The following is a 55,118-nucleotide window of genomic DNA, read 5'->3' on the forward strand; positions in this document are numbered from 1 at the left end:
ATTTTCCGCTCGACACAACCAGCTCAGACATAGCGATGTACTACATTGATACCAGTAAACCTCCCGTCCTCCGCCTTCGGATAGACCAAGGCTCCCTCAATGTGACTAAGACCCTCCAATGGGAGGGGGCAACGCTTCCAGCGGAGGCGGGTTTCCTGGCCGCCGGCGGCACTTCTGGCTTCACGATCAGACTTAGCCGTGGAAAACTGCAACTCAAGGACGTGCCAATAACCCAGTAGGTAGACCACCTGACGGCAACGCTTGGCCGCCAGTAGGACAATATTTGCCGCGATGGCAGCGTCATCCCCAATAAATCCCGGCCTGACGCCTGCGGCACGCTATTTGCTCCACCTGTGGCACCGAACACATCCCAGGTGAGCAATCATGCTGATCAACAACAACACCCAAGCCGTATCGACCGTGCAACAGCTCAAGCGTCCCGACATGGACCCGGCCAACGCTGCCGCCAGCACGCTATACAGCGGCGCCCTGCAAGCGGCGCAGCAAAGCGTGACCGTGCCGGCTGCGCAAAAGGACCTGGACAAAGCCAACGACCGTATCGACGAAGCCTTCGCCAAGACCCGCGTGCAGTTGCAAGCCACCACCGCAGCCCCGACGGCATCGACGGATGTGCCGGCGGCCGGCTCGAGCACCAGCACCGCGCGTGCCGACTTCACCGACTACATGAGCAAATCCCCAGCCGAACGCATTCGCGAACAACTGCTCAAGGAGCAGGGTTTGACCGAAGCGCAAGTGCAGGCCATGCCGCAGGAAAAACAGGACGCGATTGCCAAGCAAGTGGCTGACCGCGTGAAGCAGCAGCAAGAGCAGCAAGTCGCGGCGAAAGCCACTGACCCGGCGCAGTCGGTGAAAGAAACCCTGGCCGCGATTTAACAGACACTGCTGATCAACTGTGGGAGCAGGCAAGCCAGCTCCTACAGTGACCGTGTCTACTGCAACTGCAGCGTCGAATTGAACTGGCTGATCGCGTCCACCACATGCCGCGAGCCTTCCTGAATTTCCAGGATCACCTGCCCCGCTTCATTGGCCAGCTCCACGCCGAGCCCGGTGCGGCTCAAGCTCGATTGCATGCTCGACACTGCGCTCAGCGACAGGTCATGGTTCTTGCGCACCACGTCGACAATCTCCACCGTCGCCTGGCTGGTGCGTGCCGCGAGGCTGCGCACTTCGTCGGCCACCACCGCAAACCCGCGCCCGTGCTCACCGGCCCGCGCCGCTTCAATGGCCGCATTGAGCGCGAGCATATTGGTTTGCTCGGCGATGCTGCGGATGGTTTGCACGATGGCGCCGATGATGTCCGACTGCTTGCTCACCGCATCAATGCTCTGCGCCGCCTGGTTCAGGTCGTGGGAGATCTCTTCGATGATCTGCACCGTTTGCTGCACCACCTCCGAACCTTTGCGCGCGCAGGCATCGTTTTGTACCGAGGTGGCGTGGGCCGAATCGGCGGCGGTGCGCAGGGTGGTGACCTGATCGGTGATGTCGCTGGCGAACTTCACCACTTTGTACAGGCGCCCGTTGGCGTCGAAGATCGGGTTGTAGGACGCCTCCAGAAACAGGGTTTTGCCGTATTTGTTTTTGCGCTCAAAGCGATGGGAGTGGTATTCGCCGCGGTTGAGCGAGGCCCAAAAAGCCTTGTACGCCGGTGACTCAACGTCGGCGCGATGGCAGAACATGCTGTGGTGCTGGCCGATGATTTCTTCGCGCGAATACTGCACGGTGCGCAGGAAGTTATCGTTGGCGTTGATGATCTGGCCTTGGGGCGTGAATTCGATCACCGCCATGGAGCGGCTGATGGCGTCGATCAGGCTCTGGTTCTCGTGTTCATGGTGGACCCGCGCGGAAATATCCGACGCCACTTTGATCACGCTCTGCACTTGGTTTTGGCTGTCCAGCACCGGCATATAACTGGCTTCCAGCCACACTTCCTCACCCCGCTTGTTGAGGCGCATGAACGTGCCGCTGAGGGCTTCACCGCGCGCCAAATCCCGCCACAACTTGGTGTAGGCCTCGGTGTGGGTGTAGGCCTCTTCGCAAAAAACCCGGTGATGTTTGCCGCGAATCTCCTCGACGTTGTACCCCATGGTTTTGCAGAAGTTGTCATTGGCGTCGAGAATCACGCCGTTGCGGTCGAACTCGATCATCGCCATGGAACGGCTGATGGCGGCGAGTTTGGCGTTGGCTTCGGTGAGGGCACAGGAAAAACGTTGGATTTCTTGCAGGTCGGATTTGTGATGGCGGTTGAACATGATCGGATCACCCTAGATTCCCGGCGCCTGAGCAGGCGCATTCCATTCTTCAGTTGGCTATTGCTGGCACACCTTCATGGGGAAAAAACCATCCGAATCGCTTTATATGCCAAGCGTCATCAACGGTTCTGGGTGAGCATAGACAGGGCTTGGCGCTATGCAAGGCCACCAGGGGGCGTTCTCAATTAGTTTCCCCACCGCGCCGGCCCTTCGGGTTGTGCCTTAAAGCGGGCCATGCTGCGTTGCAGGCCTTGGAAAGGGAACAACCATTCCCTGCGGCCTGCGCCTTGCCTGGCCCGCTTTAAGGCGACAACGCGGAGGGGAAACTAATTGAGAACGCCCCCTAGCCAGCCAGCATTTTTAACAATGCAATGACTGCAGCCGAGGGCGGCTGGCTTGGTGAACCCACTAAAGCAAACTCACGGTGCAACGGCACCGTCAGCGGCATTACGCGCAGGCCGGTGAGCTGGGCCGGCAAGGCCATTTCCGGCACCAATGTGACACCCACACCTTCGCGCACAAGGCTGTAGGCGCTGCTCCATTCGCGCACTTCCACGCGGATATCACCCAGGCTCAGCCCGGCAGCGGCGGCCAGGCTGCGGGCATTCGCGGTACAGCCGCCGGTGGCCAGTACGAAGGGTTGTTCGAGTAATTCTTCAAGCGACACGCTGGCATCGGCCGGGCGCTGCGCCAGTGCATGGTCCGTCGGCAGCACGGCCATCCACAGGTCGCGGCCTAAAACCGTGGCGTTGTGCTCGGGCTTGGGGTTGAGCACCACGCCCAGGTCGATCAGGCCCGCGTCGAGCAAGGTGTGCACTTCGCTGTCCGTGACCTCCAGGGTGGTCACCTCGATACCCGGGTTCAACTGGCGAAAACGCTGCAACAACGGCGTCAGAAACGTCGCCAGCACCCTTGGGAAACTGGCAATGCGAATGCTCCCGCGCAGCAGCGGGCGTGCTTCATCCACCGTTGTGCGGATGGTGTGCAACGCGCCCATCATCACCCGCGCCTGCTCGATCACACTCAGCCCGAGCGCAGTGGGCAGCGTCTTGCGTGGCTCACGGGTAAACAGCTGCGCACCCAGCGTTGCCTCCATGGACGCCATGGCCTGGCTCGCAGCGGACTGGGTCATGCCGACCTGTTCGGCTGCCGCCGTGATGCTGCCGTGATCGGCCACGGCCACCAGCAAACGCCAGTGCATCAGGTTCATCATGGCAGTAGCTGTCCTTATGGGAGGGGGCTGAAGGTTTAATTTTACCCACGGTGCCATGCCCGTGAGACTGGCGCAAATCCAACGGAGCCGCCTTAGATGAAACTGTATTTTTCCCCGAATGCCTGCTCGCTCGCGCCGCATATCGTCCTGCGTGAATTGGCCTTGCCGTTCGAACTGGTGCAGGTGAATAACCAGGCTAAAACCTTCGCCGACGGCGAAGACTTCCTGCAGATCAACCCCAAAGGTTACGTGGCGGCGCTGCAACTGGACAACGGCCAGGTGCTGACCGAAGCCAGTGCGATCCTGCAATACCTGGCCGACTTGAAACCCGCCGCCGACCTGGCCCCGGCCAATGGCAGCTGGGAACGTGTGCGCTTGCAGGAGTGGCTGAATTTTATCGCCAGCGAGATTCATGGTGGGCTGGCGATTTTCTTTAATGGTGCGATTCAAGGTGAAGTGCGGGCGATGTTCCTGGCCACGTTGTACAAGCGCTTTGCGATTCTGGTGCAGACGTTGGAGGGTCAGGATTATCTGTTGGGCGCGCAGTACTCGGTGGCGGATGCGTATTTGTTTGTGGTGCTGCGTTGGGCCGGGGTTCACGACATTGATATGCAGCAGTGGCCGGCGTTGTCGGCGTTTCAGCAGCGGGTTGGCGAGCGGCAAGCCGTGATCGCCGCATTGGCCGCCGAAGCCGCATGACCTGAAATGCGAATGAACCTGTGGGAGCTGGCTTGCCAGCGATAGCGGCCGGTCAGTTGAAGCAGTTCTGCCTGATGCACCGCCATCGCAGGCAAGCCAGCTCCCACAGTTGATCTTCATTGGTTTAGAGAAAGGGTTTCAAGTTGCCAACGGTGATGAACGCACTCAACTTCAACACATCCACCGACCCCGACCGATCCTGATCCAGATGCGCCACCTGGCCGCGGACCGGGCCAGGTATTTGGCGCCGATGGCAGTCACGGCGCCGGTGCGCATGTCAGTGATCGCCGAGGCATCGAGGATGGCCTTGGGAATGCCGATGGCCGGGTCCAGCAGGTTGAGAATCGCCAATTCCGAAGGCAGGCCCTTGCGGTAGTTGTCGACAAAGTCGCCCACCACCTTGACCCCGGCGTAGCCGATAGCGCCACCGAGCACACCGCGCAACACGTTGAAGTGGCCATTGATCTCACCGCCAGGGATCAGGTGCGTGCGCGGCTCGATCACCGCCTCACCCCGGCCCTGAACGCCCAGGCTGGCTTCGATGGTGCTGAGGATTTCATCGTTGGAAAGGTTGAGTTCGTCGATGTCCAGGCCGTTGAGAAAGTCGATGTAGATCGGTTGCATGGTCTGCTCACTGATAAAAGGTTTCAGTGCTTCTTGTGCTTATGGGGCCTTGAACACGATCTGCTGCACATCAACCTTTTTCGGGATCAGGCCATTGGCAAAAAACAGGTCGGCGGTGCGTTGCTGGTTAGCGACGTCGACGGCTTCCAGCGGGCGAATCGGCGCCGGTGAGCGGTGTTCGAAGTAGCTTTTGACCACCGCCGGTGGCAGGCCCAGGGTCTTGGCCATCAATGCGATACTTTGCTCGGGTTGGTCCAGGGACAGGCGCTGCGCCTTGGCCAGGCTCTTGATGATCGCGCCGACCGCCTGCGGGTGCTGCTGGGCAAACGGGCTGCTGACCACAAAGAAACTGCCCGCCGGGTTGAGGCCTTGGCCGTCGCCCAATACACGGGCAGAACCGTCGACCACGGCCGCTGAGTAGTACGGGTCCCACACCACCCAGGCGTCGACTTTGCCCTGCTCAAACGCGGCACGCCCGTCGGACGGCGACAGGTACACCACGTCGACATCCTTCCACTGCAAACCGGCGCGCAGCAGGCTCTTGAGGAACAGGTTGTGCGCGCTGGAACCCTTGAGCAGCGCGACGCGCTTGCCCTTGAGTTCGGCCACGCTCTGGATCGGGCTGGCTTTGGGCACCAGCACCGCCTCGGTCTTGCCCTCATTCGGCTCGACCGCGAAGTACTGCAAATCAATGCCGGCAGCCTGGGCGAAGATCGGCGGGATGTCGCCGATATTGCCGATGTCCAGGCTGCCGCCGTTCAGCGCTTCGATCAGCGGCGGGCCACCGAGGAATTCGATCCACTGCACCTGAGTGCCGGGCAGCGCCTCTTCGAACAACTTGTGCTCGCGGGCCAGCACCATGCTCACCGAGCTTTTCTGATAGCCGATGCGCAAGGTGGAAGGTTCGGCGGCTGAAACCGCTGCCGAAAACACCATTGAAGCCAGGATCACGCTAAAAAACTTAACCATCTGTGTCACCTCTGATCGTTCCCACGCTCAGCGTGGGGATGCATCCTGTGACGCGCCGCGTCACGACTTTAGAGCGGGACGCGGAGCGTCCCTGACGGCATTCCCACGCGGAGCGTGGGAACGATCGGTTACACGGTGCTGCCGGGCAAGGTGTCGGTGATCAGGCTGCCGCTTTCCCAGGTGATGTCGCCGAAGTGGATCGGTTTGACGGCTTCGGCGGCGGGGGCTTGCTGGGCCAGGACGGTGAGTGCCAGCAGCGAGCCACCGAGCAGGTTTTTAATTGTTTTCATGCAGAACCTCGTGGTGAATCAATGTCCAGAACACAGGAGCTCCCACATTGACCGAGGACGTCCGTCAAGCCGCATTGATGGTCACCCACAAACCGGTGCGTCCGGTGATGTGGATCGGCAAGGTGCGCGCCAGGGTGTCGAGGAGTTGCTGCGGGGTTTCCAGCCGGTAGAGGCCGCTGACGCGCCGCAAGCCAGCGACTGACGGATCGGCACTACACCCGGCGAACTCAGACCCGGCGAACTCAGCAGTTGGACGAAGGTGTCGGTGGCGATGTCTTCGGCGTGTGCACGCGAATCGAGGTGGCGGTACAAACGGCTGCACAGCCAGTCGTAATGACTGCGGAACAATCCGCCCACGTAATCGCTGTGAGAAGTGTCGGCGCCGGACATAGTGGCTCCATCTGAGTAGGTTGCGCGTTATGTCCGGTGTTCCGGTGGAGCGATCCTAGCAAGGCTGCTTATTCTTTAATAATATTTAAAAGGTATTTTTATATAACCGATCATTCCTACGCTCTGCGTGGGAATGCAGGCCCTGACGCTCTGCGTCAGCGTTTCGATGGCGGCGAGGTGACCAGCAGCAGGTACTGCCACACCGGCAAGGCGCTGTAGTGGGCAATAAAGCTGAGCATCAGCAGGGTCATGGCGCCGTGGCACACCCACATCGGCCACACCTGTGGCAGGCGTCGAAACTCATGCCGGCCCAGGCGGCCAATCGCCAAAGGCGCGGCCAGCAGGAAGCGGCCCGATACGGTTTTGGTCAGCCAATGCACACCGCGTTTAAACACCGCGCTGTTGTCCCATTGGGATTGATTGAGGTAGCGGCTTTCCGGGCCGATGCCCGGCAGCGTCAGGTCTTCATCGTTGTGGTGCAACAAGTGGCTGTCGCGGTACAGCCTGTAGGGATACCACACGGCAAATGGTGCATAGCCAAGCAGTTTGTTTACCAGAAGGGAACGGGTGGGATGGCCGTGAAGCAATTCGTGTTGCACCAACAGCCACAGCGTCACCAACGGAATCAGCAACAGCGTGCTCAGCCACACGCCCAGCCGGGGGCTGGCGAGCATCACGCTGAACCAGCCGGCATACACGCCGATCAGCAGGAACCAGGTCGGCCATTCTGTTCTGGCAGTAAAACTGTGCGCCAGGGCTTCGATTTCCCGGCGTTGGGTCAGATCAAGGTAGTTGGCCATCGGCAGCTCAGAGCAGGTGTTTCCTGCTCTGTGCAGCGAGACCCGAAAATCTTGCAGATCGTTTGGTTCTAAGCTTGTAACTCAGTGACCGAACAGGCCTGTCTCGGTTTTCTTGGCTTTCTTGTCGGCGCGTTTTTCATCGGCGGTTTTTGCCGGTTTCTTCTTCGCGGCTTTCTTTGAATCCATACCTTTGGCCATGATGCATGCTCAACTGAAGGGGATGTAACACTGGGTATACCACCTATTGCCCCGCAGAACGCGCTTATAATCCTCGGCCCTTGAAAACGCTGGCTTGAAGAGCATGCCCGAACTGCACATTGAACCGCTGGCAGAGCCGCTATGGCCGTTGCTGAACAAGTTTTACCGCCGCCATGATTCGTCGATGAAGGCCATCAAAGGTGGGCGTTTATGGGTGGCGCGCGACGGTGAAATTGTGGCCGGGCTGTGCCTGAGCCCGGTGGTGGGTGGGCAGTGGCTGACCGGGGTGTTTGTCGACCCGGCTTATCGCGGCCAAGGGTTGGCGGCGCGCTTGATTCTGCAGGCGGTCGCTGACGTGGAAGGGACCGTCTGGCTGCTGTGCCATCCGGATTTGGAAGCTGTGTATCAGCGCATGGGGTTCACTCAAGACACGCTGTTGCCGCAGTCCCTCAGCGAACGGCTGGTGCGCTACAAACGTAACAAGCCAATGATTGCGATGGGGCTTATAACCAACGCAAAGGTCGACCTCGGATAATGTGTGATCGGCCGGTAGAACGCCCATGCTAGCCTCGACGGCACAGTGGCCTCTTACAGGATGATCATGAAAACGACGCTTGCAGCTCTGTCCCTCACCGCCCTCCTCGCGCCCACGTTCAGCCAGGCAGCCGATGCACCGATCAGCGCCAAGCAGTACGCCAGCGTGCTCGCCGGCAGTTGGCGCGACCCGGCCAACAGCGCGCGTGACGGCTATCGCCACCCGCAGCAGACGTTGGACTTCTTTGGTTTGAGCGCCAGGCAGACGGTGATCGAGATCACCCCGGGCGGCGGCTGGTACAGCGAAGTGCTGGCGCCGCTGCTCAAGGATCAAGGGCATTACATTGCCGCCGTGCAGGCCGCGAGCAGCAGCGCTTACGCCGCGACATCCGAACAGAACCTGAAAAAGAAATTCGCCGCCGACCCTGCGCGTTACGCCAAGGCTCAAGTGGTGGAGTTCGACCCCAAGGCTCCGGTGTTTGGCAAACCGGCTTCGGCCGACAGCGTGCTGACCTTCCGCAATGTGCATAACTGGGTTGACGCGGGCACCGCACCGGCCACCTTCAGCGCGTTCTACACGGTGCTCAAGCCAGGCGGGGTGCTGGGCGTGGAAGATCACCGCGCCAAGGACGGGGCGGATCTGCAAGCCATCAAGGACAGTGGTTACCTGACCACCGCGCAGGTGGTGAAGCTGGCGACGGACGCCGGGTTCAAGCTGGCGGGGCAAAGCGAGGTGAACGCCAACCCGAAGGACACCAAGGATTATCCGGGTGGGGTGTGGACGCTGCCGCCGGCGTTGAAGCTGGGCGAGCAGGACAAGGCCAAGTATTTGGCGATTGGGGAGTCGGATCGGATGACGTTGCGGTTTGTGAAACCGGCAAAATAGTCTGAGTTAACGCAGAACCCATGTGTGAGCTGGCTTGCCTGCGATAGCGGTGGGTCAGCCAACACAACTGTGACTGTTACACCGCGATCGCAGGCAAGCCAGCTCCCACAGGTTAATTCCAGTGTGCCTGGGGACTATGCGTCCGCGTTCGGATGCATGTCCGGAAACATCACTTCGATAAATCCGAACTTGCTGAAGTCGGTAATCCGCGACGGGTACAACCGGCCGATCAGGTGATCGCATTCATGCTGCACCACCCGCGCGTGGAAGCCTTCGGCGATGCGCACAATCGGTTCGCCCTTGGGATCGAAACCCTCGTAGCGAATCTGTTGATAACGGTCCACCGCGCCACGCAGGCCGGGCACGGACAGGCAGCCTTCATAACCTTCTTCCAGCACCGGGCTGAGCGGCGTGATCAACGGGTTGATCAGGATGGTCTGCGGCACCGGCGGCGCGTCCGGGTAGCGTTCACTGGCCTCAAAACCAAAGATCACCAGTTGCAGGTCAACACCGATTTGCGGTGCGGCCAGGCCGACGCCACCGACGTGTTCCATGGTTTGGAACATGTCATCAATCAATTGCCACAGCTCAGGGCTGTCGAACATCTCGGGCGGAACCGGGGGTGCAATGCGCAGCAGGCGCTCGTCGCCCATTTTCAGGATTTCACGGATCATCGATCAGACTTCGTCAGTTAAGGGCTTGGAGTGGTCCCGGCCGAGGCCTGAGACGTGCTGTTTTTCATCCGTATTCGAATGCTCATCAAACTCCTTTTCCCCTGGGTCTTTGCCTTCGGCCGACATGTGTTCGATCACAGCATTCATCTCCGCGCCCAGCAACAACACGGCAGCGGAAATATAGAAGTACAGGAGCAGGACGATGATCGCGCCGATACTGCCATACATGGCGTTGTAGTCGGCGAAGGTTTTGACGTAATAGCCAAAACCCAGGGAGGCGATGATCCACACCACCACGGCCAGTACCGAGCCTGGGGTGATGAAGCGGAATTTCTGTTCCACATCAGGCATCACGTAGTACATGAGGGCCACGGCGAACATCAGCAGAATCACGATCAGCGGCCAGCGCAGGATGGTCCATAAAGTGACCACGAATTCCTGCATGCCGATCTGCCCGGCGAGCCATTCCATCACTTGCGGGCCGAGCACCATCAACGCGGCAGCGGCCAACAGCATGCCAGCGATGCCGATGGTGTAGAACACCGACAACGGGAAGCGCTTCCAGATCGGCCGGCCTTCGACGACGTCATACGCGGCGTTCATCGCGCTCATCATCAGGCGTACACCGGCGGAGGCGGTCCACAACGCAATTACGATACCGACTGACAGCAAGCCCCCCTTGGATTGCTGCAACTGGTCGATCACCGGGTTGACCTGCTCCAGCGCCTGGGGCGGCAGCACCAGTTCCGACTGCATGCGCAGCCAGGTAAAGAAGTCCGGCAGATGCAGAAAACCGATCAGGGCAATAAGGAACAACAGGAAGGGAAACAACGAGAACAGCATCTGGTAGGCCAGTGCCGAGGCATAGGTAGGCATTTCGTCATCGACGAATTCCGTGACGGTGCGCACCAGCACTTTGTGCAGTGGCAAGCCTTGCAATACCGGAAAAATCATAGCGTCTCCTTTCGCCGCAAAAGGGTTGAGGTCGTGGGCGACTCAGGGGCCGTTTTCTACATCAAAAGTAGCCTACTTGGCGACTTTGAAACAATTACCAGATTTTAGTTGCAAGCTACGACATAAAAACGGCCATCCGTGGATGGCCGTTTGGCTGCGCGTTGGCAGGCTTACTTGGTCGCTTTCTTTACCGCGTCCTTGGTATCGCCTACTGCTTTTTCAACCTGGCCTTTCTTCTCTTGCAATACGCCTTCAGCGTGCAGCTTGTCGTTACCGGTGACTTTGCCAACACCTTGCTTGACGTTGCCAACGAGCTCGTCTTTCAAACCTTTTGCCTTATCCGATGTGCTGCTCATGGTATTTCTCCTGGAACAATCGAGGTTTTTGGTCATTACGTAGAGATTGACCCGAGGCGGTTCGGCAGAGTTTCAATTATTTTTCAGCGGGCATTTCATCGCCGCCTGCAGGTTTGGCTTTATGTTTTGCAGCCAACCCACGAGAATGCCCGGCACATTCAGGCTATAACGCTGAATAACAGATCCCGTAGGAAGGTTATGAAACTCAATAAAGCACAGGCCATTGCCCGCAGAAACCTGGAACTGGGCGGTGCCGTACTCGGCGTCAACAACTGCCATTTCACCGACCTGGACCGCAAGCGCAACATCTGGTGGTTCGACCTGCCGGTGGCCCGTATTGCCGTGGGCCAGTACGAGTGGATTCACCTGTTGATGCACGACGCCGAGTCCGACCAGTTGCTGCACTTGAAGGTGCCGACGGCCTATCTGCGTGAAAAACTCGAAGGCTTGGTGGTGCGTAATGCGGGCAAGCGCAAGCCGGAGATCACCCTGGAGTTGAGTGCGGACAAGGATTCGTTCCTGAAGGACGTGCGCCCGACGGGTGCCGGGGTGAGCTTCGCGCAGTTTGCCCTGTAACAACGCGATTAAAAAGGTGGGAGCTGGCTTGCCTGCGATAGCGGTGGGTCAGCTAAACCCGCTATGACTGATAGACCGCTATCGCAGGCAAGCCAGCTCCCACAGGGGACAGTGTTTCGCCGGCGACAGGCATTAAAAAACCCCGCAATCGCGGGGTTTTTTATGGGTTACTTTTTCAGGCCCAACTTCTTCAATTCTTCATCGCGCAACTCACGCCGCAGAATCTTGCCCACGTTGGTGGTCGGCAGCGCATCACGGAACTCAACGGCCTTGGGCACCTTGTAGCCGGTGACGTTGGCGCGCATGTGTTCCATCACCTGGTCCTTGGTCAGGGTTGCGCCTGGCTTGACCACGATGAAGAGCTTGATGTGCTCGCCGGATTTGTCATCCGGCACGCCGATGGCCGCACATTGCAGCACGCCCGGCAGGCCCGCCAGCACGTCTTCCAGTTCGTTGGGGTAAACGTTGAAACCGGAGACCAGAATCATGTCTTTCTTGCGGTCGACAATGCGCATGTAGCCGTCGGGCTGGATGATCGCGATGTCACCGGTCTTCAACCAGCCTTCGCTGTCGAGGATCTCGGCGGTGGCGTCTTCGCGCTGCCAGTAGCCTTTCATCACTTGCGGGCCTTTGACGCACAGCTCGCCGATCTCGCCCAGGGCCAGCTCGACGCCGTCATCGGTGATGACTTTGCACACGGTCGACGGCACCGGAATGCCGATCGTGCCGATCTGGATATTCTGGATCGGGTTGACCGTCGCCACCGGGCTGGTTTCGGTCATGCCGTAGCCTTCGCAGATGTTGCAGCCGGTCACGTCTTTCCAACGCTCGGCGGCTGCCAACTGCAATGCCATGCCGCCCGACAGCGTGACTTTCAGCGCGGAGAAGTCCAGCTTGCGGAAGCCTTCGTTGTTGCACAGCGCCACGAACAAGGTGTTCAAGCCGACAAAGCCGCTGAACTTCCACTTCGACAGTTCCTTGACCATCGCCGGCAAGTCGCGCGGGTTGCTGATCAGGATGTTGTGGTTGCCGATCAGCATCATCGCCATGCAATGAAAGGTGAAGGCATAGATGTGGTACAGCGGCAGCGGCGTGATCAGGATTTCGCAACCTTCATTGAGGTTGGAGCCCATCAGCGCCTTGCACTGCAGCATGTTGGCGACCAGGTTGCGGTGGGTGAGCATCGCGCCCTTGGCCACGCCGGTGGTGCCGCCGGTGTATTGCAGCACGGCGACATCGCCGCTGGCCGGGCTGGCATCGTTGACCGGTTGGCCGTGCCCCTTGGCCAGCACGTCGTTGAACTTGATCGCCTTGGGCAAGTGGTACGCCGGGACCATCTTCTTCACGTACTTGATGACGCTGTTGATCAGCAGGCGCTTGAACGGCGACAACAGGTCAGCGACTTCGGTGACGATCACGTGCTTGACGGCGGTCTTGGGCACGACTTTTTCAGCCAGGTGCGCCATGTTCGCCAGGCAAACCAGGGCCTTGGCCCCGGAATCATTGAATTGGTGTTCCATTTCCCGCGCGGTGTACAGCGGGTTGGTGTTGACCACGATCAGGCCCGCACGGATGGCGCCGAACACGGCAACCGGGTATTGCAGGACGTTGGGCAGTTGCACGGCGATTCGATCGCCAGGCTTCAAGTCGGTATGTTGTTGCAGGTAGGCGGCGAAGGCGCCGGACAATTCGTACAGTTCACCGTAGGTGATGGTTTTGCCCAGGTTGCTGAAAGCCGGTTTGTCGGCGAAGCGCTGGCAGGACTGTTTCAGTACCGCCTGAATATTCTGATACTCGTCTGGATTGATGTCTGCAGCAATCCCGGCGGGGTACTTATCCTTCCAAAAGTCTTCGTTCATGGAAGCCCACTCCTCAGCGACGCGAATTCATCATCGCATTTGATGCGATTATTATTGGTGTATGTTTTTTTAGGTGAGTCTGGCGCTTTCAAGCAGGCCGAGAAGTCACAAAGCGCGCCGAGAGTAGCAGCTTTGCCAAGGGCCGCCTAGAGCCAAAAGAGGGCCCTACAGTCATAATCATGACTGTCCTACAATATTTGGTCACACTTTAAACCAGGGTAAAATCCACCAGCAAAACGCTCTGGAATGGGCCTTACAGATCAACAAACAACAATGTGGGAGCTGGCTTGCCTGCGATTGCGGTGTGTCAGTCAATACATCCAGTGACTGGAACATCGCTATCGCAGGCAAGCCAGCTCCCACATTTTTTAAGCGCATTTCCTATCAGGCGATGTCGCGCAGCTCCCTGCGCAGAATCTTGCCCACCGGCGTCATCGGCAACGAATCACGCAACACAATGTGCTTGGGCACCTTGTAACCGGTGAAGTTGGTCTTGCAGTACGCCTTCAGCTCTTCAAGGCTCACACCTTGCGTGCGCGCTACCACAAACAACTTCACCGCTTCCCCGGTGCGCTCATCCGGCACGCCGATCACGGCGCAGTTGGCCACCGCCGGGTGCGCCATCACCACGTCTTCGATCTCGTTGGGGTACACGTTAAAACCCGAGACGATGATCAGGTCTTTCTTGCGATCGACAATGCTCACAAAGCCATCGGTGTCGATCACCGCGATGTCGCCGGTTTTCAGCCAGCCTTCGGCGTCCAGGGTCTCGGCAGTCGCGACCGGCTGCTGCCAGTAGCCCTTCATGACCTGCGGGCCTTTGATGCACAGCTCGCCGCGCTCGCCCAAGGGCAACTCACGCCCTTCATCATCGATGACTTTCATCGCGGTGCCCGGCACCGGAATACCGACGGTGCCCAACCGCGACTGGCTGCCGTACGGGTTGGTGCTGGCCACCGGCGAGGTTTCAGTCAGGCCGTAACCTTCGCCAATGGAGCAACCGGTCAGCGCCTTCCACCGCTCGGCCGTGGCCTTGATCAGCGCAGTGCCGCCGGAATTGGTGATCTTGAGGTGGGAAAAATCCAGGGTCTTGAAGTCCGGGTGGTCCATCAGCGCCACAAACAACGTGTTCAACCCCAGCAGGCAGGAGAACCGCCACTTTTTCAGCTCTTTGATAAAGCCGCCGATGTCGCGCGGGTTGGTGATCAGCACGTTGTGGTTGCCGGTGACCATCATGCACATGCAGTTCGCCGTGAAGGCATAGATGTGGTACAGCGGCAGCGGCGCGATCATCACCTCCTGCCCTTCTTTTACCAGCGGCTGGCCGTCGTCGCTGACCTGGGACATGCACGCCCGCGCCTGCTGCATATTGGCGACCAGGTTGCCGTGGGTGAGCATCGCGCCCTTGGCCAGGCCGGTGGTGCCGCCGGTGTATTGCAGCACGGCGATGTCGTCCAGTGTCACCGGATGCCGGGTCAGGCCCTGCCCCGCGCCCATGCGCAAGGCGCGTTTGAATGACACAGCACGTGGCAGGCTGTAGGCCGGGACCATCTTCTTGACTTTGTCGACCACGGTGTTGATCAGCCAGCCTTTGGCGGCGGGCATGAAGTCGCCCATCCTGGCTTCGATCAGGTAGTCGATCTCGGTGTCGGCGCACACTTCCTGCACCCGCGAACCGAACAGGTTGAGGTAGACCAGCGCACGAATGCCGGCGTCCTTGAATTGGTGGCGCATTTCGCGCGGGGTGTACAGCGGGTTGGTGTTGACCACGATCAGCCCGGCGCGCAGGGCGCCGAACACCGCAATCGGGTAATGCAGCACGTTGGGCATCTGCACCGCGATGCGCTCGCCCGGCTTGAGGTCGGTGTGCTGCTGCAGGTAACCGGCGAACGCCGCACTCTGGCGCTCAAGCTCGGCGTAGGTCAGGGTGATGCCCATGTTGCTGAACGCCGGACGGTCGGCAAAGGCCTTGCAGGACCGTTCGAAGACTTCGATCACCGACTTGTACGTGGTGAGGTCGATGTCATTGGGAACGCCCGCCGCGCGTTTGTCATTCCAGAAATCAGGTTGCATTATTCTTGTCCTCTTACCTGAGTGTGTCCGACCGCTGCGATTATAAAAACGCATCTATAAAAAGCGGAGCTTTGGGGACGTTAGCAGCTATGGCCAAACAGGCAAATACATCCAACTGTGTCATTTATTGTATGAATCTTGCCCCTAACGTGTAGGCAGATACACCAGCCCCTGGCAGATGAGCTATACACTGCAACGACCCTGAGCAAAGGAAGCGCCATGAACCACAGCACCTTCTGGCTGACCGCGAATGACCGCAGCCGCCTGTACGTCAATCAATGGCTGCCGGAAGGCCAGGCCAAGGCCATGATCATGTTGTCCCACGGCATGGCCGAGCACAGTGGCCGCTATGCGCGCCTGGCTGAAGCCCTGTGCGCAGCCGGCTACGGCCTGTACGCGCTGGACCAGCGCGGCCACGGCCGAACGGCTGACGAAGGGACGCTGGGGCTGTACGCCGAAAAAGATGGCTGGAACAAAGTGGTCGGCGACCTGGCCAGCCTCAACCAGCACATCGGCCAGCAGCAACCGGGGCTGCCGATCATTCTGCTGGGCCACAGCATGGGCAGCTACATCGCCCAGGCCTACCTGCTGCACCACAGCGCCAGCTTGAATGGCGCGATTCTCAGTGGCTCGAATTTCCAGCCGATTGCGCTGTACCGCGCCGCCGCGCTGATTGCGCGGATCGAACGCGCACGCCAGGGGCTGCGCGGGCGCAGTGCGCTGATCGACTTTTTGTCGTTCGGCTCGTTCAACAAGGCATTCAAACCCAATCGCACCGCGTTTGACTGGCTCAGCCGCGACCCGGATGAGGTCGACCACTACATCAACGACCCACTCTGCGGTTTCCGTTGCACCAACCAGCTGTGGGTCGACCTGCTGGGCGGCTTGCAGCAAATCAGTAAAGCGTCCAATCTCGCGCAGATCGACCCGGGCCTGCCGATTTTAGTAATGGGCGGGGAGTGTGATCCGGTGAGTGAAGGCAAGCGTCTCAAAAGCCTGGCCCACGCATTACGTGAGGCCGGCTGCCAGCACCTGCAATTGAATATCTACCCGCAAGCACGCCATGAAGTGTTCAACGAGACCAATCGTGATGAAGTCACCGCCGATGTACTGGCGTGGCTCGAGCAGGCTTTGACATTGCGCAGGCCGACTCGCTGCGAGTAATTTTTCGTTTAGAATCAGATAGTTAATTAATTACCGATTAGCCACAGGATGCACCTTTAGATGACTCAGGTTACCAACACCCCGTACGAAGCCCTCGAAGTCGGCCAGACCGCCAGCTACAGCAAGACCGTTGAGGAGCGCGATATCCAGTTGTTCGCCGCCATGTCCGGCGACCACAACCCGGTGCACCTGGATGCCGAGTACGCCAAGGCGACCATGTTCAAGGAGCGTATCGCCCACGGCATGTTCAGCGGCGCCCTGATCAGCGCGGCCGTTGCCTGCGAGTTGCCTGGGCCGGGCACTATCTATATCGGCCAGCAGATGAGCTTCCAGAAACCGGTAAAAATCGGCGACACGCTGACCGTGCGTCTGGAAATTCTCGAGAAGCTGCCGAAGTTTCGCGTGCGTATTGCCACACGTGTGTTCAACCAGCGCGACGAGTTGGTGGTGGATGGCGAGGCGGAAATTCTGGCGCCACGCAAGCAGCAAGTGGTGACACTGACTGAGTTGCCACCTATCAGCATCGGCTGATCTCAATACCGAAACTTGCAAAATACAAATGTGGGACCGGGCTTGCCCGCGATGACGGTCTGTCAGTCATACTTCTTGTCGACTGATCTACCGCTATCGCGGGCAAGCCCGCTCCCACAGGGATTACACGCCAGTAATCAAGAGTTGGCGCGAGCCTGGTTACGCAGGGCTTTCACCTGGTCGTGGTTGCGTTGTGCGCCGTGGAACTGACGCTCAACCAGGTCACGAATACCCAGCAGGTTGTGCTTGTTGATCTTCTCGATCGCTTCCTTGTAGGCCTTCAGTGCGTGGTCTTCACCGCGCTCGGCTTCGTTCAACACGGCCTCTTCATCTTTGCCGGTCACCAGCGACTTCACGTCAACCCAGCCACGGTGCAGCGCACCCGCAACCGAACCGGACTCTTCCGGATCGCCGCCCAGCGCTCTAACTGCAGTTTGCAGTTCGGCAGCTGCGGTAGCGCAGTCAGCGGAGCGTTTTACGAACAGGGCTTTCAGCTCTGGGTGCTTGATGTCTTCAGCACAGGTCGCGAAGCCTTTCTGGCCGTCTTTGCTGGTCTCGATCAGGTCGTTAAGTACGGAGATCGATTCTTTATTGATGTCAGTCATTTTTCAATTCCTTGTGCGGGTTAAGAAACTTACCCTAATGATTGCAGCCCCCGTGCCAGGTTTTGAAAAACAAACTATTCTTTATTTTTCAATGACTTATAAATTATTGAACCATCTGTATGTACGTTATTTGCATGATCTGTCATTTGGCCTTCATGCAGAATGCCTGTATTTTCGATGACATCTACTCATCTCACTGAAGCGCCATGAACCCCGAAAAACTCGAACTGCTGATCACCCGCGAAATGCCTTTCGGCAAATACAAGGGGCGGATCATCGCCGACCTGCCCGGCCCTTACCTGAATTGGTTTGCCCGTGAAGGTTTCCCCCACGGCGAGTTGGGCGGGTTGCTGGCGTTGATGCAGGAAATCGACCACAACGGCCTGTCCGAACTGCTGGAACCGCTGCGCGCCAAACACGGCAAACCCGCCCCTCGCCATTAAGAGCCCACGCCATGCCAAGGAATGCAGATAACGAAAATCACTGGCAAGCGATTGCCCAGCGCTATGAGCTGGAGCCCGGGCCAGTCAACCTGGAAAACGGCTATTTCGGGCGCATGAGCCGCGCGGTCCGCGCGCAGTACCTGGAGCATGTGGCGTTTATCAACCGCAGCAACTCGCTGTATGTGCGCCAGCGCTTTGAGCAGGGTGAAAATGTCGAGATCCGTCGCCAACTGGCGGCCCTGATCGATGCCGACCCCGAGGCGATCGCCTTCACCCGCAACGCCACCGAGGCTTTGCAATCACTCATCCGTAACTACAACTGCCTGCAACCCGGCGATCAGGTGCTGATCAGCGACCTGGAGTACGACACGGTCAAAGGCGCGATGCGCTGGTTGGCGGGCTATCGCGGTGTTGAGGTTATTGAGATTTCCCACACTCATCCGGCCAGTTTCGACAGCCTGCTACAGACCTACCGCGATACGTTCGCCCAGTACCCACGCCTCAAGCTGATGGCCCTGACCCATGTGACCCACCGCACAGGCTTGGTGATGCCCGTCGAGGCGATTGCCAAGGCCGCGCGCGAGCATGGCGTTGATGTGATCCTCGATGGCGCCCACGCCTTGGGCCAGATTGAATTCAACCTCGCGCAGCTGGGAATTCAGTTTGCCGGCTTCAACCTGCATAAATGGATCGGTGCGCCGCTGACGCTGGGCTTTTTGTACATCGCCCCGGAGCGCCTTGCGGATATCGACCCGGACATGGGCGAGTTTCACTACCCAGCCAGCGACGTACGCGCGCGCACGTCGTATAGCACGCCGAATTTTCCGGCACTGATGACCTTGCCGCTGGTGCTGGAAGAACATCGCGCCTTGGGTGGCTCGGCCGCCAAAGGCGCGCGGGTCAATTACCTGCGCAATCTGTGGGTGAGCCGGGTGCGGCAGTTGCCGGGAATAGAAGTACTCACGCCGGACGATCCACGCCTGTATTGCGGGATCACGGCGTTCAAGTTTGTCGGGCGGGATCAGCAGGTGATGGCGGAACGGTTGCTCGAGGATTACGGCTTGTTTACCACGACGCGCACGGGTGCGGCGTTTGGCACCTGTATTCGGGTGACGCCAGGGCTGGTGACGTCGGCGGCGGATATTGATGTGTTGGTCGACGCGATTACCGCACTGAACAACGATTAAAACTGTGGGAGCTGGCTTGCCTGCGATAGCGGTGTATCAGTAACTACCTCCCAGGCTGACCCACCGCCATCGCAGGCAAGCCAGCTCCCACACAAGCCCGTTCCCACCTTTGGATTTGTGGTTTTTTACAGGCAAAAAAAAAGCGGTACACCGACCAAGTGCACCGCAAAAATGCCGTTAAGCACAGCAACAACGATTCGATAAATCAGCTCAGTCCAGCAGCGCCAGCGCCTGTGCGGTAACTTCCTGAATGCGGGCCCAGTCGCCGTTCTTGACCCATTCCGGGTCGAGCATCCAGCTACCGCCCACGCACATCACGTTTTTCAACGCCATGTAGCTCTTGATGTTGGCCGGGCCAACGCCGCCGGTTGGGCAGAATTTGACTTCGCCGAACGGGCCGCCAAGGGCCTTGATCGCCGCGACGCCGCCGCTCACTTCCGCCGGGAACAGCTTGAAGCGGCGATAGCCCAGGCCATAGCCTTCCATGATGCCGGAGGCATTGCTGATGCCTGGCAGCAGGGGGATCGGGCTGTGCACCGAGGCTTCCAGCAGGTCGCGGGTAATGCCGGGGGTGACGATGAATTGCGAGCCGGCCACTTCGGCCGCTTCGAGCATGTGACGGTCGAGCACGGTGCCGGCACCGGTGCACAGTTCAGGGCGCTGCTCACGCAGGACCTGAATGGCCTTGAGGCCGAACTCGGAACGCAGGGTCACTTCCAATGCGGTCAAACCGCCCGCTGCCAGGGCATCGGCCAGCGGCAGGATGTCCTGTTCGCGAGCGATGGTGATGACCGGCAGGATCCGCGCCTTGGCGCAGAGGCTGTCGATCAGGGCAACTTTATCCGCCATGGACACGGTCGGTTGAGGGCTTTTCATAGCGGCTGATCCTTGGCTCATGGGCACCAGTAAATCTCTAAAGTAGGTTGCAAAAACGCGCGAATCGGCATGGCAGCAACGTCGTCACTGGCCAGCGCGGCGCTCAAGGTGGTCAATTTCGAGCTGCCGGAAATCGACAGCACGGTGTAGTGGGCCGTAGCCAGCAACGCGCGACTCATGGTCAGGCGCTGGTGCGGCACGGTCGGCGCCAGCATCGGCCAGCAACGGCGGGTGCCGTCGACCTTCAGTGCCTCGCCCAGGTTGGGGCTGTTGGGGAACAGCGATGCGGTGTGGCCGTCATCGCCCATGCCGAGTACCAGCACATCAATGGCGGGCAACTCTGCCAACTGGCGATCGGCCAGTTCGGCGGCGTCTTCAAGATTCGCGGCAACGTTGTAAAGGCTGAGGAACCTGGCTTTGGCGGCCGGGCCTTGCAGCAAGTACTTCTTCAACAGGCCGGCATTGCTGTCGGCGTGTTCCACCGGCACCCAGCGCTCGTCGGCGAGGGTGATGGTGACCCTGGACCAGTCCAGGCCTTGCTTGGCCAGGTTCTGGAAAAACGCCACGGGGCTACGGCCACCGGACACCACTAGGGTCGCTTCGCCACGTGCACTGATGGCCGCGCGCAGTTGCTCGGCCACGTCATTGGCCAGGCCGTCGGCCAGCAGCACAGGCGTGCGGTACTCATGGGCAGTGACGCCCTGAGGCAGTTTCAATTCAGATATCGCCATACCACGACCTCCCATCCCGCGTGATCAGTGCAATCGAGCTCATCGGCCCCCACGACCCGGCCGCGTACGGCTTGGGCGCATCACCGGATTTTTTCCACCCGGCGATCAACTGGTCACACCACTTCCACGCGGCTTCGATTTCATCTTTGCGAACAAACAGGTTCTGATTGCCGCGCATCACTTCCAGCAACAACCGCTCGTAGGCATCCGGGATGCGTGCGCTGCGGTAGGTGTCGGAAAAATTCAGTTGCAGCGGGCCACTGCGCAGCTGCATGCCTTTGTCCAGGCCCTGCTCCTTGGTCATCACACGCAAGGAAATACCTTCGTCCGGTTGCAGGCGGATGATCAGTTTGTTGCTGATCTGCAGGCGCTGCTCGGGGGCGAAGATGTAGTGGGACGGTTCCTTGAAGTGGATGACGATCTGCGACAGCTTTTGCGGCATGCGCTTGCCGGTCCGCAGGTAGAACGGCACCCCGGCCCAACGCCAGTTGCGAATATCGGCACGCAGGGCGACGAAGGTTTCGGTGTCGCTCTGGGTGTTGGAATTCTCTTCTTCCAGGTAACCCGGCACTGCCTTGCCGGCGCTGTAACCGGCGATGTACTGGCCACGCACCACTTGCGTGGTCAGGCCGTCCGGGCTTATCGGCGCCAGGGCCTTGAGCACCTTGACCTTCTCGTCACGGATGCTGTCGGCGGACAAGTCGGCCGGCGGGTCCATGGCGATCAGGCAAAGCAGCTGCAACAGGTGGTTCTGGATCATGTCGCGCAGCTGGCCGGCCTTGTCGAAGTAACCCCAACGGCCTTCGATACCGACCTGCTCGGCCACGGTGATTTCCACGTGGGAAATGTAATTCTGGTTCCACTGGGTTTCGAACAGGCTGTTGGCGAAACGCAGCGCAATAAGGTTCTGGACCGTCTCTTTGCCCAGGTAGTGGTCGATGCGGTAGGTGCGGTTTTCCGGGAAAAACTGCGCCACGGCGTCGTTGACCTTGCGCGAGGATTCCAGGTCCGAGCCAATCGGCTTTTCCAGCACGACGCGGGTGTTTTCCGCCAGGCCGACCTTGGACAGGTTCTCGCAGATCGCGCCGTACACCGCCGCCGGGGTGGCGAAGTAGGCAATCAGGCGTTGTTCGGTGCCGGCGATTTCAGCCAGGGCCACGTAGTCGTCGGCCTTCATGAAGTCGACATGTACATAGGTCAGGCGCGCCAGGAAACGCTGGGCGATGGCTTCGTCCAGTTCCTTGCCGACGTATTTACGCAGTTCTTTTTCGATATGCGCCAAGTGCTGCTGCTCGGAACCGGCTTCACGGGCCAGGGCCAGGATGCGCGTGTCGTCGTGCAGGAGCCCTGCGCCGTCGAGTTGATAGAGGGCAGGAAATAACTTGCGCAGCGCCAGATCACCCAACGCGCCAAACAGGGCAAAGGTGCAGGGTTCTACGGTTATCGAAGGCATGATGTTTGTTCTTTTATCAAGTTAAGCTACAAATACCTTTTTTCAAGGCATCACTCAAGGAAAAATGTAGTAATAACCACAACATTTTCCCAAAATATGCATTCCGAGTGGTGGTGTTCAGCTACCCTCAGTAGGATAGGCCACCGCAAAGGGCCACTCGTCGATTGGCTACCGCCCTTAATTTGCATCGTCGCCCGAAGGAAAGACTGAATGGACCGCGTGCGAAATCTTCTGGAACAAATCCGGAACCGCCTCGAAGAATTGAACAAGGCCGAGAAAAAAGTCGCCGAGGTCATCCTGCTCAACCCACAGCAGGCGACCCGCTTCTCTATCGCCGCCCTCGCCCAAGCCGCCTCGGTCAGTGAACCGACGGTCAACCGCTTCTGCCGTTCATTCGGCGTCAGTGGCTACCCTGAACTTAAATTGCAGCTGGCGCAAAGTTTGGCCAGTGGTGCGGCGTATGTCAGCCGTGCCGTGGAAGCCGATGATAACCCCGAGGCGTACACGCAGAAGATCTTCGGCAGCGCCATTGCCTCGCTGGACAGCGCCTGCCAGGCCCTGGACCCGGCCCTGATCAGCAAAGCCGTGGACCTGTTGATCCAGGCGCGGCAGATTCACTTCTTCGGCCTGGGCGCTTCGGCGCCGGTGGCCATGGATGCGCTGCACAAGTTCTTCCGCTTCAACCTGGCGGTCACCGCCCATGCCGACGTGCTGATGCAACGCATGATCGCGTCGGTGGCGCACACCGGCGAGCTGTTCGTGATTATTTCCTACACCGGGCGTACCCGCGAGCTGGTGGAAGTAGCGCGTATAGCGCGGGAAAACGGTGCGTCGGTGCTGGGCGTAACCGCGGAGAATTCGCCATTGGCCAAGGCCAGTACGGTGAGCTTGAACATTCCGTTGCCGGAAGACACCGACATCTACATGCCGATGACGTCGCGGATCATCCAGCTGACGGTGCTGGATGTGCTGGCCACCGGCATGACCTTGCGCCGTGGCGTGGATTTCCAGCCGCATTTGCGCAAGATCAAAGAGAGCTTGAATGACAGCCGGTATCCGGTTGGGGATGAGTTTAACTAGTTCCAGATCGTTCCCGCGCTCTGCGTGGGAATGCATCCTGTGACGCTCCGCGTCACGAGCGGACGCAGAGCGTCCAAGGCGGCATTCCCACGCGGAGCGTGGGAACGATCATGCCCCAGCTCTCGCCTGCAAACTCAGATGCGCCCTCTCCCCCGGCGCCAAGCTGGCCCCGGCCATCGCCGACTCCACGCACACAAACCCCGCCGCCTCGTTAAAGCTCACGCCCAACAAAGGTCGGCTGCCTGGGTGCCACACCACCGTGTCGGCGCTGTCGCCGGTGTCGATGCACAGCTCGCGCTGCCAGGCATGGTCCTTGAGGTGCAACTCACCGTCATGCTGGAACACCCGCTGGCAGCCGCCATCCACGCGGAGCTCGCCTTCCTGCTGGCAAACCTGGCGATTGAGCTGGTCATAACCTTGCGCGCCGTCGAGCCCAGACAGCGCTATCTCACCGACATTGCCAATACGCCAATAGGCGTGCAAAGCATGGCTCAACTGGCACGGCAACTCGTCCTGATGCTCGGTGCACAGGCGCAGTTCCAGGGTTTCGCCCAGGTGTGCGTGCAGGTCGACCTGCCAGTCGCACAGCTGCAATTGCCAGTGCAGGCGTACGCCATCGTCGTCGGCGCTGCTGTCGAGCAGCTTCCAGTCGATCAGCCGCGCCCAGCCATGGGACGGCCATGCGTTTTCGCTCGGGTGGCGCCCGTACCACGGCCAGCACACCGGCACGCCGCCACGGATGGCGCCGACTTGCGGCCACTTGGCCGCACACCACAGCCAGGGTTTCTGGCCGCGCGGTTGAAAGTGCAGCAATTGCGCGCCCTGGCGACTGAACACCGCCTGGCACAACGGATGGTCAATCACCAACACGTCGCGCATCTGAAAGCGCTCCCAGGCGAATACCGGTTGCTCGCGCAGGGATTTGAAAAAGCGTTGCAGCGGATGCTCATGCATGTGCCACGGTCCTGAAATTCAGTGTTGCTCAAGCTTGGTTACCCTGTGGGAGCTGGCTTGCCTGCGATGGCATCGCCTCGGCCATCCAGGCAGACCGCATCGTTCGCATCGCAGGCAAGCCAGCTCCCACATGGGTAGTGCAGCGCGACCCAAAAAAAAGCGGATAGCCATGGCTACCCGCAAAATGCGCACAGAGAGAAGGAGCTTATCGCAACAGCGTTAGAACGTAGACTGAATTTTCAGGCCCGCCACTACCGCGTTGTCGACTTGTTTCACACCGCCTGGGTTGGCGACGTATTGCAGGTTAGGACGCACGGTCAGCCAGTTGGTGACGTGGATGCCGTAGTTGAGTTCGACGTTGTACTCAGTGTTACGCAGCGGTGCGTAGCCCGCTTGATCGTAATCAGTGAAGCCGCCGGCCGCATTGAGCAACTCAGCGGTTTTCTTCACGTCACTGTTGGCGTGGATACGCGACACACCGATACCGACGTCATCCTTGGTACGCGCGTCGAATGGCCCTTTGTACACAAGCATCACCGACTGGTAGTTGTCGACCAGGTTGGTGTCTTTGTCGTGGAAGGTCACGTTGGCCGCGATGTTCAGACCGCGGGAAGCGTCGCCATTGTGCGTGGTGAGTTGCTGCTGCAGAACGCCCCAGTAGCCGCTTTTGCTGCTACGAACGCGGAAAGCCGCGCCGGTGGTGCCAGCATCATTGCCATTGACGTCTTCACGTACGTCGGTGGCATCGGCAGTACTCTTGTAGTAACCCACACGGTATTCGCCCGGCAGGCCATTGACCTTCGGCGACCAGACCAATTCCACCGGCAATACGGTGCCCTTGGTGCCGCTGCCGCTGAGCTTGAAGCCGTTGCCGTGCTCCAGCTGCGATGGGTTCTGGTTGTACGCACCGATTTGCGCATACAGCTCAGGCGTGATGTTGTACTTCACGCGGATCGCCGCCTGGCTGACAGGCCAGTTGTACCAGGTGTTTACATAGTTACCCACTTGCGAACCGCAGAACGACAGGTTCTGGAAGTCGCATGGGAAGGTGTTGAAGTCTTCGCCTTCACCGAAGTAACCGAGTTTCACGTCCAGTTTGTTGTCGAACATCTGGTGCTGGATCCAGAACTGGGTCAGACGCACCATGTGGCCACGGCCATCAACTTCTTGAGACGAACTCAAGGTGCTGGCACGCGGGTCACCAATACGGTCATTGGAGATGTTCGCGCCATTACGGTTGGTCAGTTGGATCTTGGCCTGGGTGTTATCCCAGCCAAACAGCTTTTGCAGATCCAGTGCTACGCCCAGACCGAACTGGTCAGCGTAACGGGCAGTTTTGTCGTCGTTGTAGCCGCCGCGAAGGTTGGCGCCCACTTCCCCAACGTAGTCAGCCTTGATGTCGATACCTTGCTCAATGAGCTTGGTCCGCTCGCCGCCCCAATCGCCCGTCATCCACTTGGAATCGGAGCTGAATGCATCGGCCGCCATCGCATTGGCGGACAATACCAGGGCTGCTGCTGCTGACAGTTGGCAGAGCAGCCGGGTGTTGTTGTGTTGCTTTTTCATCCCTACATCCTCGTCTTTATTGTTATTAAACTGTTTTTATCTAACGCGGGTTACATTTTTATCTAAAACAACAGGTTACCTGCTTCAGCGGCCTTTGAATTGGGCCACGTTGTCGGCATGCCCGTGTGCAGGCAATGATGCAGCAGTGCCCAAGCGTTCGCCGGTTTTGGCGTCGAACAGCAATACCTTGGCCGGGTCGAATTGCAGGGTCAGGGTCTCGCCCACCTGCGGTGCCACGTCGGGTGCCAGGCGGCAGCAGACTTTGGTGTCATTGAGTTGCACAAACACCAGGGTGTCCGGGCCGGTCGGCTCGGTGACCTGCACCTCAGCGCGAATGCTCGACGCGCTGTCGCCCTCGCCCGCCGCCAACATGATTTGCTCCGGGCGCAGGCCCAGGATCACGTCGCGGTCCTCAAGACCGGCGTCCGACACGTTAAGCGCCAGCTCGCAACGCGCCTGGCCACTGTCGAGCAGCGCCACCAGGCGACCGTCCTTGCGTTGCAGGCGCAGCGGCACGAAGTTCATCGGCGGCGAGCCGATAAAGCTCGCCACAAATTGGTTGGCCGGGTTGTTGTAGATCTCTTTCGGCGTGCCGAACTGCTGGATAATGCCGTCCTTCATCACCGCCACTTTATCGCCCAGGGTCATCGCTTCGATTTGATCGTGGGTGACGTAGACGGTGGTGGTTTTCAGGCGCTGGTGCATCAACTTCATTTCGGTGCGCATCTCGACCCGCAGCTTGGCGTCGAGGTTGGACAGCGGTTCGTCGAACAGGTAGATCTTCGGCCGGCGCGCCAGGGCACGGCCCATGGCCACACGCTGTTGCTGGCCACCGGAGAGCTGGCCCGGTTTGCGGTTGAGCAGGTGTTCGATCTGCAGCAGCTTGGCCACGCGCGCCACTTCGGCGTCGATGTCAGCCTGAGCCATCTTGCGGATTTTCAGGCCGAATTCGATGTTCTCGCGCACGCTCATGGTCGGGTACAGCGCGTAGGACTGGAACACCATGGCGATGTCACGGTCCTTGGGGCTCATGCCGCTCACGTCCTGGTCGCCGATCATGATCGCGCCGCCGGTGATGGTCTCAAGCCCGGCGATGCAGTTCATCAGCGTGGATTTACCGCACCCCGAAGGGCCGACCAGAATCAGGAACTCGCCTTCTTTGATCGACAGTTCGATGTTCTTCAAGGTGTCGGGCAGGCCGGCGCCATAGGTCTTGTTTACATTGCGAAGTTCAAGCGTAGCCATGATTACCCCTTGACCGCGCCGGCCGTGAGGCCGCGCACGAAATACTTGCCTGCGATCACATAGACCAGCAGGGTCGGCAGCCCGGCGATCATCGCCGCCGCCATATCCACGTTATATTCCTTGGCCCCGGTGCTGGTGTTGACCAGGTTGTTCAGCGCCACCGTGATGGGCTGCGAGTCGCCGCTGGAGAACACCACACCGAACAGGAAGTCGTTCCAGATCTGGGTGAACTGCCAAATCAGGCAGACCATGATGATCGGGGTCGACATCGGCAGAATGATCTGACGGAAGATGGTGAAAAAGCCTGCACCGTCCAGTCGTGCCGCCTTGATCAGCGCGTCAGGAATGCTCACGTAGTAGTTACGGAAGAACAGTGTAGTAAACGCCAACCCGTAGACCACGTGCACAAACACCAGGCCCGTGGTGGTGCTGGCCAGGCCCATCTTGCCGAGGGTGAACGAGGCTGGCAGCAACACCGTCTGGAACGGCAGGAAGCAGCCGAACAACAGCAGGCCGAAGAACAACTGCGAGCCTTTGAAGCGCCAGAACGACAGCACGTAGCCGTTCAACGCGCCGATGGCGGTGGAGATCAGCACGGCCGGAACGGTGATCTTGATCGAGTTCCAGAAGTAACCGTCAACCGTGGCCCAGGCCTTGACCCAGCCGATGCCGGTGACCACGGTCGGCCAGCTCAGCAGGTTGCCGGTGCTGATGTCTTCCGGGGTTTTAAAGCTGGTCAGCAGCATCACCACCAGCGGCACCAGGTACAGCAGCACAGCGAGGATCAGCACCGCGTAGATCGCGACGCGACTCAGGCTGATGGAAGGTTTGGCAGCGAGACTAGTCATTACGCTTGGTCCTCAGCTCGGAGTACAGGTAAGGCACGATGATCGCGAGGATCGCGCCGAGCATCAGGATTGCACTGGCCGAGCCCATGCCCATCTGGCCACGACTGAAGGTGAACGAGTACATGAACATCGCGGGCAGGTCGGAGGAGTAGCCCGGGCCGCCGGCGGTCATCGCCGCGACCAGGTCGAAGCTCTTGATCGCAATGTGCGCGAGGATCATCACCGCACTGAAGAACACCGGACGCAGGCTTGGCAGCACCACGCTCCAGTAGATACGCGGCAGGCTGGCGCCGTCGATCTGGGCGGCACGAATGATCGATTGATCAACGCCACGCAGGCCGGCGAGGAACATCGCCATGATGAAGCCCGAGGCTTGCCACACGGCGGCAATCACCAGGCAGTACACCACGCGGTCCGGGTCGATCAGCCAGTCGAGACGGAAGCCTTCCCAGCCCCAGTCACGCAGAAGTTTGTCCAGGCCCATGCCCGGGTTGAGCAGCCATTTCCAGGCCGTACCGGTCACGATCATCGAGAGCGCCATCGGGTACAGGTAAATGGTGCGGATAAAGCCTTCGCGGCGGATTTTCTGGTCGAGGAAGATCGCCAGGGTCACGCCAATCACCAGGGTGATGCCGATAAACATCCCGCCAAAAACCGCCAGGTTCTTGCTCGCTACCCACCAGCGGTCGTTGTCGAACAACCGCGCATATTGCGCAAGACCGGCCCATTTGTAGCTTGGCAGGAACGTGGAATTGGTGAACGACAGAACGAACGTCCACAGGATGTAACCGTAGAAGCCCACCAGCACGATGAACATGCTGGGCGCCAGCACCAGTTTAGGGAGCCAGCGCTGCAGTGCATCGAACGGCGAGGCCTTGCTGAACACAGCAACAGAACTCATGGGAAAATCCAGTACAGTGAAAAAGGACTACAGGAACAAACCTTGTGAGGGGTCAGGGGGTTTCCCCTCACAAGGATCAGCCGTGCTAACCGTTACTTCGCGGACTTGATCGCAGCGCCGAGTTTCTTGGCGGTGTCGGCCGGGTCGGCTTTCGGGTCGTTGATGTAGTTGGTCACGACATCAAAGAACGCACCTTGCACAGCCAGGGTGGTGGCCATGTTGTGCGCCATGCTTGGCTGCAGGCCGCCAGTCTTGGCGTCAGCCAGGAAGTCCTTGGCAGCGGTCTGGGCACAGGAATCGAAACCGAGCTTGTCCATTTCATTGAGCATGTCGGTACGAACCGGGATCGAGCCTTTGTTGATGCTGAAGACTTTCTGGAAGTTCTCACCCAGCACGACTTTGGCGATGTCCTGCTGACCGGCAGCAGTGCCTTTGTCTTTCTGCTTGAACACCGCCAGGGAGTCGATGTTGTAGGTGAAGGCTTTGTCGGTGCCAGGGAAGGCTACGCACTCGTAGTCCTTGCCGGCGACTTTCTTGGCGGCGGTCCATTCGGACTTGGCCCAGTCACCCATGATCTGCATGCCGGCCTTGCCGTTGATGACCTTGCCTGCTTCGAGGTTCCAGTCCTGGCCTTTGCCGTCGACGTCCATGTAGGTCGCGACTTTCTTCAGCTCAGTCAGGGCCTTGACCATTTCCGGGCCGGTGAGCGCGCCGTTATCCAGGTCGACCAGGGCTTTCTTGTAGCCATCGGCGCCCATTACCGACAGGACCACCGCTTCGAATACGGTGCTGTCCTGCCAAGGCTGGCCACCGTGTGCGAGCGGAATGAAGCCCGCGGCTTTCAGCTTGTCGCCGGCTGCGTAGAATTCTTCGAGGGTGGTCGGGTTCTTGGTGATACCGGCTTTCTTGAAGACTTCCGGGTTGATCCACAGCCAGTTCACGCGGTGGATATTGACCGGTACGGCGACGTAGTCACCTTCGTACTTCACGGTGTCGGAGACTTTCTTGTCGAGCAGGGAGTCCCACTTCTCGTCCTTGGACACTTGTTTCAGGACGTCGGTGTCGAGCAAGCCAGTCGATGCCCACTCCTGAATGTCGGGGCCTTTGATCTGGGCCACGCCCGGTGGGTTACCGGCAACTGCGCGGCTTTTCAGCACAGTCATGGCCGTGGCACCACCGCCACCTGCGACGGCACCGTCTTTCCAGGTGAAGCCGTCTTTCTCAACTTGGGCCTTCAGGACATCTACAGCCGCTTTTTCACCGCCGGAGGTCCACCAATGCACAACTTCAACCGTCCCTTTCGAGTCGGCGGCAAATGCACTGAGGGGAAACAACGAGGCAATGGAAATAGCGACGGCGAGGCGATTAATCGCGTTCATCTGAGTACCTTTTCTTGTTGTTATGCATGCAAGTCTAGAGCTTGCGCTGCACGGAGTTTAAACAGGGATTTTCCGGGCGCAGGTAACAAAGGGACGTACAAATGTCACCACTTGGTGACATAAAGGCCCCGACCCAACGCACTGGTCATGCTGGGTGACAAGGGTAGCGCAGGCAGCACCACCGCTTGCCAAGCGTGATAAAGGTCCGGTTTACCACCCCAGATCTTGCTGCTGGGCTGGTTGTGCGGGCTGAGTTCGTGATGCCAACTGCCGTGGCTACGGTCGATAAAGTAGGTTTCGCAAAACTCCCAGAACCGCCGATACCAGGTTTCGTAATGCAGCTCACCGGTACGTTTGAGCAAGGCCTGTGCGGCGGCGCTGGCCTCGGCGTGGGTCCAGTGCAGGCGTTCGCGCACCACCGGGCGGTGGTTCCAGTCCAGGGTGTAGACAATGCCGGGAGCACCGTCCACCGCCCAGGCGTATTCGCAGGCACTGGCGAACAAGCCTTGGGCGTCGGTTACCAGCCAGTCCGGCGTGGCCAGCCCGGCTTGCAGGCGTGCGGCTTCCAGGTGCAGCACCAGCCGCGCCCACTCAAAGCCGTGGCCGGGGGTGATGCCATACGGGCGGAAGCCATCGGCGGGGTTGTCTTCGTTGTAGCTGAGCAGCGGTTTCCAGTGGGCGTCGAAATGCTCGATGACCATAAACTGGTTGCCGGCTGCGTGGCTGTGGATAACCCGCTCGACGATACGCAGCGCGCGGTCCAGCCAGCGCGTATCACCGGTGACATCCGCCAGGGCCAGGAACGCCTCAGTGGCGTGCATGTTGCTGTTGGCGCCGCGATAAGCCTCCACACCCGTCCAGTCCTGGGCAAAGGATTCGAGCATGACGCCCTCTTCCTCGCTCCAGAAAAAATGGTCGATGATGTGCACGGCGTCGTTCAACAGATTTTGCGCACCAGGCGCGCCGGCCACCACGGCCGAGCTGGCCGCCAAGGCGACGAATGCGTGCAGGTAAGCCGCTTTGCCACGGTTGCCATCAAGCGCGTGAGGCGCAGCAAACCAGCCACCGTGCTCGCTGTCGCGCAACGGGCCACTGAGCGCCGCAACGCCGTGCGCCACCAACTCGGCATAACCGGGCAGCCCCATGGCGTGGGCCATGGCGAAGCTGTGGGTCATGCGGGCGGTGTTCATGGTTTCGGCGTGGGCGTCGGCCGGGAGTTGGCCGTTGTCATCGAGGTTGCCAAAGCCGTCAGGCAGGCGTGAAGCCTTGGCGAATGCCAGCAGGCGCTGGCCTTCGGTGGCAAGCCAGGAGTGATGGGCAGGTGCGTTCAGCCAACTGCTGGCAGGCAGTGGTTGCGTGGTCATAAGTAGCCCTTATTATTTTTTATGGGATGACAGGAGTCTAAACAAGGGCGCGTTGGGGGCAAGTAACGAAGGGGATGGGAAATGTCACTGGACGGTGACATTTACCAAAACGATCGTTCCCACGCTCTGCGTGGGAACGCAACCTCGGACGCTCCGCGTCCAGCAGACGACGAGTGGCTTAAGCTCCACGCAAGGGTGACGCAGAGCGTCACGGGATGCATTCCCACGCAGAGCGTGGGAATGATCAGGTCCGTGTACTACTGCCCCAGCGGCCTGATCTTCGCGGGCGCGTTGAGTTGCTGTTGCAGGTTCTGCACCTGGCTCTGCAAGGTGGTGATATTGCGCGTGGTCTGGATGCGGAACACGTCGAACTCTTTATTGGTCGGCGCGTCACTGTTAACCGGCTGGCTGTCCTGCGCGCTTTTGAGCACCACCAGGTCTTGCTCGATACGGGCAATCGCGGCGCTCGGGTTGCCCTGTTTCTTCAGCGCGGCCACGTCGGCGGACAGCTCCTTGACGTCACCTTGCGCCGCCTTGAGCGTTGCCACCGCCTCGGTCAGCGCCTGCACCTGGCCTTGCAGCTTGCTGTTGGCGTTCGACAGGTCGGTGGTGCTGGAGGTCATTTGTGCCAGGCGCTGGTCCAGTTCGGTGGCTTGGCCGGCGACACCGACCTGCTGCTTGCCTTGCTCCTGCAACTGCGCTTCCAACTGCTTGATCTGTAATTTCAGCGCTTCACTGCCGTTGTTCACGTTGGCTTCGCTGGCCACCACCTTGCCGGAAATGTCCTGCAGGCGCCCAGCCGCTTCCTCGCTGATGCGCGCAAAACTTTCCTGGGTGGCGACCAATTGCTGGCCCATCAGGGAAATCTGCTGGAAGCTCCACCAGGCAAGGCCCGCAAAGGCGATCAGCAGCGCGCCGACCAACGCCCACAACGGGCCGGTGCTGGCGCTCTTGACCTTGACCACAGGCGTATTGCGCGAGCGCACCGAGGTGGCCGGGCCTGGCTCGAAATCATCATCGTCCCCGATGTCGGCCCGCAGGCTGGGAACGTTGTCGAAGTCGTCTTTAGCATCGTTACGCATGAATCAACCCTGAATCGGTGAGATGGCTACCTTAAAAAAGCCGAGCGACGGCAGTATAAACCGCGCCTGCGCCGCACTGATCGACCCGGAACCGCGGATTCGGTTCCCGAAGTGTTGCTGGGTGTGAGCTTACTGGCGCCCCGGATCCTGGGCGCGCCACCAGCTGCAGAACTCATCGAGCGCAGTCCACAGGCTGACCTTGGGCTCGTAGTCCAGATAATGCCTCGCCCGGCTGATGTCGAGGGTGAAATCTTTGTTCATCACCTGCATGCCCAAGCGTGACAATGCCGGCTCCGGGCGCCCTGGCCACATGGCGCAGAATGCTTCGTTCAACGCCGCCACGCTGTAGGACAAACCGTAAGAGCGATAACGCGTGACTTGAGGCATGTCCATCTGGCGCATCACGTAGTTGACCACATCCCACACCGGCACCGGCGCGCCGTTGCTGATGTTGTAGGCCTTGCCCAACGCCGAGCCGGTCGCCAGCAAACTGCTCAACAGTGCTTCGTTGAGGTTGTGCACGCTGGTGAAGTCGACCTTGTTCAGGCCGTCGCCGACGATCGCCAGGCGGTTCTTGCGCTGCATTTTCAACAGGCGCGGGAAGATGCTCATGTCACCGGCACCGGTGACGAAACGCGGGCGCAGGGCCAGCACTTCCAGGCCGAACTCCTGGGCACCGAACACCTTTTGCTCCGCCAGGTACTTGGTGGCCGCGTACGGGTGCTTGAAGCGCTTGGGCACTTGCTCTTCGGTCAACCCGAGGTGGTCGCGCCCATCGAAGTAGATAGACGGCGACGACAGGTGCACCAGGCGCCCGACGCGCTGCTTGAGGCAGGCTTCGACAACGTTTTCGGTGACCAGCACGTTGCCTTGATGAAAGTCCTGATACTTGCCCCATAGCCCGACAGCGCCGGCGCAATGCACCACCGCTTCGACATCGCGACACAGGTCGCGCACCAGGTCGGCGTCATTCAAATCACCCTGGATAAACTCGGCGCCGCGCCGTACCAGATGCTCCACACCTTCGGCACGCCGCCCGTTGACCCGCACGTCCAGGCCCTGCTCCAGGGCGAAACGCGCAAAGCGCCCGCCAATGAAGCCGCTTGCGCCGGTGACCAGAATTTTCATGTATTACCCCGTGTTCTTTCGTTTTTCATCGCTGTTGCGTTGACGCCCGCCATCATTCCAACGGCACCAACCATTGGCCACACGCCTGGGCCAGATGATCGGTCAACAAGCCCAATAGCTGCCCGCCACTGCGCCAATGATGCCAGTACAGCGGCACGTCGATGGGCTTATCTGGCAACAACTCGACCAATACGCCGGTTTCCAACTGGTCGCGCACCTGTAATTCCGGGACCAGGCCCCAGCCCAGGCCGGCTTCCGTCAAGCGGATAAAGCCTTCGGAGGATGGGCATAAATGGTGTTCGAAACCGCCGTCCACGCCGAGGGAAGCCAGGTAACGGTGTTGCAGGAAATCATCCGGGCCAAACACCAGTGCCGGCGTGCGCGCCAGTTGATCGGCACGCACGCCGCCAGGGAAATGCCGGACAATAAAGGCCGGGCTGGCCAGCGCCCGGTAGCGCATGGCGCCGAGCAGCAGGCTGCGAGCGCCCGCCACCGGGCGCTCGCTGGCGCAGATACAGGCCGCCACTTCACCGGCGCGCATGCGCTTGAGGCCGACGGTCTGGTCCTCTACCACCAGGTCCAGCAACAAATGCTGCTCGGCGCAAAAGTCGCTGACGGCCTCGGCCCACCAGGTGGCCAGGCTGTCGGCATTCAGCGCGATGCGCAGGCGCTCGGGCATGCCTTCTTCATCCAGCGCCGGCACCTGGCTTTGCAGGTCGCGCTCGAGCAGCCGAACTTGTTGCACATGGTTGAGCAGGCGCCGGCCGATGTCAGTGGGCGTCGGCGGCGTGGCCCGCACCAGTACCGGCTGGCCGATGCGCGCTTCGAGCAACTTGATGCGCTGGGAGATCGCCGACTGCGACAACCCCAGCACCTGGGCGCCGCGCTCGAAGCCGGCTTGTTCCACCACCGCTGCCAGGGCAGAAAGCAATTTATAGTCGAACATCAGTTTCTCTAATGGGCGATCAGCAATATTGGTTTTTCTTATACAGCTTAGCCCGTAAGAATGACCAGCATCGCTTCTCTCTATTAAGGAACTTCACATGGCTGGCGAAACCGCCCTGGCAACCCTGCTGCGCAGCATGAGCCCGCAGTTGAATGACGGCGATTATGTGTTCTGTACACTGCCCGACAATCGTATACCCGACGGTTGCGACGTCATCGGCAGCTTTCGCGAACAGGAAGGGCTGACGCTGATCCTGGAGCGTCAGCAGGCGGAGCAAGCTGGGCTGGCCTTTGACTACGTCGCCGCGTGGATCACCTTGAATGTGCATTCGGCCCTGGAAGCCGTGGGCCTGACTGCGGCGTTCGCCAGTGCCCTGGGCAAAGCCGGTATCAGTTGCAACGTGATCGCCGGCTACTACCACGACCACCTGTTTGTCGGCCGCAACGATGCCGAGCGGGCCATGGATGTATTGCGTCAATTGGCCGCAAACGCGGAGTAAAAAATTATGTGGCAAAGCTATGTGAACGGCCTGCTGGTGGCCTTGGGCCTGATCATGGCGATCGGCACCCAGAATGCTTTTGTGCTGGCGCAAAGCCTGCGACGTGAACACCATTTGCCCGTGGCGGCGCTGTGCATCGTGTGTGATGCAATTTTGGTGGCGGCCGGGGTATTCGGCCTGGCCACGGTGCTGGCACAGAACCCACTGCTGCTGGCGATTGCCCGCTGGGGCGGCGCGGCGTTCCTGTTGTGGTACGGCACCCTGGCGCTGCGCCGGGCGTTTTCCAGGCAGAGCCTGGAACAAGGCGAAAACCTCAAGGTACGCTCCTTGCGCGCCGTGCTGCTCAGCGCACTGGCGGTGACACTGCTCAATCCGCATGTGTATCTGGACACCGTGCTGCTGATTGGCTCATTGGGCGCTCAACAAACCGAACCCGGCGCCTATGTGGCCGGTGCCGCCAGTGCCTCGTTCCTGTGGTTTGCCACGTTGGCACTCGGCGCCGCGTGGTTGGCACCCTGGTTGGCGCGCCCGGCGACCTGGCGGCTGCTGGACTTCCTGGTGGCGGCGATGATGTTCAGCGTGGCCTACCAATTGATCAGTGCGTGAGGAATATTCCAAAACGCTCTGGAACCTCTATCCCACACAGTTGTTGCGTGGTTATGCCGCAACCCCGGTGCTATGATCCAGCCCCTGCGCCGCAAAGAGTACAAACTCCCCGGCGCTTGTTTGGCCGCCCGTGATCGGCCTTGCGCTCACCGCAACTGACCTGATTAGGAGAATCATCATGGCTTTCGAATTGCCGCCGCTGCCCTACGCACACGATGCCCTGCAGCCGCACATTTCCAAGGAAACCTTGGAATACCACCACGACAAGCACCACAACACCTACGTCGTGAACCTGAACAACCTGGTGCCAGGCACCGAGTTCGAAGGCAAGACCCTGGAAGAAATCGTCAAGTCTTCTTCGGGCGGCATCTTCAACAACGCCGCTCAGGTCTGGAACCACACCTTCTACTGGAACTGCCTGGCGCCAAACGCCGGCGGCCAACCTACCGGCGCACTGGCTGAGGCCATCAACGCTGCGTTCGGTTCGTTCGACAAGTTCAAGGAAGAGTTCACCAAGACGTCCGTCGGCACCTTCGGTTCCGGTTGGGGCTGGCTGGTGAAAAAAGCTGACGGTTCCCTGGCCCTGGCCAGCACCATCGGCGCCGGCAACCCGCTGACCAGCGGCGACACCCCGCTGCTGACCTGCGACGTATGGGAACACGCTTACTACATCGACTACCGCAACGTGCGTCCAAAGTATGTGGAAGCGTTCTGGAACCTGGTCAACTGGAAGTTCGTGGCTGAGCAGTTCGAAGGCAAAACCTTCACTGCCTAAGCAACGCTTGCAGTAAAAAGAGCCCGGCAATTGCCGGGCTTTTTTATGGGCGATGAAAAATTGGCCGGGGGTTTGGAACTCAGAGCGTAGATCGTGCCACGCATTCAATGTGAGGAATTCGCCTCTCTTAATTGTCGGAGAAATTACAATGTCCATTACCGCATTAGCAGCAGCACTCCCACTTGTTGGCTCACTCGCGCCCTTGGCCGGCCAGGCCCTGAACGCTGTCACTCAACTCGCCAAGACGGTAGGCGACATGGCCAATTCTCAAAACCGGCGCGGGGGTCAGATCGCGAACGCAGACACTCACAGCAACCACCACGCTATGAATTATTCGCAACCAAACTCTGCAAGCAAGACCTACAACGTCAACTTCTCGTAAACCCAGGCGCCCCTCACCTGCAGAGTCACTTCGGGCAGGCGGATGCGAGTCCGCCTGCCCCTACGCCCCTCAAGCTCACTGCCAAACCCGCCGATGCCCTAATGTTCCTTTGACTGCCACCCCCAGATTGCCAATACTCATGGCATATTGAGGCCACCCGCATGGAACAAGGAATGCCCCTTTGAAGCTGGAACTCAAAAACAGCTTGTCGGTGAAGTTGCTACGGGTTGTGCTGCTGTCGGCATTGATCGTCGGCGTGGCGCTGAGCGCGGCGCAGATTGTTTTCGATGCCTACAAGACACGCCAGGCCGTGGCCGGTGATGCCCAGCGCATCCTCGACATGTTTCGCGACCCCTCGACCCAGGCTGTCTACAGCCTTGACCGCGAGATGGGTATGCAGGTGATCGAAGGCCTGTTTCAGGACGACGCCGTGCGCATGGCCTCCATCGGCCATCCCAACGAAACCATGCTCGCGGAAAAAAGCCGCGACTTGCAGCAATCCCCGACCCGCTGGTTGACCGACCTGATTCTGGGTCAGGAGCGCACCTTCACCACATCGTTGGTCGGCAAAGGCCCGTACAGCGAATACTACGGCGACCTGAGCATCACCCTCGACACGGCCAACTACGGCAAAGGCTTTCTGGTCAGTTCGGTGATCATCTTTATTTCCGGCGTGCTGCGCGCCCTGGCGATGGGCCTGGTGCTGTACCTGGTCTATCACTGGCTGCTGACCAAACCGTTGTCGCGGATCATCGAGCACCTGACGTCGATCAACCCGGACCGGCCCAGTGAACACAAGATCCCCCAGCTCAAAGGCCACGAACGCAACGAGTTGGGGCTGTGGATCAACACCGCCAACCAGTTGCTTGAATCCATCGAACGCAATACGCACTTGCGGCACGAGGCCGAATCCAGCCTGCTGCGCATGGCCCAGTACGACTTTCTCACCGGCCTGCCCAACCGCCAGAAATTGCAGGAACAGCTGGACAAGATCCTCATCGACGCCGGCCGCCGACAGCGCCGAGTCGCGGTGTTGTGCGTAGGCCTGGATGACTTCAAAAGCGTCAACGAACAGTTCACTTATCAGGCCGGCGACAAACTGCTACTGGCCCTGGCCGACCGTTTGCGCGCCCACAGCGGTCGCCTCGGCGCCCTGGCCCGGCTGGGCGGCGATCAGTTTGCGCTGGTGCAGGCCGACATCGACCAGCCTTATGAAGCCGCCGAATTGGCACAAAGCATCCTGGACGACCTGGAAGCCGAATTCGCCCTTGAACACGAGCAGATTCGCCTGCGCGCCACCATCGGCATCACGCTGTTCCCGGAAGACGGCGACAGCACCGAGAAGCTGCTGCAAAAAGCCGAACAGACCATGACCCTGGCCAAGAGCCGCTCGCGCAACCGCTATCAGTTCTATATCGCCAGCGTCGACAGTGAAATGCGTCGGCGCCGCGAACTGGAAAAAGACCTGCGCGATGCCCTCAGCCGTGACCAGTTTCACCTGGTCTACCAACCGCAGATCAGCTACCGCGACCATCGCGTGGTCGGCGTGGAAGCGCTGATCCGCTGGCAGCACCCGGAGCACGGCCTGGTGCCGCCCGACTTGTTTATCCCGTTGGCGGAACAGAACGGCACGATTATTCCGATTGGCGAATGGGTGCTGGACCAGGCTTGCCGGCAACTACGCGAATGGCATGACCTGGGCTTCACCACCTTGCGCATGGCGGTCAACCTGTCGACCGTGCAACTGCACCACACCGAGTTGCCGCGCGTGGTCAACAACCTGATGCAGATTTACCGCCTGCCGCCGCGCAGCCTTGAATTGGAAGTGACCGAGACCGGCCTGATGGAAGACATCAGCACCGCCGCCCAGCATTTGCTGAGCCTGCGGCGTTCCGGGGCGTTGATCGCGATTGATGACTTCGGCACGGGCTATTCGTCCTTGAGCTATTTGAAAAGCCTGCCGCTGGACAAAATCAAGATCGACAAGAGCTTCGTCCAGGACCTGCTCGATGACGACGACGATGCAACCATCGTGCGCGCCATCATCCAACTGGGCAAAAGCCTGGGCATGCAGGTGATCGCCGAGGGCGTGGAAACCGCCGAGCAGGAGGCCTACATCATTTCCGAAGGCTGCCACGAGGGCCAGGGCTACCACTACAGCAAACCGCTGCCGGCCCGCGAGCTGGCGGCGTTTTTGAAACAGTCCGAGCGCAATAACGCGGCGATTCTCTGAAATAGCAAAACGATACTAAATATTTCCCGCGTATAACCCTTTACACAAAATGCAAATCTTTCGCATTATGTCGCAGCTTTTTTGCGCTCCCCCGCGCGCCCTATCAACAACCGAAGCAGGATGTTCGCCATGATTCGTATGCCCCTGGCCACCGCCAGTCTGCTGGCCATTGCCATTTCTCTCGCCGGTTGCGGCGAAGGTAAAGACGACAAGGCCGCAGCAAACCAGGCGCCGACCCCGGCTGCCAGCACCACCGCTCCAGCGGCTGCCACCCCTGCCGGCCAGGTCGACGAAGCGGCCGCCAAGGCCGTGGTCGCGCATTACGCTGACATGGTATTCGCGGTGTACAGCGATGCCGAATCGACGGCGAAAACCCTGCAAACCGCAATCGACACCTTCCTCGCCAACCCGAACGACCAAACCCTGAAAGCGGCCCGCACCGCTTGGGTTGCCGCTCGCGTACCGTACCTGCAGAGCGAAGTGTTCCGTTTCGGCAACACCATCATCGACGACTGGGAAGGCCAAGTGAACGCCTGGCCCCTGGACGAAGGCCTGATCGACTACGTCGACAAATCCTACGAGCACGCTCTGGGTAACCCAGGCGCCACCGCCAACATCATCGCCAACACCGAGATCCAGGTCGGCGAAGACAAGGTCGACGTCAAAGAAATCACCCCGGAAAAACTCGCCAGCCTCAATGAACTGGGCGGTTCCGAAGCCAACGTCGCCACCGGCTACCACGCCATCGAATTCCTGCTGTGGGGCCAAGACCTCAACGGCACCGGCCCTGGCGCGGGCAACCGCCCTGCCTCCGACTACCTGACAGGCGAAGGCGCCACCGGTGGCCACAACGAGCGTCGCCGCACTTACCTGCGCGCCGTGACCCAACTGCTGGTCAGCGACCTGGAAGAAATGGTCGGCAACTGGAAACCCAACGTCGAAGACAACTACCGCGCCACCCTGGAAGCCGAACCGGCTACCGACGGCCTGCGCAAAATGCTGTTCGGCATGGGCAGCCTGTCCCTCGGCGAACTGGCCGGTGAGCGCATGAAGGTTTCCCTGGAAGCCAACTCGCCGGAAGACGAGCAGGACTGCTTCAGCGATAACACCCACAACTCGCACTTCTACGATGCCAAGGGTATTCGTAACGTTTACCTGGGCGAGTACACCCGCGTCGACGGCACCAAGATGACCGGCGCGAGCTTGTCGTCGCTGGTGGCCAAGGCTGACCCGGCTGCCGACAGCGCACTGAAGGCCGACCTGGCGTCGACCGAAGCGAAGATCCAGGTCATGGTTGATCACGCCAACAACGGTGAGCACTACGACCAACTGATCGCCGCAGGCAACGATGCGGGCAACCAGATCGTGCGTGACGCCATCGCGGCACTGGTCAAGCAGACCGGTTCGATCGAAGCGGCTGCAGGCAAACTGGGCATCAGCGACTTGAACCCGGACAACGCTGATCACGAATTCTGATCCGTGCCGCGTTGAATGAGGCGACCTTCGGGTCGCCTTTTTTGTGAGTTCTCTTGGCAACCCGTAACCCTGTGGGAGCTGGCTTGCCTGCGAAGGCGGTGGGTCAGGTAACTGGGTAGTTGAAGGGTATATCGCCATCGCAGGCAAGCCAGCTCCCACAGTTGATCGTCATCAACCTCAAGCCCTCGGTTTACATGCTCTGCACCCTGGGTAGAATGGCGCCTCAGCCCTATCACCGAGCACACTTCATGGCGTTGCCGACCCTACGCATCATCGGTTTCATCATCGGCATCTTCCTGATCACCCTCGCGATAGCCATGGTCGTCCCGATGGCCACGCTGGTGATCTTCGAACGCACCAGCGACCTGCCCTCGTTCCTCTGGGCCAGCATGATTACCTTTCTCGCCGGCCTGGCGCTGGTGATCCCCGGCCGCCCCGAACACGTGCACTTGCGCCCCCGCGACATGTACTTGCTCACCGTCAGCAGCTGGGTGGTGGTGTGCGTGTTCGCCGCGCTGCCGTTTTTGCTGACCCAGCACATCAGCTACACCGACTCTTTCTTCGAAAGCATGTCCGGCATCACCGCCACCGGCTCCACGGTATTGAGCGGGCTGGACAGCATGTCACCGGGCATCCTGATGTGGCGCTCGTTGCTGCACTGGCTCGGGGGTATCGGCTTTATCGGCATGGCAGTGGCGATCCTGCCGTTGCTGCGCATTGGTGGCATGCGCCTGTTCCAGACCGAATCCTCGGACCGTTCGGAAAAGGTCATGCCGCGCTCGCACATGGTGGCGCGGCTGATCGTGGCGGCCTACGTGGGCATCACCATCCTCGGCAGCCTGGCGTTCTGGTGGGCCGGGATGGGCTTGTTCGATGCGATCAACCACGCGATGTCAGCGATCTCCACCGGCGGTTTTTCCACCTCGGATGAATCCCTGGCACACTGGAAACAACCGGCAGTGCACTGGGTGGCGGTGGTGGTGATGATCCTCGGCAGCTTGCCGTTCACCCTGTATGTGGCCACGTTGCGCGGCAATCGCCGGGCGCTGATCAAGGATCAGCAGGTGCAAGGCTTGCTGGGTTTATTGCTGGTGACCTGGCTGGTGCTCGGCACCTGGTACTGGTGGACGACCGATCTGCATTGGCTGGACGCGCTGCGTCATGTGGCGGTAAACGTCACCTCCGTGGTGACCACCACCGGTTTTGCACTTGGGGACTACAGCATCTGGGGTAACTTCTCACTGATGCTGTTCTTCTACCTGGGCTTTGTCGGCGGCTGCTCGGGCTCCACAGCGGGCGGGATCAAGATTTTCCGCTTCCAGGTCGCCTATATCTTGCTCAAGGCCAACTTGAACCAGCTGATTCACCCGCGCGCGGTGATCAAGCAGAAGTACAACGGCCACCGCCTCGACGAAGAGATCGTGCGCTCGATTCTGACCTTTTCGTTCTTCTTCGCCATCACCATCTGCGCCATCGCCCTGGCCCTGTCGCTGCTCGGGCTGGACTGGATGACCGCGTTGACCGGCGCCGCCAGCACCGTCTCGGGCGTGGGCCCGGGGCTGGGCGAAACCATCGGCCCGGCCGGCAACTTCGCCAGCTTGCCGGATGCGGCCAAGTGGATCCTGTCGTTCGGCATGCTGCTGGGCCGACTGGAGATCATTACAGTCTTTGTTCTGTGCATTCCGGCGTTTTGGCGCCATTGACCATCGACGCTTCGAGCAACCGCGCCCGGTATTCGCCGGGCGTGGCATCGAACCAACGGCGGAACGCGCGGAAGAAATTGCTCGGGTCGGCAAACCCCAACAGGTAGGCAATTTCCAGCAACGTCATGCTCGGCTGCGCCAGGTACTGCTCGGCGAGTTCGCGGCGGGTGTCGTCGAGCAGGGTCTGGAAACTGGTGCCCTCCTCCTGTAAACGCCGCTGCAAGGTGCGCTGGGACAGGTGCAAGGTCTGGGCGACCACTTCGCGCTTGGGCTCGCCCTGAGGCAACAGGCGGCACAGCACCTGGCGGGCCTTGTGGGTCACGCGGCTCTCGGAAAACCGCGCCAAGTATTCACCGGCAAACCGATCATGCAACAGCGCCATGGCCTCGTTGGCCGTGGGCAGCGGCGCCTCCATGTCAGCCTGCTCGAAAATCAGCGCGTCATACGGCGCATTGAATTCCAGCGGCGCATGGAAGGCTTGTTTGTAAGGCGCAAGGTCCGCAGGTTGATCACCTTGCAACACGACTTTGCGCGGTTGCAGGGTGCGCCCGGTCAACCAGCCGCACAGCGCCAAGGCACTCGCCAGCGACGCTTCGGCGCTTTGCCGGGTGGGCGGCAGGTGGTCGCCATGCACCGTCAGAATCAGCGCATAACCTTCGGGTAACAGGCGGAAGCTCAGGTCGGCGCTTTCGGCGATGATGCGCTGGTAGCGCACCAGGCGCATAAAGCCTTCCGCGAGGGTGTTGCTGGACATCAGCGCGTAACCGGCCACATGAAACGACGCCGGGCGCACCACTTTGCCCATGTTCAAGCCGATTGCCGGGTTGCCCGACAACTCCACCGCCCGCTGCCACAATCGTGTCATGGAGTCCTGCGGAAAACGCGCGTCAGGATCACTGAGGGCGGCGTAGTCCAGGCCCAGTTGCTTGAACAAGACGCGGCAATCCAGGCCGTCCATTTCCAGCGCCTTGACTATCCCCATCGCCCAGCTTGCAGAAGTTGTTCGTTCGCTCATGGCGTCTTCTTGAAAAAAGCAGGCTCAAACGGCAGCCAGGAAGCCAAGGATACTAAAGTGGCATCTATTGTCACTGGCTGTTACCACTGATCACTCTAGACTCAAATAAGCTCCCCGCCGAACATCTGTTGGGCGGCATCACCACCCAAGGGCCGGCTACCGTGGAAAATATCAAACAATTCAATAGCTTCGCCGAGTTCTACCCTTACTACCTGAGTGAGCACGGCAACAGCACCTGCCGGCGCCTGCATTTTATCGGCACCACGCTGGTGATCGGTATTCTGGCCTATGCGATTGGCAGAGGGTCGTTGGGCCTGTTGCTGGCCTTGCCAGTCGCCGGCTACAGCTTTGCCTGGATCGGCCACTTCTTCTTCGAAAAGAACCGCCCGGCGACGTTTCAACACCCGTTCTACAGCTTGTTGGGCGATTTTGTGATGTACCGCGACATGATTTTGGGCAAGGTGCCGTTCTAGGGCGCCTTTTTAGCCTGTGACCTCTTGTCACTTGCTTAAAGAATGAAAATTCGTACATCCGTCGACATAAAATTCTTTTTGTCATTTTCAGTGCTGTATCCTGCCAAGGCTTTTTGAGAGCGCGCAATCACACTGCGATTGATAAACAGATCTTGCGAGGAGCGACGACGATGCACGAGATACCTAATCTCCCCTTCCCAAGCCTGCACCCAACTGAGCAGCCAACACCGCAGCAGGCCAGTAGCAAACAGCCTGAGACCAAAGAAGCACAACCAGTCGACAGCAAACGCCAGGACTGACGCCGTACCAGACCGTGTGGAAAGCGCACCATTGAGCGCTTTCCACACTGCCTGAATCACCCGAGATACCCGCCATGACTGACACCCTCCACGACACCCCCGACGCCGCTGTACTCGACGCTGCCCTGCAGATGATCGAAGTCTGGAACCGCCTCAGCGCCGACAAACAAGCCTTGCTGCTCAAGCGCTTCGGCACCCAGGAAAACGCCCTGGCCGCCCTGGTCACCACGCAAATGCTCGCGCCTGCCAAACCCTGATCTGTACCTGATCTGAAGTTTTTGCTGGTTTGCCGCCCCACCCGGCTCTCGCGCCGGTATCATTAGCAGCCTATCTTTACCTGCTGCGACAGTGGACCTCTCCCATGCCAGATACCCAGCGCCCCATGGCGGTCACGCTGCAAGTCGTTTCCATCGTGCTGTTCACCTTTATCGGTTACCTGAATATCGGCATTCCCCTGGCCGTGTTGCCGGGCTATGTCCACAGTGAACTGGGCTACGGCGCGGTCATCGCCGGCCTGGTGATCAGCGTGCAATACCTGGCCACGCTGCTCAGCCGCCCGTATGCCGGCAAGATCATCGATAACCTGGGCAGCAAGCGCGCGGTGTTGATCGGCCTGGTCGGCTGTGGCCTGAGTGGCGTGTTCATGTTGCTGGCGGCGTGGTTTTCCAGCCTGCCGGCCGTCAGCCTGGTCAGCCTGCTGATTGGCCGACTGGTCCTGGGCAGCGCGGAAAGCCTGGTAGGTTCAGGCGCCATCGGCTGGGGCATTGGCCGGGTCGGCGCAGCCAATACGGCCAAGGTCATCTCATGGAATGGCATCGCCAGTTACGGCGCGTTGGCCGTCGGTGCACCGCTTGGGGTGGTGCTGGTCAGCCATTTCGGCCTGTGGAGCATGGGCGTCAGCATCATTTTGCTGGCGGTGCTGGGCGTGCTGTTGGCCTGGAACAAAGTCGCGGCGCCGATTGTGGCCGGTGTGCGCCTGCCGTTCATGAACGTGCTGGGCCGCGTATTGCCCCACGGCTGCGCACTGGCGCTGGGCTCGATCGGCTTTGGCACCATCGCCACCTTTATCACCCTGTATTACACCACCCAGCACTGGGACAACGCGGTGTGGGCCCTGAGCCTGTTCGGCGCCAGCTTTATCGGTGCACGCCTGCTGTTCGGCAATTTGATCAACCGTATCGGCGGCTTTCGCGTGGCGATTGCCTGCCTCTCGGTGGAAATCCTCGGCCTGCTGTTGCTGTGGCTGGCGCCGGATGCGCACCTGGCACTCGCCGGTGCGGCGTTGAGCGGGTTTGGCTTTTCCCTGGTGTTTCCGGCGTTGGGGGTGGAGGCAGTCAACCTGGTGCCAGCGTCCAGCCGTGGTTCGGCGGTGGGGGCGTATTCGTTGTTTATCGACTTGTCGCTGGGCATCACCGGCCCGCTGGCCGGTGCGGTGGCGGCAGGCTTCGGCTTTGCCTCGATCTTCCTGTTCGCCGCCCTCGCCGCCGCCGGCGGCCTGCTGCTGAGCCTGTACTTGTACCGGCAAGCGCCCAAGGCCCGCGAGGCGCGCGACGCCTAGAAGTCGACCTTGCCGCGCCCAGCCTTGATGCTGCCGCGCTTGGTCTTGGATTCGAGCCGACGCTTTTTCGAGCCCAGCGTCGGTTTGGTCGGGCGGCGCTTCTTCTCGACCTTGGTGGCGCTGAGGATCAACTCCACCAAACGTTCCAGCGCATCCGCGCGGTTCTGTTCCTGGGTCCGGTATTGCTGGGCCTTGAGCACCAACACGCCTTCACTGGTGATCCGGCTGTCACGCAGCGCCAGCAGCCGCTCCTTGTAGAAGTCCGGCAATGACGACGCCGGAATATCAAACCGCAGGTGCACTGCGCTCGACACCTTGTTGACGTTCTGCCCACCGGCGCCCTGGGCGCGAATGGCGGTCAGCTCGATCTCGGCATCGGGCAGGTGCACATTGTTGGAAATAACCAGCATCACTTAAAAAACCTTAGGCAACGGACAAGCCCAACTCGGACAACAACATCGACGCCTGGGCTTTGGAAATCACGGCGCCTTTGAACAGTTTGGCATCATTGAGGCGAAAACCGCTCAAATCCGCACCCCGCAGGTCGGCCCCGGCGAAATTGGCGCCGTTGATGCGCGCATGGGCGAGGCTGCAATCGATCAGTTCGGCCTTGCGAAAGTCGGCATCCGACAAGTCGCTGTCGGAGAAATCCAGGTTGTTCAGCACGGTACGTGCAAACGACAGGCCGGACAAAAATGCGCTGTTGAGCCGGGTTTCGCTGAAGCTCAAGCCCAGCGACGCACAATGGGTGAAGTTGGCGCCGGTCAGCTTGCAGTGGGCAAAACCGGCCTGGGACAGTTTGCTGCGCTGCCAGCGAGTGTTATTCAGGTCGCAGCTGTGGAACTGCGCTTCCAGCAGGTTTGCCGCCTCGAATATGGCGTGGGCGGCGCGACAACTGTTCCACTGGGTGCCTTCAAGGCGCGAACCGAGAAACGAGGTCTGCACCAGGATGCAACGCTCGAACACCCAGTGGTCCAGCACCATCCGCGACAGATCGGCCCCACTCAAGTCGACGCCGACCAGGCGCAACGGCCCGCCGTGCTGGTCGATCAGGTCTTCCAGCGCATCGCGTTGCAAGCTGCCGCCGTCGATATCGGTGTGCTGCATGGGGCCTCCGGGCAAGTATCGATGAAAAACGAGGGGGCGAGTCTAACCTGCCCGCGCCCACAAAAAACCCGGCACGGCGCCGGGTTTCTTGTTTACGGGAAGCGTCCTACTCCAGAACCGTCCTCTTTGTGCCCAAAGCCGCTTGCGCCTTCTTGTTCTTGATCCAGTAGCACAGCCCCATGAACGCCACCCACACCGGGATTGCGTACACCGACACTTGAATCCCCGGAATCATCAACATGATGACCAGGATGAACGCAACAAACGCCAGGCAGACGTAGTTGCCGTAGGGATACCACAGCGCCTTGAACAACGGCACCTGGCCGGTGCGGTTCATGTGCTGGCGGAACTTGAAGTGGGAGAAGCTGATCATCGCCCAGTTGATCACCAGCGTGGCCACGACCAGTGACATCAGCAGTTCCAGCGCATGTTGCGGGATCAGGTAGTTCATCAGCACGGCCACCAGGGTGATCGCCGCCGACGCGAGGATCGAACGCACCGGCACGCCGCGCTTGTCGATCTTCGCCAGGGCCTTCGGCGCATCGCCCTGCTCAGCCATGCCCAGCAACATGCGGCTGTTGCAGTAGGTGCCGCTGTTGTACACCGACAGCGCTGCGGTGAGCACCACGAAGTTGAGGATATGCGCGGCGGTGTTGCTGCCCAGCATCGAGAACACCTGCACGAACGGGCTGCCGCTGTAGGCATCGCCGGACGCGTTGAGGGTCGCCAGCAGGCTGTCCCACGGCGTCAGCGACAACAGCACCACCAGTGCGCCGATGTAGAAGATCAGGATGCGGTAGATCACCTGGTTGATCGCTTTTGGGATCACAGTGCGAGGCTGGTCGGCTTCAGCGGCGGTAAAGCCGAGCATTTCCAGGCCGCCGAATGAAAACATGATGATCGCCATGGCCATCACCAATCCGCCCACGCCATGGGGGAAGAAACCGCCGTGGTCCCACAGGTTGCTCACCGAGGCTTGCGGGCCGCCGCTGCCGCTGACCAGCAAGTAGCTGCCCAGAGCAATCATGCCGACGATGGCGACCACCTTGATAATCGCAAACCAGAACTCGGCCTCACCGAAGACTTTGACGTTGGCCAGGTTGATCAGGTTGATCAGCACGAAGAACGCCGCCGCCGAGACCCAGGTCGGGATCTCCGGCCACCAGTAGTGCACGTATTTGCCGACCGCGGTCAGCTCGGACATGCCCACCAGGATGTACAAAATCCAGCAGTTCCAGCCCGACAGGAAGCCGGCGAAACCGCCCCAGTACTTGTGGGCAAAATGGCTGAAGGAGCCGGCGACCGGCTCTTCGACGATCATTTCGCCAAGCTGGCGCATGATCATGAAGGCGATAAAGCCGCAGATGGCATAGCCCAGGATCATCGACGGGCCGGCGGATTTGAGCACCCCGGCCGAGCCCAGGAACAGGCCGGTGCCGATGGCGCCACCGAGGGCGATCAACTGGATGTGCCGATTTTTCAGGCCGCGTTTCAGCTCGCCTGAAGAGGAATGGGGTCCACTCATGAAAAGGGTCTCACGCAAGGTTTGATGATGTTGAATGCACGTTGCTGTCTTGAATCTCGACTCAAGCAGCGCCGCTCAAACCCCGGCGCAGGCACCAGGAGTACAGCGTCTTTCTAACGGTCATGCGTCACCTGTTTGTTTTTATCTGTGACGAAATCGAACCCGCCCGGCTCGTGGTCGGACGGAGTGATCAGGGTCGGTAAACCCTGGGTCTTGGCCTTTTGCGTGGATACGCAAGGGGGGTCACAGTAAAACGCGGCGCATTGTACATCGCTCAACAGCTTCTGGCCGCCCCCGCAAAGCACCCGCGACAAACTGTCAGAGATTCCTTACAGCCAGACAACACCCAGCAAGGCCGGAACCAACGCGTAAAGTTGTCGTTACACAGCGTAAAACTAGCGTTACAGACAGCTCAAACCCTCATTCACCAGAAAATTGTCAGTGACAAAAACCTGATCAATCGTTTCAGCCAGCTCACTGTTTTTTCTGAAAAAAATCAAACCGCAAAAAACAGAAGAAAAAATCCAAATGAAACCGTGTCAATAAATTTTTTGCATTCTGAAACACTCTCGCCTAGGTTCTTGCACTTGCCCAGCGAAGCCCGCTGGCAAGCCGTTCTCAAACAACGTCCTCTAGGAGATACACCATGCAAGCACTGGAAAACGACCTGGAAACCGAACTGCAACTCGACGATTGGTTTGAAGCGCCGACCCATGAGGCCGCCGTTGAAATGATGCAAGCCGATGCCGTTGTGCCGTTCGGCACCGCGATGTGGCCTTTCTAACACCCGGCAGGCATCCGGCAGGTGCTGTGCACGGCACCTGCCCCCTTACCCGAGGCACAGAAGGACACACGTCATGGACAAGGCCCGCGCCGTCGAACACTTTCTCTACTACCTCGCGCACCACCCGGCCCTCAGCGGCCTGAGCCGCCCTACCGTGCTGCTGGGCCATACCGAGCGCTACGACGCCATCGCCCAGGCAATCACCCACGGCAGCGCCGCCCGTTTCAATTTCCAGGTGCAGCGCCTGGACCTGGCCGCCAGCGACACCCTGGCCCACGCCATCGAAGCCTGCGACCTGTACCTGTTTCTCTACGATTCCTCGACCCTGCCCAACCCACGTGCCGAAGGCCCGGACTTTATCCGCGCACTGCAAGGCGTGATGGCCGAGCACTGGAAGAAATCCCTGCTGTTCAAGGATTATGGCGACTACTTCTACGACACGTTCAGCGTCGAGCCGCAGCGCATTGCCGACCTCAACGCCACTTTGATCCGGCGCATGTCCCAGGCCAACCTGCTGAGCTTTACCGACAAACACGGCTCACGCCTGGAAGCACCGATGAGCAGCATCAAGAAGTGGACCAACATCAACGGCGTCGGCAACCACGACCTGGCGCCGGGCGAAATCGCTACCCACAGCGAGGCCATCAATGGCCAGGTAAGGTTTGTCGGCACCTTTCTCAGCACCATCCCGTTTGCGCGCAAATACGGCGTGCTGCAATCACCGCTGGAACTGTGGATCGAGAACTCGACCATTTGCAGCGTGGCCAGCGACGTACCGGGGCTGGCGGATGACTTCAACAAATACCTGAATGCCAACCCGTCCAACCGCCGTGTGGAGGAGTTGGGGATTGGCACCAATGAAGGGGTCAAGGATTTGTATGCGCGCAACGCCGGGTTCGAGGAGCGCCATTGCGGTTTGCACCTGGGCCTGGGCGGCGGGCAGAAAGGCAGCCATCACCTGGATTTGATCTTTGCCAGCGGCGTGTTGGCGCTGGATGACAAGCCGGTGTTTGATGGGACGTTTGCCTTTTAGAACCCGACTACTTGGAACCCCACTACCAAAAACACTGAAGCCCCATGTGCGAGCTGGCTTGCCTGCGATAGCCTCACTGTGGTCTGCCTGACATACCGAGGTGTCTGCATCGCAGGCAAGCCAGCTCCCACAAAGGCCAGCTCCCACATTGGAACGGGTTACCAAATCCAGACCAAAAAAAAACGCCAACCCTAGGGTTGGCGTTTTTTTATGCCGCACTTACATCACTGCGGCTTCTTGCGACCAAAACCAGGACGCTGACCGGAACCGGCCGGGGCGCCACGGCGCTTGCCCGACGGCTCGTCGGCGACCAGTTTCGGGCCAGGGCGCTTATTCGCCGCAGGCTTGGCCGGGCGCTTGGTGCTGGCGTTGTCGGCTGGGCGATCGGATGCCGGAGCACCACGGCCTTCACCACGATTGCCGCGACCACCGGCTGGCGCGTCACCGCGGGCAGGGCGCGGCGTGCGTGGCGCACGCTCACCTTCCTGGCGCGACGGCGCTGTTGGGCGGCGCTCGCCTTCGATGTGCGGCTCACGGGAAATACGACCACCGGTCGCCGGTGCATTCAGCGCCGGGCGCAGGGTGCGGGCCACACGTTCGGTGCGAGCCACAGGGCGCGACGATTTACGCTGCATACGCTCAAGTTTGTCTTTGCTCTTGGCGTTCATCTGCGGCATCGCGACCGGCGTCAGGCCGACTTCGGCGCTGAGGATGTCGACTTCGTACTGGCTCATTTCGCGCCAGCGGCCCATCGGCAGGTCGGAGTTCAAGAACACCGGGCCGAAACGCACGCGCTTCAGGCGGCTGACCACCAGGCCCTGGGATTCCCACAGGCGACGAACTTCACGGTTACGGCCTTCCATCACCACGCAGTGATACCAGTGGTTGAAACCTTCGCCGCCGGGTGCCTGCTTGATGTCGGTGAACTTGGCCGGGCCGTCTTCAAGGACCACGCCGGCTTTCAAGCGCTCGATCATCTCGTCGTCGACTTCACCGCGTACACGCACGGCGTATTCGCGGTCCATTTCGTAGGACGGGTGCATCAGGCGGTTGGCCAATTCACCGTCGGTGGTGAACATCAGCAAGCCGGTGGTGTTGATGTCCAGACGACCGATGTTGATCCAGCGGCCTTCTTTGGGCTTGGGCATCTTGTCGAACACGGTCGGACGGCCTTCCGGGTCGTCACGGGTGCAGATCTCGCCGTCGGGCTTGTTGTACATGATCACGCGGCGCACCGATTCGGCGGCCTCTTCACGCTTGATGACCTTGCCATCAATGGTGATTGCATCGTGCAGGTCGACGCGCTGGCCAAGGGTGGCTTCAACGCCGTTGACCTTGATGCGCTTCTGGGTGATCCAGGCTTCGACGTCGCGGCGCGAGCCCACGCCGATACGCGCCAGCACCTTTTGCAGTTTTTCACCTGCTGGGCCGATTTCCTGGCTGTCGTTCTGGTCTTGGTCGTTCATCTTAAGCACCTCCCGGTGGGTCGATTCAGGCGTGGCCTGAAGAATGTTGAAAGCTGGGCTTTGGGCGAATAGGTCGCCAAAGGGTCGCGAATCATACGCGCATGGCGCGCGTTGCGCATCACAGACTAGTCGATAAGGCCCCAGTCATTTGCTTTTCCGCCGACCGGTGGCGCCCAGGGCCAGCAATCTCAGCTCGGCTTCGGCCAAAACTGTGCGTTTGTCGACTTTGTCGAGTTTCTTCCAGGCGCGGATTTCGCGCTTGCTGCGGCCACAGCCGACGCAAATGTCATCGCTGAATTTGCAGATGCTGATGCAGGGGTCTTTGGTGGAACTCATTTGAATCCTCCCTGGGAGCTGGCTTTTCTGTGGGAGCTGGCTTGCCTGCGATGGCATCACCTCGGTTTAAACTTTGAGACCGAGGCGCCTGCATCGCGGGCAAGCCCGGCTCCCACACAAACCAGCTCCCACAGGGTTTTCAGTGTCTGGCAGACCGGGTCAGTCTTCGAATTGGCGGCGTTCGTTCTCGATGGCTTCAGCCAGCGCCCGGGCTTCATCTTCCTCGTCGCTCAACGGCGGCTGTTCAAGAGCAGCAACGGCAGCCAGGAGTTTCTCGCGGGCTTCGGCCACGCCGAGGATATCTTCCTCAGGCTCTGCTTCAGCTTCGACTTCAGGCTCAACTTCAACGTTCACTTGGGTTTCAGGCTCAGCCGCACCATCACGCAGCAAGTCGTCGAAGTCGGTCTTGATGCCCTGCTCCATGTCGTCCAGTTCCAGCAACAAGGTGTGGAAACTGGTTTCATCCTTCGGCTCTTCCGGCTCGGCGGTGGCGTCGGCCAGTTCCTGCAGGCTGGCCGGGACCGGCGCGTCGTCGAAGTCGAGCACCGGCTCGGCTTCCATCTCGCGAAGTTCGGCCAACGGCGGCAGGTCATCGAGGTTTTTCAGGTTGAAATGGTCGAGGAACACCTTGGTGGTGGCGAACATGGCCGGTTTGCCGGGCACGTCGCGGTAGCCGACGATGCGGATCCACTCGCGCTCCAGCAGCGTCTTGACGATATGGCTGTTGACCGCCACGCCCCGCACATCCTCGATCTCGCCGCGGGTGATCGGCTGGCGATAGGCGATCAGCGCCATGGTCTCCAGCATCGCCCGCGAATAACGCTGCGGGCGCTCTTCCCACAAGCGGCCGACCCACGGGGAAAACTTCTCACGGATCTGCAGGCGATAACCCGACGCCACTTCGCGCAGCTCAAAGGCGCGGCCGTCGCAGGATTTGCGCAAAATCTCCAACGCCTTCTTGAACACCGGCGGTTCAGGGCGCTCGGCCTCTTCAAAGAGTTCGAACAGGCGCTCCAGGGATTGCGGTTTACCCGAGGCCAGGAGAAAGGCTTCCAGCAGCGGCGCCAGTTCGCGGGGTTCAGTCAAATTCATCGATTCAGCTCTTTATTCGGCTCGCGCCCGCACGTGGATAGCCGCAAAAGGCTCATTCTGGACCAGCTCGACCAAGGATTCCTTGACCAGCTCGAGGATCGCCATAAAGGTCACCACCACCCCCAGGCGCCCTTCTTCTTTGGTAAACAGCTCGACAAAGGGTACAAACCCGCCGCCCTTGAGGCGTTCGAGCACATCGCTCATGCGCTCACGGGTCGACAGCGCCTCGCGGCTGACCTGGTGGCTTTCAAACATATCGCCACGGCGCAGAACCTCGGCCATGGACATCAGCAACTCTTCCAGGCTGACGTCCGGCAGCAGCTTGCGCGCCCGCGCTTCCGGGGCGTCGAGCTTGGGCACCACCACGTCACGCCCGACGCGGCTCAAGCCATCAATGCCTTCGGCAGCCGCTTTGAAGCGTTCGTACTCTTGCAGGCGACGGATCAGCTCGGCGCGCGGGTCGTCCTCTTCGGCTTCGATGGTCTCCGAGCGCGGCAACAGCATGCGCGACTTGATCTCGGCGAGCATGGCAGCCATCACCAGATACTCGGCGGCCAGCTCCAGGCGCACCGACTGCATCAGCTCGACATACCCCATGTATTGGCGGGTGATTTCCGCCACCGGGATATCCAGGATATTGATGTTCTGCTTGCGAATCAGGTACAGCAGCAAGTCCAGCGGGCCTTCGAAAGCCTCAAGAAAGACCTCCAGGGCGTCCGGCGGGATGTACAAATCCAGCGGCATTTCCATGACCGCCTGGCCATACACCATGGCAAAAGGCAGTTCCTGCTGGGCGCCGGCCTGGCTGTCGACGGTTTCCACGACCGACATTCAGGCCTCGACCATAAACGGCGTCGGGTCGCCGCAGCCCACACGCACCACTTCCGGCTCGCCGTCGGCCAGGTTGATCACGGTGGAAGCCTTGTTGCCGCCGTAGCCGCCATCAATGATCAGGTCGACGTGTTTTTCCAGCAGGCGGCGCATTTCGTACGGGTCGTACAGCGGCTCTTCTTCACCGGGCAGGATCAACGACACACTCATCAACGGCTCACCCAGCTCCGCCAGCAACGCCAGGGCAATCGGGTGCTCCGGCACCCGCAGGCCGATGGTGCGCTTTTTCGGGTGCAGCAACAGGCGCGGCACCTCGCGGGTGGCATTCAGGATAAAGGTGTAGGGCCCCGGCGTGTGGGCCTTGAGCAGGCGGAAGGTGCCGGTGTCGACCTTGGCGAACAACCCCAGTTGGGACAAATCGCTGCAGATCAGCGCAAAGTTGTGGTTCTTGTCCAGGTCACGCAGACGTCTTACACGTTCAACCGCGCTTTTATCGCCGATCTGGCAACCAATCGCGTAGGACGAATCCGTTGGGTAGATCACCACGCCACCGGCGCGGATGATCTCCACGGCCTGTTTAATCAGGCGCGCTTGAGGGTTTTCCGGATGAATCTGGAAGAATTGACTCACGTGTTCTACCTGTTCAGACGGTGGCAATAATGGGGTCATGCTTGAATCGCCCCCACAACAGCGGCAGGTCTTCCGGGACTTGGCGGTATTCGCCAATCTCGGACCAGCCGCCTGGGCCATGAAAATCACTGCCGGCACTGACCAGCAGACCAAATTCGCGGGCAAGAATCGCCAGGCTTCCCACCTGTTCGGCGGGTTGGTGCCCGTTGACCACTTCGATTGCGTGGCCGCCCGCTCCAATATAGTCGCCAATCAGCTTGCGGCGCTTGCTGCGGGTGAAATCGTAATGCCAGGGATGCGCCAGGCTGACCCAGGCCCCGGAGGCCCGCAGGGTGCCGACGGTGTCTTCCAGGGTCGGCCAGTGTTGCTTGACGTCGCCCAACTTGCCGGCGCCCAGCCATTTGCGGAACGCTTCGGCGCGGTCCTTGACGAAACCTTCACGCACCA

The 55,118-nt window shown here is 60.0% G+C and carries 56 protein-coding genes and 3 pseudogenes (2 of these 59 only partly in view); 22 read left to right on the forward strand and 37 right to left on the reverse strand.

Translation table 11 applies throughout. The annotated features are described in order from the left end of the window. Together L8I05_RS18090 and L8I05_RS18095 are read left to right on the forward strand one after the other, a co-directional pair. Positions 1-239, forward strand: the 3' portion of a protein-coding gene (locus tag L8I05_RS18090) for a hypothetical protein (protein ID WP_242170755.1). It extends 187 nt beyond the left edge of the window; only the last 239 of its 426 coding nucleotides appear in the window; its start codon lies off the left edge, out of view; the stop codon is at positions 237-239. A 145-nt stretch (positions 240-384) separates the two neighbouring features. Next, positions 385-894, forward strand: a complete 510-nt coding sequence (locus L8I05_RS18095) for a hypothetical protein (protein WP_242170757.1) — start codon at positions 385-387, stop codon at positions 892-894. Positions 895-950: 56 nt separating this feature from the next. Here L8I05_RS18095 and L8I05_RS18100 read toward each other — a convergent pair whose 3' ends face one another. Continuing rightward, positions 951-2,270, reverse strand: coding sequence for a PAS domain-containing methyl-accepting chemotaxis protein (locus L8I05_RS18100; protein ID WP_242170759.1), 1,320 nt, complete (start codon positions 2,268-2,270; stop codon positions 951-953). Between the two features lie 343 nt (positions 2,271-2,613). After that, positions 2,614-3,483 carry a LysR family transcriptional regulator gene (locus L8I05_RS18105; RefSeq protein ID WP_242170763.1) on the reverse strand — a complete coding sequence of 290 codons (870 nt, stop codon included), beginning with the start codon at positions 3,481-3,483 and terminating at the stop codon, positions 2,614-2,616. Positions 3,484-3,579: 96 nt separating this feature from the next. Between L8I05_RS18105 and gstA the strand changes: the two genes are divergently transcribed. Beyond that, a complete protein-coding gene (gstA, locus tag L8I05_RS18110) occupies positions 3,580-4,182 on the forward strand; it encodes a glutathione transferase GstA (RefSeq protein ID WP_242170766.1) in 603 nt (200 codons plus the stop codon). Positions 4,183-4,353: 171 nt separating this feature from the next. Here gstA and L8I05_RS18115 read toward each other — a convergent pair whose 3' ends face one another. The 5 genes and pseudogenes from L8I05_RS18115 to L8I05_RS18135 form a co-directional block, all read right to left on the reverse strand. Continuing rightward, positions 4,354-4,806, reverse strand: a complete 453-nt coding sequence (locus tag L8I05_RS18115; protein ID WP_242170768.1) for a hypothetical protein — start codon at positions 4,804-4,806, stop codon at positions 4,354-4,356. A 39-nt stretch (positions 4,807-4,845) separates the two neighbouring features. Continuing rightward, entirely contained in the window at positions 4,846-5,775 is a 930-nt protein-coding gene (locus L8I05_RS18120) for an aliphatic sulfonate ABC transporter substrate-binding protein (protein ID WP_242170770.1), read from the reverse strand. A 146-nt stretch (positions 5,776-5,921) separates the two neighbouring features. Beyond that, a pseudogene (locus tag L8I05_RS18125) lies at positions 5,922-6,065 on the reverse strand (ABC transporter substrate-binding protein); the annotation flags it as partial. 198 nt (positions 6,066-6,263) lie between these two features. Further along, a pseudogene (locus L8I05_RS18130) lies at positions 6,264-6,455 on the reverse strand (sigma factor); the annotation flags it as partial. A 170-nt stretch (positions 6,456-6,625) separates the two neighbouring features. Beyond that, positions 6,626-7,255, reverse strand: a pseudogene (locus tag L8I05_RS18135) (fatty acid desaturase); the annotation flags it as partial. Positions 7,256-7,556: 301 nt separating this feature from the next. Here L8I05_RS18135 and L8I05_RS18140 point away from each other — a divergent pair. Both L8I05_RS18140 and L8I05_RS18145 read left to right on the forward strand, forming a co-directional pair. Then, the gene (locus tag L8I05_RS18140; protein WP_242170772.1) at positions 7,557-7,988 is read left to right on the forward strand and encodes a GNAT family N-acetyltransferase; all 432 of its coding nucleotides are present in this window, start codon (positions 7,557-7,559) and stop codon (positions 7,986-7,988) included. Between the two features lie 66 nt (positions 7,989-8,054). After that, complete coding sequence (locus tag L8I05_RS18145) at positions 8,055-8,873, forward strand: methyltransferase (protein ID WP_242170774.1); 819 nt, start codon at positions 8,055-8,057, stop codon at positions 8,871-8,873. Positions 8,874-9,007: 134 nt separating this feature from the next. Here L8I05_RS18145 and def read toward each other — a convergent pair whose 3' ends face one another. From def to L8I05_RS18160, 3 genes are all read right to left on the reverse strand, one after another. After that, a complete protein-coding gene (def, locus tag L8I05_RS18150; RefSeq protein WP_242170776.1) occupies positions 9,008-9,547 on the reverse strand; it encodes a peptide deformylase in 540 nt (179 codons plus the stop codon). A 3-nt stretch (positions 9,548-9,550) separates the two neighbouring features. Next, entirely contained in the window at positions 9,551-10,501 is a 951-nt protein-coding gene (locus tag L8I05_RS18155; RefSeq protein ID WP_242170778.1) for a YihY/virulence factor BrkB family protein, read from the reverse strand. A 170-nt stretch (positions 10,502-10,671) separates the two neighbouring features. Continuing rightward, positions 10,672-10,857, reverse strand: coding sequence for a CsbD family protein (locus L8I05_RS18160; RefSeq protein ID WP_242170780.1), 186 nt, complete (start codon positions 10,855-10,857; stop codon positions 10,672-10,674). Positions 10,858-11,055: 198 nt separating this feature from the next. Here L8I05_RS18160 and L8I05_RS18165 point away from each other — a divergent pair, with 198 nt between their 5' ends. Continuing rightward, entirely contained in the window at positions 11,056-11,433 is a 378-nt protein-coding gene (locus tag L8I05_RS18165; protein ID WP_242170782.1) for a hypothetical protein, read from the forward strand. 167 nt (positions 11,434-11,600) lie between these two features. On the opposite strand, the gene fadD1 is transcribed toward L8I05_RS18165, so the two are convergent. Further along, a complete protein-coding gene (gene fadD1, locus L8I05_RS18170; protein ID WP_159959348.1) occupies positions 11,601-13,292 on the reverse strand; it encodes a long-chain-fatty-acid--CoA ligase FadD1 in 1,692 nt (563 codons plus the stop codon). A gap of 384 nt (positions 13,293-13,676) precedes the next feature. Then, on the reverse strand, positions 13,677-15,365 hold the full coding sequence (gene fadD2, locus L8I05_RS18175) for a long-chain-fatty-acid--CoA ligase FadD2 (protein ID WP_242170785.1): 1,689 nt from the start codon (positions 15,363-15,365) through the stop codon (positions 13,677-13,679). A 219-nt stretch (positions 15,366-15,584) separates the two neighbouring features. Here fadD2 and L8I05_RS18180 point away from each other — a divergent pair, with 219 nt between their 5' ends. Then, positions 15,585-16,529 carry an alpha/beta hydrolase gene (locus L8I05_RS18180; protein WP_159959352.1) on the forward strand — a complete coding sequence of 315 codons (945 nt, stop codon included), beginning with the start codon at positions 15,585-15,587 and terminating at the stop codon, positions 16,527-16,529. 60 nt (positions 16,530-16,589) lie between these two features. Beyond that, a complete protein-coding gene (locus L8I05_RS18185; protein WP_003175719.1) occupies positions 16,590-17,060 on the forward strand; it encodes a MaoC family dehydratase in 471 nt (156 codons plus the stop codon). Positions 17,061-17,197: 137 nt separating this feature from the next. On the opposite strand, the gene L8I05_RS18190 is transcribed toward L8I05_RS18185, so the two are convergent. Then, complete coding sequence (locus L8I05_RS18190; protein WP_242170787.1) at positions 17,198-17,665, reverse strand: PA2169 family four-helix-bundle protein; 468 nt, start codon at positions 17,663-17,665, stop codon at positions 17,198-17,200. Positions 17,666-17,871: 206 nt separating this feature from the next. Here L8I05_RS18190 and L8I05_RS18195 point away from each other — a divergent pair, with 206 nt between their 5' ends. Both L8I05_RS18195 and L8I05_RS18200 read left to right on the forward strand, forming a co-directional pair. Continuing rightward, positions 17,872-18,108 carry a DUF3820 family protein gene (locus L8I05_RS18195; RefSeq protein WP_003213031.1) on the forward strand — a complete coding sequence of 79 codons (237 nt, stop codon included), beginning with the start codon at positions 17,872-17,874 and terminating at the stop codon, positions 18,106-18,108. Between the two features lie 11 nt (positions 18,109-18,119). Beyond that, on the forward strand, positions 18,120-19,295 hold the full coding sequence (locus L8I05_RS18200; RefSeq protein WP_242170790.1) for an aminotransferase class V-fold PLP-dependent enzyme: 1,176 nt from the start codon (positions 18,120-18,122) through the stop codon (positions 19,293-19,295). Positions 19,296-19,505: 210 nt separating this feature from the next. Here L8I05_RS18200 and L8I05_RS18205 read toward each other — a convergent pair whose 3' ends face one another. Genes L8I05_RS18205 through zwf form a run of 3 tightly spaced genes read right to left on the reverse strand, consistent with a single transcriptional unit; the run spans position 19,506 to position 22,355 of the window. After that, positions 19,506-20,171 carry a bifunctional 4-hydroxy-2-oxoglutarate aldolase/2-dehydro-3-deoxy-phosphogluconate aldolase gene (locus L8I05_RS18205; RefSeq protein WP_026067364.1) on the reverse strand — a complete coding sequence of 222 codons (666 nt, stop codon included), beginning with the start codon at positions 20,169-20,171 and terminating at the stop codon, positions 19,506-19,508. A gap of 17 nt (positions 20,172-20,188) precedes the next feature. Beyond that, positions 20,189-20,902, reverse strand: a complete 714-nt coding sequence (gene pgl / locus L8I05_RS18210) for a 6-phosphogluconolactonase (RefSeq protein ID WP_242170792.1) — start codon at positions 20,900-20,902, stop codon at positions 20,189-20,191. Continuing rightward, positions 20,889-22,355 carry a glucose-6-phosphate dehydrogenase gene (zwf, locus tag L8I05_RS18215; RefSeq protein ID WP_122674464.1) on the reverse strand — a complete coding sequence of 489 codons (1,467 nt, stop codon included), beginning with the start codon at positions 22,353-22,355 and terminating at the stop codon, positions 20,889-20,891. The genes pgl and zwf overlap by 14 nt, the downstream gene beginning before the upstream one ends. A 219-nt stretch (positions 22,356-22,574) precedes the next feature. Here zwf and L8I05_RS18220 point away from each other — a divergent pair, with 219 nt between their 5' ends. Next, positions 22,575-23,435 carry a MurR/RpiR family transcriptional regulator gene (locus tag L8I05_RS18220; RefSeq protein WP_170039859.1) on the forward strand — a complete coding sequence of 287 codons (861 nt, stop codon included), beginning with the start codon at positions 22,575-22,577 and terminating at the stop codon, positions 23,433-23,435. Between the two features lie 108 nt (positions 23,436-23,543). On the opposite strand, the gene L8I05_RS18225 is transcribed toward L8I05_RS18220, so the two are convergent. From L8I05_RS18225 to L8I05_RS18270, 10 genes are all read right to left on the reverse strand, one after another. Continuing rightward, the gene (locus tag L8I05_RS18225; protein WP_159959360.1) at positions 23,544-24,389 is read right to left on the reverse strand and encodes a D-hexose-6-phosphate mutarotase; all 846 of its coding nucleotides are present in this window, start codon (positions 24,387-24,389) and stop codon (positions 23,544-23,546) included. A gap of 219 nt (positions 24,390-24,608) precedes the next feature. Then, entirely contained in the window at positions 24,609-25,955 is a 1,347-nt protein-coding gene (locus L8I05_RS18230) for a carbohydrate porin (RefSeq protein ID WP_242170794.1), read from the reverse strand. Between the two features lie 84 nt (positions 25,956-26,039). Then, positions 26,040-27,200 (reverse strand): sn-glycerol-3-phosphate ABC transporter ATP-binding protein UgpC, encoded by a 1,161-nt coding sequence (gene ugpC, locus L8I05_RS18235; protein ID WP_159959364.1) that lies wholly within the window; start codon positions 27,198-27,200, stop codon positions 26,040-26,042. A gap of 2 nt (positions 27,201-27,202) precedes the next feature. Next, positions 27,203-28,048, reverse strand: coding sequence for a carbohydrate ABC transporter permease (locus L8I05_RS18240; protein ID WP_242170795.1), 846 nt, complete (start codon positions 28,046-28,048; stop codon positions 27,203-27,205). Next, a complete protein-coding gene (locus tag L8I05_RS18245; protein WP_017253695.1) occupies positions 28,041-28,949 on the reverse strand; it encodes a sugar ABC transporter permease in 909 nt (302 codons plus the stop codon). Before L8I05_RS18245 ends, L8I05_RS18240 begins: the two co-directional genes overlap by 8 nt. 92 nt (positions 28,950-29,041) lie before the next feature. Beyond that, positions 29,042-30,328: an ABC transporter substrate-binding protein gene (locus tag L8I05_RS18250; protein WP_159959368.1), complete on the reverse strand. Its 1,287-nt coding sequence runs from the start codon at positions 30,326-30,328 to the stop codon at positions 29,042-29,044. Positions 30,329-30,432: 104 nt separating this feature from the next. Beyond that, positions 30,433-31,692, reverse strand: coding sequence for an AGE family epimerase/isomerase (locus L8I05_RS18255; protein ID WP_242170797.1), 1,260 nt, complete (start codon positions 31,690-31,692; stop codon positions 30,433-30,435). A gap of 257 nt (positions 31,693-31,949) precedes the next feature. Then, entirely contained in the window at positions 31,950-32,774 is an 825-nt protein-coding gene (locus tag L8I05_RS18260) for an ATPase (RefSeq protein ID WP_242170798.1), read from the reverse strand. A gap of 129 nt (positions 32,775-32,903) precedes the next feature. Beyond that, positions 32,904-33,902: an NAD-dependent epimerase/dehydratase family protein gene (locus L8I05_RS18265; protein WP_197626949.1), complete on the reverse strand. Its 999-nt coding sequence runs from the start codon at positions 33,900-33,902 to the stop codon at positions 32,904-32,906. Positions 33,903-33,954: 52 nt separating this feature from the next. Further along, positions 33,955-34,848 (reverse strand): LysR family transcriptional regulator ArgP, encoded by an 894-nt coding sequence (locus L8I05_RS18270; RefSeq protein ID WP_242170801.1) that lies wholly within the window; start codon positions 34,846-34,848, stop codon positions 33,955-33,957. Between the two features lie 97 nt (positions 34,849-34,945). On the opposite strand from L8I05_RS18270, the gene L8I05_RS18275 reads away from it, so the two are divergent. The 6 genes from L8I05_RS18275 to L8I05_RS18300 all read left to right on the forward strand — a co-directional run bounded on the left by L8I05_RS18275 (position 34,946) and on the right by L8I05_RS18300 (position 42,522). Continuing rightward, positions 34,946-35,347: an ACT domain-containing protein gene (locus tag L8I05_RS18275; RefSeq protein WP_159959378.1), complete on the forward strand. Its 402-nt coding sequence runs from the start codon at positions 34,946-34,948 to the stop codon at positions 35,345-35,347. Between the two features lie 6 nt (positions 35,348-35,353). Continuing rightward, positions 35,354-35,953, forward strand: coding sequence for a LysE/ArgO family amino acid transporter (locus tag L8I05_RS18280; RefSeq protein ID WP_177016987.1), 600 nt, complete (start codon positions 35,354-35,356; stop codon positions 35,951-35,953). A 178-nt stretch (positions 35,954-36,131) separates the two neighbouring features. Beyond that, the gene (locus L8I05_RS18285; RefSeq protein WP_003212997.1) at positions 36,132-36,728 is read left to right on the forward strand and encodes a Fe-Mn family superoxide dismutase; all 597 of its coding nucleotides are present in this window, start codon (positions 36,132-36,134) and stop codon (positions 36,726-36,728) included. A gap of 563 nt (positions 36,729-37,291) precedes the next feature. Then, entirely contained in the window at positions 37,292-39,343 is a 2,052-nt protein-coding gene (locus L8I05_RS18290; RefSeq protein ID WP_177016988.1) for a GGDEF domain-containing phosphodiesterase, read from the forward strand. Positions 39,344-39,472: 129 nt separating this feature from the next. Continuing rightward, a complete protein-coding gene (locus L8I05_RS18295) occupies positions 39,473-40,819 on the forward strand; it encodes an imelysin family protein (RefSeq protein WP_159959386.1) in 1,347 nt (448 codons plus the stop codon). Between the two features lie 248 nt (positions 40,820-41,067). After that, positions 41,068-42,522, forward strand: coding sequence for a TrkH family potassium uptake protein (locus L8I05_RS18300; protein ID WP_197626943.1), 1,455 nt, complete (start codon positions 41,068-41,070; stop codon positions 42,520-42,522). On the opposite strand, the gene L8I05_RS18305 is transcribed toward L8I05_RS18300, so the two are convergent. Beyond that, the gene (locus L8I05_RS18305; protein ID WP_242170803.1) at positions 42,479-43,537 is read right to left on the reverse strand and encodes an AraC family transcriptional regulator; all 1,059 of its coding nucleotides are present in this window, start codon (positions 43,535-43,537) and stop codon (positions 42,479-42,481) included. The genes L8I05_RS18300 and L8I05_RS18305 overlap by 44 nt on opposite strands. A 161-nt stretch (positions 43,538-43,698) precedes the next feature. Here L8I05_RS18305 and L8I05_RS18310 point away from each other — a divergent pair, with 161 nt between their 5' ends. Further along, positions 43,699-44,010, forward strand: coding sequence for a DUF962 domain-containing protein (locus L8I05_RS18310; protein WP_159959392.1), 312 nt, complete (start codon positions 43,699-43,701; stop codon positions 44,008-44,010). A 35-nt stretch (positions 44,011-44,045) separates the two neighbouring features. On the opposite strand, the gene L8I05_RS18315 is transcribed toward L8I05_RS18310, so the two are convergent. Next, on the reverse strand, positions 44,046-44,369 hold the full coding sequence (locus L8I05_RS18315) for a hypothetical protein (protein WP_197626942.1): 324 nt from the start codon (positions 44,367-44,369) through the stop codon (positions 44,046-44,048). 14 nt (positions 44,370-44,383) lie between these two features. Between L8I05_RS18315 and L8I05_RS18320 the strand changes: the two genes are divergently transcribed. Further along, entirely contained in the window at positions 44,384-44,566 is a 183-nt protein-coding gene (locus L8I05_RS18320) for a hypothetical protein (RefSeq protein WP_159959394.1), read from the forward strand. 104 nt (positions 44,567-44,670) lie between these two features. Then, on the forward strand, positions 44,671-45,867 hold the full coding sequence (locus L8I05_RS18325) for an MFS transporter (protein ID WP_159959397.1): 1,197 nt from the start codon (positions 44,671-44,673) through the stop codon (positions 45,865-45,867). Here the strand turns inward: L8I05_RS18325 and arfB are convergent. The 3 genes from arfB to L8I05_RS18340 form a co-directional block, all read right to left on the reverse strand. Continuing rightward, the gene (gene arfB, locus L8I05_RS18330) at positions 45,864-46,277 is read right to left on the reverse strand and encodes an alternative ribosome rescue aminoacyl-tRNA hydrolase ArfB (protein ID WP_034109044.1); all 414 of its coding nucleotides are present in this window, start codon (positions 46,275-46,277) and stop codon (positions 45,864-45,866) included. The two genes, L8I05_RS18325 and arfB, sit on opposite strands and share 4 nt — an antisense overlap. Before the next feature lie 13 nt (positions 46,278-46,290). Beyond that, a complete protein-coding gene (locus L8I05_RS18335) occupies positions 46,291-46,974 on the reverse strand; it encodes a pentapeptide repeat-containing protein (RefSeq protein ID WP_242170806.1) in 684 nt (227 codons plus the stop codon). Positions 46,975-47,080: 106 nt separating this feature from the next. Then, positions 47,081-48,499, reverse strand: coding sequence for an amino acid permease (locus tag L8I05_RS18340; RefSeq protein ID WP_242170808.1), 1,419 nt, complete (start codon positions 48,497-48,499; stop codon positions 47,081-47,083). A gap of 646 nt (positions 48,500-49,145) precedes the next feature. On the opposite strand from L8I05_RS18340, the gene L8I05_RS18345 reads away from it, so the two are divergent. Then, the gene (locus tag L8I05_RS18345; protein WP_003175756.1) at positions 49,146-49,283 is read left to right on the forward strand and encodes a hypothetical protein; all 138 of its coding nucleotides are present in this window, start codon (positions 49,146-49,148) and stop codon (positions 49,281-49,283) included. A gap of 73 nt (positions 49,284-49,356) precedes the next feature. Continuing rightward, a complete protein-coding gene (locus tag L8I05_RS18350) occupies positions 49,357-50,316 on the forward strand; it encodes a leucyl aminopeptidase (protein WP_242170809.1) in 960 nt (319 codons plus the stop codon). Positions 50,317-50,540: 224 nt separating this feature from the next. Here L8I05_RS18350 and rluB read toward each other — a convergent pair whose 3' ends face one another. From rluB to L8I05_RS18380, 6 genes are all read right to left on the reverse strand, one after another. Beyond that, complete coding sequence (gene rluB, locus L8I05_RS18355; RefSeq protein WP_159959405.1) at positions 50,541-51,782, reverse strand: 23S rRNA pseudouridine(2605) synthase RluB; 1,242 nt, start codon at positions 51,780-51,782, stop codon at positions 50,541-50,543. A gap of 144 nt (positions 51,783-51,926) precedes the next feature. Next, entirely contained in the window at positions 51,927-52,118 is a 192-nt protein-coding gene (locus L8I05_RS18360) for a DUF1289 domain-containing protein (protein WP_005790815.1), read from the reverse strand. A 159-nt stretch (positions 52,119-52,277) separates the two neighbouring features. Then, complete coding sequence (scpB, locus tag L8I05_RS18365) at positions 52,278-53,210, reverse strand: SMC-Scp complex subunit ScpB (protein ID WP_242170811.1); 933 nt, start codon at positions 53,208-53,210, stop codon at positions 52,278-52,280. 12 nt (positions 53,211-53,222) lie between these two features. Next, on the reverse strand, positions 53,223-53,921 hold the full coding sequence (locus L8I05_RS18370; protein ID WP_169875663.1) for a ScpA family protein: 699 nt from the start codon (positions 53,919-53,921) through the stop codon (positions 53,223-53,225). A 120-nt stretch (positions 53,922-54,041) separates the two neighbouring features. Next, a complete protein-coding gene (locus L8I05_RS18375; protein WP_017139161.1) occupies positions 54,042-54,671 on the reverse strand; it encodes an L-threonylcarbamoyladenylate synthase in 630 nt (209 codons plus the stop codon). Positions 54,672-54,684: 13 nt separating this feature from the next. Then, positions 54,685-55,118, reverse strand: the 3' portion of a protein-coding gene (locus L8I05_RS18380) for a PHP domain-containing protein (RefSeq protein ID WP_159959410.1). 430 nt of this gene lie beyond the right edge of the window; the window shows 434 of its 864 coding nt (coding positions 431-864); its start codon lies off the right edge, out of view — the gene reads right to left on this strand; the stop codon is at positions 54,685-54,687.

Source organism: Pseudomonas sp. MONT-RG-20F-20-E-7-02 (genome assembly GCF_022662395.1).
In the GTDB taxonomy this organism is placed as follows: Bacteria; Pseudomonadota; Gammaproteobacteria; order Pseudomonadales; family Pseudomonadaceae; genus Aquipseudomonas.

What these genes read in the sequence shown, in the direction of transcription:
- L8I05_RS18295 (WP_159959386.1), top strand. Translation starts at nt 39,473, where the DNA reads ATGATTCGTATGCCCCTGGCCACCGCCAGTCTGCTGGCCATTGCCATT.
- L8I05_RS18335 (WP_242170806.1), bottom strand. Translation starts at nt 46,974, where the DNA reads ATGCAGCACACCGATATCGACGGCGGCAGCTTGCAACGCGATGCGCTG.
- L8I05_RS18340 (WP_242170808.1), bottom strand. Translation starts at nt 48,499, where the DNA reads ATGAGTGGACCCCATTCCTCTTCAGGCGAGCTGAAACGCGGCCTGAAA.
- L8I05_RS18120 (WP_242170770.1), bottom strand. Translation starts at nt 5,775, where the DNA reads ATGGTTAAGTTTTTTAGCGTGATCCTGGCTTCAATGGTGTTTTCGGCA.
- L8I05_RS18200 (WP_242170790.1), top strand. Translation starts at nt 18,120, where the DNA reads ATGCCAAGGAATGCAGATAACGAAAATCACTGGCAAGCGATTGCCCAG.
- L8I05_RS18360 (WP_005790815.1), bottom strand. Translation starts at nt 52,118, where the DNA reads ATGAGTTCCACCAAAGACCCCTGCATCAGCATCTGCAAATTCAGCGAT.
- L8I05_RS18145 (WP_242170774.1), top strand. Translation starts at nt 8,055, where the DNA reads ATGAAAACGACGCTTGCAGCTCTGTCCCTCACCGCCCTCCTCGCGCCC.
- gstA (WP_242170766.1), top strand. Translation starts at nt 3,580, where the DNA reads ATGAAACTGTATTTTTCCCCGAATGCCTGCTCGCTCGCGCCGCATATC.
- L8I05_RS18225 (WP_159959360.1), bottom strand. Translation starts at nt 24,389, where the DNA reads ATGCATGAGCATCCGCTGCAACGCTTTTTCAAATCCCTGCGCGAGCAA.
- arfB (WP_034109044.1), bottom strand. Translation starts at nt 46,277, where the DNA reads ATGCTGGTTATTTCCAACAATGTGCACCTGCCCGATGCCGAGATCGAG.
- zwf (WP_122674464.1), bottom strand. Translation starts at nt 22,355, where the DNA reads ATGCCTTCGATAACCGTAGAACCCTGCACCTTTGCCCTGTTTGGCGCG.
- fadD2 (WP_242170785.1), bottom strand. Translation starts at nt 15,365, where the DNA reads ATGCAACCTGATTTCTGGAATGACAAACGCGCGGCGGGCGTTCCCAAT.
- fadD1 (WP_159959348.1), bottom strand. Translation starts at nt 13,292, where the DNA reads ATGAACGAAGACTTTTGGAAGGATAAGTACCCCGCCGGGATTGCTGCA.
- L8I05_RS18100 (WP_242170759.1), bottom strand. Translation starts at nt 2,270, where the DNA reads ATGTTCAACCGCCATCACAAATCCGACCTGCAAGAAATCCAACGTTTT.
- L8I05_RS18255 (WP_242170797.1), bottom strand. Translation starts at nt 31,692, where the DNA reads ATGACCACGCAACCACTGCCTGCCAGCAGTTGGCTGAACGCACCTGCC.
- L8I05_RS18105 (WP_242170763.1), bottom strand. Translation starts at nt 3,483, where the DNA reads ATGATGAACCTGATGCACTGGCGTTTGCTGGTGGCCGTGGCCGATCAC.
- ugpC (WP_159959364.1), bottom strand. Translation starts at nt 27,200, where the DNA reads ATGGCTACGCTTGAACTTCGCAATGTAAACAAGACCTATGGCGCCGGC.
- L8I05_RS18160 (WP_242170780.1), bottom strand. Translation starts at nt 10,857, where the DNA reads ATGAGCAGCACATCGGATAAGGCAAAAGGTTTGAAAGACGAGCTCGTT.
- L8I05_RS18325 (WP_159959397.1), top strand. Translation starts at nt 44,671, where the DNA reads ATGCCAGATACCCAGCGCCCCATGGCGGTCACGCTGCAAGTCGTTTCC.
- L8I05_RS18280 (WP_177016987.1), top strand. Translation starts at nt 35,354, where the DNA reads ATGTGGCAAAGCTATGTGAACGGCCTGCTGGTGGCCTTGGGCCTGATC.
- L8I05_RS18140 (WP_242170772.1), top strand. Translation starts at nt 7,557, where the DNA reads ATGCCCGAACTGCACATTGAACCGCTGGCAGAGCCGCTATGGCCGTTG.
- L8I05_RS18260 (WP_242170798.1), bottom strand. Translation starts at nt 32,774, where the DNA reads ATGCGTAACGATGCTAAAGACGACTTCGACAACGTTCCCAGCCTGCGG.
- L8I05_RS18320 (WP_159959394.1), top strand. Translation starts at nt 44,384, where the DNA reads ATGACTGACACCCTCCACGACACCCCCGACGCCGCTGTACTCGACGCT.
- L8I05_RS18270 (WP_242170801.1), bottom strand. Translation starts at nt 34,848, where the DNA reads ATGTTCGACTATAAATTGCTTTCTGCCCTGGCAGCGGTGGTGGAACAA.
- L8I05_RS18240 (WP_242170795.1), bottom strand. Translation starts at nt 28,048, where the DNA reads ATGACTAGTCTCGCTGCCAAACCTTCCATCAGCCTGAGTCGCGTCGCG.
- L8I05_RS18190 (WP_242170787.1), bottom strand. Translation starts at nt 17,665, where the DNA reads ATGACTGACATCAATAAAGAATCGATCTCCGTACTTAACGACCTGATC.
- pgl (WP_242170792.1), bottom strand. Translation starts at nt 20,902, where the DNA reads ATGGCGATATCTGAATTGAAACTGCCTCAGGGCGTCACTGCCCATGAG.
- L8I05_RS18285 (WP_003212997.1), top strand. Translation starts at nt 36,132, where the DNA reads ATGGCTTTCGAATTGCCGCCGCTGCCCTACGCACACGATGCCCTGCAG.
- L8I05_RS18250 (WP_159959368.1), bottom strand. Translation starts at nt 30,328, where the DNA reads ATGAACGCGATTAATCGCCTCGCCGTCGCTATTTCCATTGCCTCGTTG.
- L8I05_RS18275 (WP_159959378.1), top strand. Translation starts at nt 34,946, where the DNA reads ATGGCTGGCGAAACCGCCCTGGCAACCCTGCTGCGCAGCATGAGCCCG.
- def (WP_242170776.1), bottom strand. Translation starts at nt 9,547, where the DNA reads ATGATCCGTGAAATCCTGAAAATGGGCGACGAGCGCCTGCTGCGCATT.
- L8I05_RS18305 (WP_242170803.1), bottom strand. Translation starts at nt 43,537, where the DNA reads ATGAGCGAACGAACAACTTCTGCAAGCTGGGCGATGGGGATAGTCAAG.
- L8I05_RS18345 (WP_003175756.1), top strand. Translation starts at nt 49,146, where the DNA reads ATGCAAGCACTGGAAAACGACCTGGAAACCGAACTGCAACTCGACGAT.
- L8I05_RS18205 (WP_026067364.1), bottom strand. Translation starts at nt 20,171, where the DNA reads ATGAAAAGCCCTCAACCGACCGTGTCCATGGCGGATAAAGTTGCCCTG.
- L8I05_RS18300 (WP_197626943.1), top strand. Translation starts at nt 41,068, where the DNA reads ATGGCGTTGCCGACCCTACGCATCATCGGTTTCATCATCGGCATCTTC.
- L8I05_RS18350 (WP_242170809.1), top strand. Translation starts at nt 49,357, where the DNA reads ATGGACAAGGCCCGCGCCGTCGAACACTTTCTCTACTACCTCGCGCAC.
- rluB (WP_159959405.1), bottom strand. Translation starts at nt 51,782, where the DNA reads ATGAACGACCAAGACCAGAACGACAGCCAGGAAATCGGCCCAGCAGGT.
- L8I05_RS18180 (WP_159959352.1), top strand. Translation starts at nt 15,585, where the DNA reads ATGAACCACAGCACCTTCTGGCTGACCGCGAATGACCGCAGCCGCCTG.
- L8I05_RS18265 (WP_197626949.1), bottom strand. Translation starts at nt 33,902, where the DNA reads ATGAAAATTCTGGTCACCGGCGCAAGCGGCTTCATTGGCGGGCGCTTT.
- L8I05_RS18230 (WP_242170794.1), bottom strand. Translation starts at nt 25,955, where the DNA reads ATGAAAAAGCAACACAACAACACCCGGCTGCTCTGCCAACTGTCAGCA.
- L8I05_RS18185 (WP_003175719.1), top strand. Translation starts at nt 16,590, where the DNA reads ATGACTCAGGTTACCAACACCCCGTACGAAGCCCTCGAAGTCGGCCAG.
- L8I05_RS18165 (WP_242170782.1), top strand. Translation starts at nt 11,056, where the DNA reads ATGAAACTCAATAAAGCACAGGCCATTGCCCGCAGAAACCTGGAACTG.
- L8I05_RS18115 (WP_242170768.1), bottom strand. Translation starts at nt 4,806, where the DNA reads ATGCAACCGATCTACATCGACTTTCTCAACGGCCTGGACATCGACGAA.
- L8I05_RS18155 (WP_242170778.1), bottom strand. Translation starts at nt 10,501, where the DNA reads ATGATTTTTCCGGTATTGCAAGGCTTGCCACTGCACAAAGTGCTGGTG.
- L8I05_RS18195 (WP_003213031.1), top strand. Translation starts at nt 17,872, where the DNA reads ATGAACCCCGAAAAACTCGAACTGCTGATCACCCGCGAAATGCCTTTC.
- scpB (WP_242170811.1), bottom strand. Translation starts at nt 53,210, where the DNA reads ATGAATTTGACTGAACCCCGCGAACTGGCGCCGCTGCTGGAAGCCTTT.
- L8I05_RS18245 (WP_017253695.1), bottom strand. Translation starts at nt 28,949, where the DNA reads ATGAGTTCTGTTGCTGTGTTCAGCAAGGCCTCGCCGTTCGATGCACTG.
- L8I05_RS18095 (WP_242170757.1), top strand. Translation starts at nt 385, where the DNA reads ATGCTGATCAACAACAACACCCAAGCCGTATCGACCGTGCAACAGCTC.